The organism is Pseudomonas sp. OA65, assembly GCF_017498305.1.
Taxonomy (GTDB): domain Bacteria; phylum Pseudomonadota; class Gammaproteobacteria; order Pseudomonadales; family Pseudomonadaceae; genus Aquipseudomonas; species Aquipseudomonas zanjanensis.
The window spans coordinates 266,523-324,193 of sequence record NZ_JAGDEZ010000002.1 but is presented as its reverse complement, the minus strand read 5'-3'; the positions used below and the strand labels follow the sequence as shown (position 1 = coordinate 324,193).

The following is a 57,671-nucleotide window of genomic DNA, read 5'->3' as shown; positions in this document are numbered from 1 at the left end:
TTGCCCCAACCGGTGCAGGTGGTACAGCGCCAGGCACGCTTGCCGGTGCACAGCGTTTCCCTCGACAGCCACCAGGACCCGCTCAGCCAGCTCGAAGCCCTGAGCGACCCACGGCAACTGCGCCTGGATCTGCGCCAGGCGCCGCTGATGCGCGCCTGCATTGCCCAGGACCCGCATTCCGAACGCTGGCTGCTGGCACTGCTCAACCATCACATGGCCAGCGACCACGTGACCCTGGAAATCGTCCTGGAAGAAATCCACGCGATCCTCCATGACCAGGGCGAGGGCCTGGCGGCGCCACAACCCTATCGCGACTTCATTGCCCAGGCCCAGGCCATCCCGGCCGACGTCCACGAAGCCTATTTCAGCCGCCGCTTGGCGGAGGTGGATGCACCCACCGCGCCCTTCGATCTGTTGGAGGTACAAGGCGACGGCCGCCACATCGAAGAAGCCAGCATGACGTTGAGCGTCGAGCTCAACCTGCGCCTGCGGGCCCAGGCCCGAGAACGCGGCATCACCCCGGCGACGCTGTTCCATGTCGCCTGGGCGCAGGTGCTGGCCCGCTGCACCGGCCGCGACGACGTGGTGTTCGGGACCGTGGTCGCCGGTCGCCTGCAAGGCTCGGCCGGTGCCGAGCGGGCCTTGGGCGTGTTCATCAACACTCTGCCGGTGCGAGTGCCATTGACCGCCGGCGCCCACGAACAGGTGCTGGCCACTCACCGCGACCTGGTCGAGCTGCTGGCCCACGAACAAGCCTCCCTGGCCCTGGCGCAACGTTGCAGCGGCGTGCCCAGCGCCTTGCCGCTGTTCACCACGTTGCTCAACTACCGGCACCAGCGCGACGACAGCCAATTGCAATGGCCGGGCATGCGCATCCTCGACAGTGCCGAGCGGACCAATTACCCGCTGACCCTGTCGGTCAACGACTACGGCGATGCCCTCGGCCTGACCGTGCAAAGCGTGCGGGCGGTGGACCCGCAGCGTATCTGCGCGCTGATGCAACGGGCCCTGGAGCAACTGGCCCAGGCTTTGATGTACACGCCACGGATCCCGCTCGTGCAACTGGACGTGCTGCCGGCCCAGGAGCGCACCCTGCTGCTGGACACCTTTAACCAGACCGAAGTGGATTACCCGACTGGCCTGTGCATTCAGCAACTGTTCGAAGAACAGGTCCGTCGCACGCCGGATACCTGTGCGTTGCTCGATAGCCGCCAATCCCTCAGTTATGCCGAGCTCAACGCCCAGGCCAATGGCCTGGCCCAGCAGTTGATCGCCGCTGGCGTCCTGCCGGGGGATCTGGTGGCCATCTGCGTCGAACGCGGCGTGGCGATGATCACGGGCCTGCTGGGGATTCTCAAGGCCGGTGGCGCCTACGTGCCACTGGACCCGACCTACCCCGCCGAGCGCCTGGCCGCGATCATCGAGGACGCCAGGCCGCGCCTGTTGCTGGCCGACCCGGTCGGTCGCGCGGCCGTGGGCACCTTGCAGGAAGGCACTCGCTACCTGGCCATCGAGCGGGCACTGGCAACGTCGTCGAGCAACCGCGATCCGCAACCCGATAGCGTCGGTTTAACGCCAGAACACCTGGCCTATGTGATCTACACCTCCGGCTCCACCGGCAAGCCCAAAGGCGTGATGATCGAACACCGCAACCTGGTGAGCTCGACGCTGGCCCGGGGCACAGTGTATGGACCGGCGACCGGCAAGCGCTTCCTGCTGTTGTCGTCGATTGCCTTCGACAGCTCCGTGGCCGGGGTCTTCGGTACGCTGGCCAGTGGCGGCACCTTGTGCATCGCGGATGCCGACACTGCCCGCGATCCCGACGCCATCGCCCGTTTCATCGGCGAACAGGGCGTCACCTCGCTGCTGTGCGTACCGTCCCTGGGCCGCCTGGTGCTGGCAAGCCTTGGCAGCGGCAACGGCCATGGCAGCCTGCAAGAGATGATCGTCGCCGGCGAGGCCTGTCCCGCACAGTTGGTGCAGGCCTGTACCGCGCTGGAACCGGCGATCGCCTTGTACAACGAATACGGCCCCACCGAAGCCACCGTCTGGACCACAGTGCACCGCTGCACTGCCGAGGACCTGGGCACGGTGCCCATCGGGCGAGCGATTCCCAACAGTCGCTTGTATGTGCTCGACGAACAGCGCCAACCGGTGCCGCTCGGCGTGCCGGGTGAACTCTACGTGGGCGGCGCCGGGGTTGCCCGCGGTTATCTGGATCGGACGGCACTGAACGCCGAACACTTCCTCAGCGACCCGTTCGCCCCAGGGGACGAACCACGGATGTACCGCACCGGTGACTTGGTGCGCCTGCGCGCCGATGGGGTGGTCGAGTTCCTCGGACGCAACGACCAGCAGGTCAAGATTCGCGGTTTCCGTATCGAACCCGGCGAGATCGAGGCCTTGATGTTGACCCTGCCAGGGGTGCGCGAGGCGGCAGTCATCGCTCGCGAGGACACACCAGGGGCTACGCGTCTGGTGGCTTACCTGAGTGTCGAACCGCACCTGGCCGGCCGTAATGCCAGCAGCACGCTACGGCCCTACCTGACCTCGCAATTGCCGGACTACATGGTCCCGGCGGCGTTCGTAGTCGTCGAGCACCTGCCGCTGAGCCCCAACGGCAAGCTGGACCGCCGCGCCCTGCCCGCGCCCGGCAATGACGATTTTGCCCGCCGTCAGTACGAAGCGCCCAACGGTGAAACCGAGACACTCCTGGCACAGATCTGGACCGATCTGCTGGGCCTGGAACGGATCGGCCGGCACGACGATTTCTTCGAACTCGGCGGTCACTCGCTGCTGGCGGTGCAAGTCACGCTCCGGGCGCGAGAAACCTTCGGCGTCGAAGTTCCCCTCAGAGGGTTGTTTGAACATCCGTCGCTGCTGGACCTGGCCGACCTGATCAACACCTTGCAACTGGCCCAGTACGAGTCGGATGAATTGCTCGACCTGCAACAAGAAATGGCTTCGCTGTCTGAAAGCGAACTGCTCGCTATCGTCTCCAAGGATGCTTAATAAATTGAACGTACATAACGATAGTCTCGACCAGTTGAAACGTGCCGCACTGCTGCGACTGCTCAAGCAACGCGGCGCGACGCGGGTCATCGAAACCGTTGCCGACGACCTGCCCCATGTCGACCGCGACGCTCCGCTGGCGCTGTCGTTCGCCCAGCAGCGACTGTGGTTTCTCGACCAGTTGGACCCGACCGCCAGCGCCGCCTATCACATGCCCGCCTCGTTGTCGCTGCAGGGTGCCCTCGATCAGGCCGCCCTCAAGGCTGCCCTCGATCGCCTGGTGGCGAGACACGAAAGCCTGCGAACCACCTTCCGCCGCGAGGGCGAGCAGCCGGTGCAAGTCATCGCCCCGGTCGATTGCGGCTTCAGCCTTGTGACCCATGACCTGCGCCACCTATCCCGGGAGCAGGCCGAGACCGAGGCCGCGCACCTGAGCGAAAACGCCGCCGCAGCGCCGTTCGATCTGCTACGCGGGCCGCTGATACGCGGCACCCTGCTGCGCCTGGCCGACGACGAGCACCGGCTGCTGATTACCCAGCACCACATCATCTCGGACGGCTGGTCCATCGGCATCCTGGTCAAGGAATTCGCCAGTTTGTACCTGGCGTTCAGCGCCGGGCAGCCTGATCCGCTGCCGCCGCTGACCCGGCAATACGCCGACTACGCGGCCTGGCAACGCCAGCATCTGGACGGCGAACGCCTGGCCCAACAAGTGGAGTTCTGGCGTGCCCACCTGGCCGGCGCCCCGGCCCTGCTTTCGCTGCCGACCGACCGGGCCCGCCCGGCGGTGCAGAGCTATCGCGGTGAAACCTTGGGCTTCGACCTGCCGGCATCGCTGTCCGCCGCCATCGTCCAGTTCGCCCAGTCCCGCGCGGCGACCCCGTTCATGACCTTGATGGCCGCCTGGGCGGTCTTGCTGGCGCGCATCAGCGGCCAACAGGACCTGGTGATCGGCACCGTCGCCGCCAACCGCGACCGCCACGACGTACAGGCGCTGATCGGCTTCTTCGTAAACACCCTGGCCCTGCGCGTGCGCCTGGACGCCAACCCGACCCTTGACCAGGTATTGCAGCAGGTCAAGGAACTGATGCTGGACTCCTCGACCCGGCAGGACACCCCGTTCGAACTGGTGGTCGAGGCCCTCAAGCCGCCGCGCAGCGCCAGCTACAGCCCCGTGTTTCAGACCATGCTCTACACCAATGCCGGAGGCGCCGGCGGCCAGTTGCAATTGCCCGGGCTGAACCTGGAATTCCTGCCGTCGCGCAAGGACAACACCCAGCACGACCTGTCCTTGCACATCGACGAAGGCGGCCCGAACCTGTCCTGCAGCCTGTCGTATTCCACCGCGTTGTTCGACGCCGCCACCGTCGAACGCCTCGCCGCGCGCTTCGAGCGCCTGTTGCGCTGCTTCACCGACGCCCCGGACACCCGTCTCGGTGCACTGGAACTGGACCCGACCCAGGCCTTGCCCGAGGTCGAGGCCCTGGTGCCTGTGCCGGAACGGCTGCCGCTGTCCTTTCACCAGGAGCGGATGTGGTTCGTCGACACCTTCGAAACCGGTTACCTGTACGACGCCAACCCGGTCTACCACAACATTGCGTTGCTGCTGGAGCTGACCGGCGAAATCAATCAACCGGCCCTGCAAACCGCCCTCGACGGCTTGCTGGCCCGCCACAATATCCTGCGCTGCCGAGTGTTGAGCGACGGTAGCCGTGCCTGGCAGCAATTCGACGGCCCGGCCAGCCTGGCGCTCGAACGGATCCAGGGTAACCCTGACGATCTGGCAGCCCAGGCCCTGGCCGAAACGCGCCGCCCATTGACCATGGACGGCGGTAGCCTGGTGCGCGCGACCCTGGTACGGGGGGACGAACACAACGCCATCCTGGCCATTGCCGTGCACCACTTGCTGGCCGACCGCAATTCCATGCAGTTGCTCAAGCGCGACCTGCTGGCCCTCTATGAAGCCGCCTGCGCCGAACGCAGCGCCGAGTTGCCAGCATTGCCATTGAGCTATGGCGACTTTGCCGCCTGGCAACGCCAGCTGCCGGCCACCGTGCTGGAAAACCTGCGCGCCTACTGGGCCTATCAACTGCGCGGCAAGCTGCAAGCCCTGGAGCTACCCCTGAATCGCCCCCGGGCGGCGGTGCACGTGTTTGCCGAAGCCACCCACGGCTTCACCCTCGAACCCGCGCTGGTACGGCGCCTTGAAGCCTTGGCCCGAGAAGTCGGCGTGAGCAGTGACAGCCTGGCCTTGAGCGCATTCACCGCGCTGTTGCGCCGCTACGCCGGCCACGATGAACTGGTGATCGGCACCACGGCCGCCTGCCGCGAACCGGCCCTGCAGGATGTCGTCGGGCCGCTGGACAACCTGCTGGTCATGCGCGGCCAGTGCGACAGCAACACGACCTTGCAACAGCTTTGGGAACAGACCGCCAACAACCTGACCCAGGGCCTGCGGCACCGGCACATGCAGTTCGACCAACTGGTGCTGGCCCTCAATCCGGCCAAGGACATGAGCCGTACCGCGCTGTTCGACGTGCTCTTCAATTTCCAGCGCAGCGCCGACCGCAACACACCGGTGGCGGGCCTGGCGGTCACGACCTTGGAAACCAACCTGGGTTACGGCAAGAACGACCTGCACCTGCTGATCACGGCCGATGCATCACAGTGGGCCGGGCACCTGGTGTACAACGCGGAGTTCTTCGACGCGGCGTTCATCCAGCAACTGATGCGTCATTACGTGCGCCTGCTGGAAGCCTTCGTCGAGGACTCGCAGCAGCGTGTCGATGACGTCCCGCTGCTGGATGTCGCCGAACGCCAACGGCAGATCCTCGATTTCAACGACAGCGAAGCGGCCTGGCCCGACACCCTGACCTTGCATCAGATTTTCGAGGAACAGGCGCGCCAATACCCGGAGCGCATCGCCGTCAATCTGGGCGAGGAGCGGCTGAGCTATCGACAGCTCAACGAGCAGGCCAACCGCCTCGCCCGTCGCCTGCGAGCGGCTGGCGTGCAGCCCCAAGAGCTGGTGGCCATCGCCCTGGAGCGCTCGGTACAAATGATCGTCGCCACCCTCGCGGTGCTCAAGGCCGGGGGTGCCTACGTGCCCATCGATCCGAGTTCGCCTCAAGAGCGCATCGCCTACGTACTGGGCGACAGCGGCGCACGCAAGGCCATCGCTTGCCAGGGCACGGGCCCGGCGTTGCAGGCCCTGGGCATTGAAGTCTTCGATACCGCCACGGACAGCGGCATCAGCGCCGACAACCTGCCCAACCTCAACGCGGCAAACCATCTCTGCTACGTGATATACACCTCGGGTTCCACCGGCGAACCCAAGGGCGCGTTGCTCGAACACCGCAACGTCGTGCGCCTGCTGCACAACAATCGGCTGGACTTCCAGTTCAGTGCCGACGATGTCTGGTCGTTGTTCCACTCCAATGCCTTCGATTTCTCGGTCTGGGAAATCTTCGGCGCCCTGCTCTACGGCGCGCGCCTGAGCCTGGTGCCCGAGGCCCTGCGCCGCGATCCGGAGGAGCTGCTGGGTTTCCTTGAAAGCGAGCAAGTGACGGTGCTGAACCAGACACCGTCGGCGTTCCTGCAACTCAGCGCCGCCGCCGTCTCGACGCCACAGGTGCGCCTGGAACGCTTGCGCTATGTGATCTTCGGTGGCGAGAGCCTGGAACCGGGCAAGCTCGACGCCTTCCACCGTGCCTTCGGACATGTGGCACTGGTGAACATGTACGGCATCACCGAGACCTGCGTGCACGTGACCTACAAGGCCATTGGCGCGGCGGACATCGCCGCCGGCATCTCCAATGTCGGGCGGCCGATTCCGACCACCGTGGCCTACGTGCTCGATGCTCATCAGCGGCTGCTGCCGGTGGGCGTGTCCGGGGAAATCTGTGTCGGCGGGCTGGGTGTGGGTCGTGGTTACCTGAACCGTCCGGCCTTGAGCGCCGAGCGTTTCATTGCCGACCCGTTCCGGCCCGGCGAGCGCCTGTATCGTTCCGGGGACCTGGGCAAGCTCTTGGACAACGGTGAAATCGTGCACCTGGGCCGAATCGACGCCCAGGTGAAGATTCGCGGTTTCCGCATCGAACTGGGGGAGATCGAAGCCAAGCTGCTGGCCTGTGACGGTGTGCGCGAAGCGCGGGTATTGGCCCGCGAGGACGCGACCCAGGGCAAGCGCCTGATCGCCTACCTGATCCCTGAAACGGGTTCGGTGCTGCACGTAGCAGCATTGCGCAAGCAGTTAGGCGCCACACTGCCCGACTACATGATCCCCAGTGCGTTTGTCAGCCTGCCGGCCTACCCACTCACAGCCAACGGCAAGCTGGACCAGGACGCGCTGCCGGCACCGAGCCTGGACGCCATGTCCGAGCGCGGTTATGCCGCGCCGCAAGGGCCCACCGAAATAGCCCTGGCGCAGATTTTCCAGGAACTGCTGGGCCTGGAACGGGTGGGACGCAGCGACAGTTTCTTTGAATTGGGAGGCCACTCGCTGCTGGCCGCGCAACTGGTTTCCCGGGTCCGCCAGCAATTGGGCGGCGAGCTGATGCTGCGCGAACTGTTCAGCCATCCCTCCGTGGAGGAATTGGCAAGAGTCGTGGGCGGGCTGCGCAACCTCGGCACCGAGACCATCGGCCTGGCAGACCGCAACGCGCCCCTGGCATTGTCGTTTGCCCAGCAACGCTTGTGGTTCCTCGACCAGCTCGACGCTGGCGCGGGCAGCGCGTATCACATGCCCGCCGCCCTGCTGCTGCGCGGCGAACTCGATCAGGCCGCGCTCAAGGCGGCGCTGGATCGCCTGGTGGCGCGTCACGAGAGCCTGCGCACCACCTTCGAACTCCGTGGCGAGCATCCGGTGCAAATCATCGCCGCGCCAGACTGCGGCTTTGCCCTCGGCGAACAGGACCTGCGCGCGCTGCCCTATGAGCAGGCCAGCCTCAGCGCGGCCCGTATCGGCAACAGCGAAGCCCTGGCACCGTTCGACCTGGCCCGGGGCCCGCTGATCCGCGGCCGCCTGCTGCGCCTGGCCGACGATGAGCACATCCTGCTGATCACCCAACACCACATCATCTCCGACGGCTGGTCGGTCGGTGTCCTGGTCAGGGAGCTGGCCGCTCTCTACCAGGCCTTCAGCCAAGACCAGGCCGACCCGTTGCCTGCCCTGCCGATCCAATACGCCGACTATGCGGCCTGGCAACACCTGGCCCTGAACGGCGAACGCCTCAACCGCCAGGCGGACTTCTGGCGCGAGCACCTCGGCGGCGCCCCGGCCTTGCTGTCCTTGCCCACCGACCGCCCGCGTCCGGCGATGCAGAGCTATCGCGGCGGCGACGTCCCGGTGGCGATCGCCCCGGCCTTGCGCGAACGCCTGGAACGCTTCTGCCAACAGCACAACGTCACCTTGTTCATGGCGTTGCTCAGCGCCTGGTCGGTGCTCATGGCGCGCCTGGGTAACGAGCGCGACGTGGTCATCGGTGTGCCGACCGCCAACCGCGGGCGCACCGAAACCGAAAACCTCATCGGTTTCTTCGTCAACACCCTGGCCCTGCGGGTGAACCTGACGGATAACCCGAGCGTGCTAACGCTGCTCGAACAGATCAAACAAACGACGCTGGCGGCCTACGAAAACCAGGACATTCCGTTCGAACAAGTCATCGAAGCCGTGCAACCTCCGCGTTCGCTGAGCCACAACCCGCTGTGCCAGGTCGCCCTGTCGCTGGACAACACCCCGGGCGGCGGTGAACTGAGCCTGCCCGGGCTGACCCTGATGCCTGTGGCCCAGGCCCATGAAACCGCGCAATTCGACCTGATGCTGACCCTGGGCAACAACGGCGGCACTCTGGCAGGAGTGATCGAATACGCCAGCGACCTGTTTGACCGTGCCACCGTGGAGCGTTTTGCCCAGCATTTCCAAACGCTGCTGGAGGCGCTGGTCGAAGCGGATGAACAGCCGGTGCTCAGCCTGCCGTTGCTCAGCCCGGCACAGCGCCAGGCCTCGCCGGCGACGCTGCCGCCCAAGGCAATCTGCGCTGCCGGGTGGCTGATCCACCAGCGCTTCGAACAATTCGCCGCCGCTCACCCCCAGGCCATCGCCTTGGTGTTTGGCGAACAGCAACTGAGCTATCAAGACCTCAACCGCCGGGCCAACCGCATCGCCCAGGCGTTGCTCGCCCAGGGCGTACGCCCTGATGACCGAGTCGCGATCCTGGCCCGGCGCGGGGTGGAAATGGTCTGCGCGGTATTGGCCGTGCTCAAGGCCGGCGGTGCGTACGTGCCGCTGGACCCGGCCTACCCCAGCGAACGCCTCGGCTATCTGCTGGCGGACAGCGCGCCGGTGGCCTTGTTGGCGCAATCGGCCTGCCTCGACGCCTTGCCTGAACATCAAGTGCCGGTGGTGGACTTGGACGATTACGTTGCCGCCGATGATCGAGCCGATGCATCCCTGGACCACAACCCCGATGCCGATACCCTGGGCCTGACGTCGCGGCACCTGGCCTACGTCATCTACACCTCGGGTTCCACCGGGCTGCCCAAGGGCGTGCTGGTGGAACACGGCAATGTCGCGCGGCTGTTCGACACCACCGCCGGGCTGTTCGACTTCGGCCGCGACGATGTCTGGACCCTGTTCCATTCCTTTGCCTTCGATTTCTCGGTCTGGGAAATCTGGGGCGCGCTGAGCTACGGCGGCAAGTTGGTGATCGTCCCCAGCGAGGTGGCGCGTTCGCCCGATGATTTCTATGGGCTGGTCTGCCAGCAGCAGGTCACGGTCCTGAACCAGACGCCGAGCGCCTTCCGCCAGTTCATCGAAGCCCGCGGGCGCAGCGACCAGGAACATGCCCTGCGGGAGGTAATCTTCGGCGGCGAGGCCTTGGATTTCCGCAGCCTGCGGCCCTGGACCGCGCGCACCGCCCTGTCGCGCACCCGTCTGGTGAACATGTACGGAATCACCGAAATCACCGTGCACGCCACGTATTACCCGATCAGCCAAATGGAAATCGACAGTGGCGCACCCAGCCTGATCGGTCCGCCGCTGCCCGACCTGTGCCTGCGCATCCTCGACGAGTACCAGCAACCGGTGCCGGTGGGCGTCAATGGCGAGATCTACATCGGCGGCGCGGGGGTGGCCCGGCATTACCTGAACCGCGATGCTCTCAATGCCGAGCGGTTCATCAACGATCCCTATGCCGCAACGCCCGGCGCACGCTTGTATCGCACCGGTGACATCGCCCGCTACCGCGCCGACGGCGGTGTCGTCTACGTGGGCCGCAACGATTCGCAGATCAAGATCCGTGGTTTCCGCATCGAGCTGGGGGAAATCGAAGCCCAACTGCTGGCCCTGCCGCAGGTGCGCGAAGCCCTGGTGATCGTGCGTGAGGACTCGCCCGGCGACAAACGCCTGGTGGCGTACCTGATCGCCGATGACGGCGTCGTGCTCGAGTCTTCGGCCTTGCGTAGCCAACTGGCCGGCGTGCTGGCCGAACACATGCTGCCCAGCGCCTTCGTGACCCTGGACGCCTGGCCGTTGACCACCAACGGCAAGCTGGACCGCAATGCCTTGCCGGCGCCGGATTTGTCCGCCGCCGCGAGCCAGCACTACGAAGCGCCCCTGGGCGACATCGAACGCACCCTGGCCAACGCCTGGCAGGAACTGCTCGGGGTTGAACGGGTGGGTCGCCAGGATCACTTCTTCGAACTGGGGGGCCACTCGTTCCTGGTCATCAGCCTGATCGAGCGCCTGCGCCAGGCCGACCTGCAATTGGATGTTCGCACGGTGTTTGCCGCGCCGACCCTCAAGGCCATGGCCACGGTCCTGGCCGGTGGCAGCAACGCCCAGCGGGTCGTCCCGGCCAACCTGATCCCGGCCGACTGCACGGCCATTGAACCGCAGATGCTGCCGCTGGTGGCCCTCACCCAGGGGGAAATCGAGCAGATCGTCGCCGACGTGCCTGGCGGGGCCGCCAACGTGCAGGACATCTACCCGCTGTCGTCGCTGCAGGAAGGCATCCTGTTCCACCACTTGCTGCAGGCCGAAGGCGATGCCTACCTGATGCGCACCGTGGTGACGTTCAGCCGTCGCCAGGTGCTCGACGACTTCCTCGCCGCCGTGCAAGTGGTCATCGACCGACATGACATCCTACGCACGGCCCTGCGCTGGCACGGCTTGCCGCAGCCGGTGCAAGTGGTGCATCGCCAGGCACAACTGCCGGTGGTGACGTTGGACTGTTTCCCCGGCGAAGACGCCCTGCGGATCCTGCGCGAACATACCGACACCCATCACTTGCGACTCGACTTGCAGCGCGCGCCGCTGATCGCGGCGTACATCATCTACGACGAGCCCCAGGCCCAATGGCTGCTGGCGTTGCTCGACCATCACCTGGTCAGCGATAACGTCACCTTGCGCCTGATCATGCTGGAAATTCAGGCGATCCTGGCCGGTCAGGCCGACAGCCTGCCGCCCTCCCAGCCTTACCGTAACTTCATTGCCCAGGCCGCCAGCGTGTCCCAGGCCGATCACGAAGCTTATTTCCGCCGCTTGCTGGCCGATGTCGACGCCACCACCGCGCCTTACGGCGTGCTGGATGTACGAGGCAACGGCGCCGGGATCAAGCGCGCCGTGAAACACCTGGGCGACGCGCTCAGCGCCCAGGTGCATCGCATGGCACGCCAGCAAGGCGTGCCCACCTCCGTGCTGTTCCATGCGGCCTGGGGCCTGGTGGTGGCGGCAACCAGCGGACGCGACGACGGGATCTTCGGCACGGTGCTGTCGGGCCGATCCCAAGGCACCGCCGGTGCCGACCACGCATTGGGAATGTTCATCAACACCCTGCCGATGCGCATTCGCCTGCAGCAAAACACCGTCGGCGACATTGTCCGCGACGCCTACCAGCAACTGAGTGAACTGCTGACCCACGAACAGGCCTCCCTGGCCCTGGCCCAGCGTTGCAGTGCGGTGGATACCTCGTTGCCCTTGTTCACGGTGATCCTCAACTGCCGCCATGGCGACTTGGTCAACGCCTCCGGGGAAAACGTCGAGGACATGGGCGACCACGAAGGCATGCATTTCATCGCCTCCGAAACCCGCACCAACTACCCCATCGAAATTGCCGTGGCGAATGTGGGCGACGGGTTCTCCCTGACCGCCCAATCCATCACCGGCATCGACCCGCAACGTATCGCCGCGTACCTGGCACAGGCCGTCACCACATTGGTCGACGCCCTTGAAAAAACTCCGGAACGCCTCGCCAGCCAACTGGACGTACTGCCCGCCAGCGAACGGCAATTGCTGCTGACGGACTTCAACCGCACCGCCAGCGATTTCGGCGCCGCGCAACCGATCCATCAGCTGTTCGAAACCCAAGTCCAGGCCAACCCCGACGCCGTGGCCCTGATCTGCGAAGAACAGCAACTGACCTACCGCCAGCTCAATCGCCGCGCCAACCACCTGGCCCGGCAGTTGCTCGCCCTCGGCGTCGAGCCCGACCAGCGTGTCGCCGTCTGCGCCGAGCGCAGCCTGGACATGATCGTCGGCCTGCTCGGCGTGCTCAAGGCTGGCGCCGCCTACGTGCCCATCGACCCGGCCCATCCTGCCGAACGCATGGCTTTCATGCTCAACGACAGTCAGCCACGGGCGTTGGTGACCCAGTCGGCCTTGTCGTTGCCAGCCGGCGAACTCCCGCTGCTGTTGCTCGATACCCCTGAATCGCAGCAAGCGGCGGATGACGTTGATTGCGATGCGAATCCGCAGGTACCCGGCCTCACCGCCGAGCAGCTGGCCTATGTGATCTACACCTCCGGTTCCACCGGCCAGTCCAAGGGTGTGATGGTCGAGCACCGTTCGGTGTTCAACTTCTGGCAGGTGCTCCGCCGCACCACCCACCAGCACTGCCCGAGCCCGGCCACCGTGGCGCTGAATGCCGGGTTCTTCTTCGACATGTCGATCAAGGGCATCGCCCAGCTGTTCTCTGGCCACCGGCTGGTGATCATCCCGCAACTGATCCGTGCCAGCGGCCATGAACTACTGGACTTCCTCGAACAGCACCAGGTGCACGCCTTCGACTCCACGCCGTCGCAGCTCGACACCCTGCTCGCCGCCGGCCTGCTCGAACGCAGCAGCTACCAGCCGGTGAGCGTGCTGCTCGGCGGCGAAGCGATCAATGCCGCGACCTGGACGAAGTTGCGCAACTGCCCGAGCATCCGCTTCTACAACATGTACGGTCCGACCGAGTGCACAGTGGACGCCACCATCGACCTGATCCGTGATCTCGGCGAACGCCCGAGCATTGGTCGGCCGATTGCCAACGTCCAGGTGCATGTGCTCGATGCCCGCGGTGAACCGACGCCGTTGGGCGTGGCCGGTGAACTGCACATTGGCGGCGCCGGCGTGGCCCGGGGTTACCTGAACCGGCCCGAGCTGAGCGCCGAGCGCTTTATTGCCGACCCGTTCAGCACCGCGCCGAACGCGCGGCTGTACAAGACCGGCGACCTCGGGCGTTGGCTGGCCGACGGCACGCTGGAGTACCTGGGGCGCAATGACTTCCAGGTGAAGATCCGTGGCTTCCGTATCGAGTTGGGGGAGATTGAAAACGCCCTGGTGGCCTACCCGGGTATCCGCGAGGCCGTGGTCATAGCCCGGGAGGACAGCCAAGGCGATGGGGACAGCAAGCGGCTGGTCGCCTATGTCTGCGGTGAACCGGTCCCGGCCGAGCAATTGCGTAGCGCGTTGCTGAGCGGCCTGCCGGAGTACATGGTGCCCAGCGCCTTCGTCCACCTCGATGCCCTGCCCCTGACCGCCAACGGCAAGCTCGACCGCCGCGCCTTGCCGGCCCCTGGGCAGGACTCCCTGGCCAGCAGAACCTACGAGGCGCCCCAGGGCGACACCGAAATCGCCATTGCCGAGATCTGGAAAGGTTTGCTGCACCTGGACCAGGTCGGCCGTCACGACGGCTTCCTTGAACTCGGTGGCCATTCGCTGCTCGCCGTGCAACTGCTGTCGCGGCTGCGGCGCAAGCTGGGCGCACGGCTGACCTTGCGCGAACTGTTCGACGCGCCGACCGTGCGTGGCCTCGCCGCCCTGGTTCACGCGACCTCGCCCACCCAGGCCGTGTCGATCCCCTTGGCCAATCGCGCCGGACGCCTGCCGTTGTCCTTCTCGCAACAGCGGTTGTGGTTCCTCGATCATTTGGACCACGCGGCGGGCGCGGCCTATCACCTGCCGCTGGCCTTGAGCCTGAAGGGAACACTGGACAAAACCGCATTGCAAGCGACCCTCGACCGCCTGGTGGCGCGTCATGAAACCTTGCGCACGCGGTTCGAGTTGGTGGACGACGAGCCCTTGCAAAAAATCGCGCCGGCCGACTACGGCTTCCGACTGGAACAGCAGGACCTGCGCACGATCGCCCCCGCTGAGCGCCAAGCCACGCTCGAACATCTCGGCCAGATCAACGCCACGCAGTTGTTCGACTTGCACAGCGGCCCCCTGCTGCGCGGCCACCTGGTGCAATTGGCCGATGACGAACATGTGCTGTTCATCACCTTGCACCACATCGTTTCCGACGGTTGGTCCAACAGCGTGCTGGCCCGTGAGGTCAGCGTGCTCTACAACGCCTTCACCCAAGGCCAGAAAGACCCGTTGCCGCCCCTGGCGTTGCAGTACGTGGACTATGCCGCCTGGCAACGACAATCCCTTGAAGGCCCGGCGCTGCAAGCGCAAATCGACTTCTGGCGGCAACACCTGGAAGGCGCGCCCGTGCTGCTGAACCTGCCACTGGACCGTCCTCGCCCGGCGATCCAGCGCTATACCGGCGGCATCATCGAGTGCGGCTTTTCACCCGCCCTCAGCGCCGACCTGCGTACGTTCAGCCAGGCCCGGGGCACCACGTTGTTCATGGTCTTGCTAGCGGGTTGGTCGGTGCTGATGAGTCATCTGAGCGGCCAACACGATGTGGTGGTCGGCACGCCGGTGGCCAACCGTCAGCGGCCGGAGCTGGAAGCATTGATCGGTTTCTTCGCCAACACCCTGGCGTTGCGAGTCACCACCGAGCGCGACACCCGCGTCGACGAACTGCTGGGGCGAATCAAGGACCTGACCCTGGCTGCGTACAATCACCAGGACCTGCCTTTCGAGCAGGTGGTGAGCGCCTTGCAACCGACGCGCAGCATGAGCCACAGCCCGTTGTTCCAGGTGATGTTGAGCCTGGACAACACGCCACCGGCGCCGCTGCAACTGCCAGGGCTTGAGGTGCAAACCCTGGCCAGCCCCCACAACACCACGCAGTTCGACCTGTCACTGTCGCTGATCGACAATGGCGAGCGCATCGGTGGCAGCCTGCAATACGCCAACGATCTGTTCGACATCGCCACCGTGCAGAACATCGCCGGACTCTTTGCCAGCGTCTTGGAAAACCTGGTGAGCGATCCACAGCAGTCCATCGGCCAGTTGTTGCAAAACACGCCGCCGCTGGTGCGCTCGGCCAATGCCATCGTCCAACCCGCCACTGTCGAAGACGGCCCTGCGCCGTTGCCTTATGAAGCGCCTCAAGGCGACACCGAGATCGCCATTGCGGCCCTCTGGCAGGACCTGTTCAAACAGGAGCGAATCAGTCGCCACGACGATTTCTTCAGCCTCGGCGGCATTTCGCTGATGGCGGTGCAAATGGCCTCTCGCCTGCGCAAAGTCCTCGGTAAACCGATCGCCGTGCGCGACCTGTTCGTCGAGCCGACCATTGCCGGTTTCGCCAGGACCCTCGACGGCCAGTCTCGACCGGGCGCCCAGCGCAATCTGGTGCCGATCCGCCGTACCGGTTCCCAGCGGCCGTTGTATCTGGTCCATCCCTTGGGCGGCGAAGTGCAATATGCGCGGGATCTGGCCCCGGTGCTCGATCCCCAGGTACCGATCTATGGCTTGGCCGCCAGTGGCTTGGTGGCGGGCGAGGCACCGCTGTCCGATGTGCCCGCCATGGCGACGCGTTACCTGACCGCCATCCGTCAGGTCCAACCACAAGGTCCGTACCGGATCGCCGGCTGGTCGGCCGGTGGCCTGATCGCCTATGAAATGGCCCGTCAACTGCAAGCCGGTGGTGAGGCCGTGGAGTTCCTCGGCATCATCGATGCGTCGGCGCGCCCGGATCCGGTGCCTGAACAATCGATCAGTGAAGCGCAGTTCCTGATGGCCTGGCTGCCCGAGCAGATCGATCCCGGGTTGTTGCGGCAACTGAACGTGCTGGCGGAACACTCGGACATCGACGCCATGCTGACACTGTGCATCAGCCACCGTCTGCTACCGGAGGAGTTGCCTCACGACATCGACGCCGCCCTGCTGCGCACGCATCTGCAAGTGGCTTATCGGATGCGACTGGCCATCGGCGCCTACGTCAGCCCACCCAGCCCGCTCAAGGTGTCGCTGTTCACCGCGAGCGAACAGCAACGCAGCGACCCGACCCTGGGCTGGCGTGGGTTGCTGGCCGACCAGGTGAGCGTGACGCCACTGCCCGGCACCCACAACACGTTGGTCAAGGCACCCCATGTGGCCAAGCTGGGCGAGGCGATGTCCCTGGCTTTGAAAGCAGTCGCCACGTCATAACCGGTTTGGGCTGTCCTGCGAGCGATTCGCTGGGCAGCCCAGGATGTGGGAGACGGCCCACCGCTTTCGCGAGCAAGCCCGCTCCCACAGGGAATCTGGGTGTTGATGGAATTTGGTAATTCACCACAAGCCCCTTGTGGGAGCGGGCTTGCTCGCGAAGGCGGCGGCACATTCGGCATCGTTGCAAGCTGACCCACCGCTATCGCGAGCAGGCTCGCTCCCACAGGGAATCTGGGTGTTGATGGAATTTGGTAATTCACCACAAGCCCCTTGTGGGAGCGGGCTTGCTCGCGAAGGCGGCGGCACATTCGGCATCGTTGCAAGCTGACTCACCGCTTTCGCGAGCAAGCCCGCTCCCACAGGGGTCCTGGGGCGTTGATGAGTTTTGCATTCACTACAAGGTTTCACCCCCTGATCTGCGGGCTGGAATGTCCCCGTTTTCCGCTACAGACGTTTCCTACCTGCCACCGCTTAAATAACCCCTCAAGCTGAATCGTTTCTGTGGATGGAATCCACAGGCGATGTCCGACCGCCCGCCGGTCAGGACTGTCACCCACCGCACGATCACTAAAAGGGAGCCTTATGCATGTGATCATTACGGCCATCGGCTCAGCCGGTGACGTTCACCCATTTATCGGGATCGGCCGCACCCTCGCCGCGCGCGGGCATCGGATAACCTTTTGCGCCAGCGCGGTGTTCGCGCCCGTGATCGAGCGCTGCGGCTTCAAGTTCCTGCCCCTGGGCACCCGCGAGGAATATCGAGCCGTCATGGCTGACCCGGCGCTGTGGCATCCGCGCACGTCACTGCCCACCCTATGGAAAACCGTCGGCGGCACGTTGCGCGAACAGTATCGGCTACTGGAACAGGCGTGCGACGACGACACCGTCATGCTGGGTTCGTTGTGGGCGTTTTCCGCCCGCCTGCTCCAGGAACGGCACGGCATCCCGCTGGTCACGGGCCAGGTCACGCCGTTCGCCATCTGGTCGCCCCTCGCGCGCCCCGTCCATCCACCGGGAACGAACCTGCCGGCTTTCGTACCGTATCCCTTGAGGCGCCTGCTACTGGGGGTCATCGAACATGCCTTCCTCGATCGGCTCATGAAGCCTGAGCTCAACAGCTTCCGCCGCGAATTGGGCTTACCCCCGGTCAAGCGCATCATCAGTCGGTGGATTTCCTCGCCTGACCGGGTGTTGGGATTGTTTGCGGACTGGTTCGCCCCGATCCAACAAGACTGGCCTGCCCAGACGGTGCTCACCGGGTTCCCGTTATTCGATGAGTCCGGCTTCGAGGCGCCAGACGCTGAACTGGAGGACTTTTTGAGCGTGGCCCCACCGGTGGTGTTTACCCCGGGTTCGACGACGGTCAATGCCGAACAGTATTTCGCCGCTGCGGCCCAAGCGCTGAAGTCGATCGACCGTCGCGGCGTGTTCCTGACCAGCCAGGCGGTAGACCCAAGTTTGTCCAGCGACGGCAGGATCCTGGTCAGGCCTTATGTCCCCATGAGCCGCATCCTGCCCCACACAGCGACCCTGGTGCATCACGGCGGCGTCGGGACCACGGCCCTGGCAATCGCCGCCGGGGTGCCACAAATCGTCACGCCATTTGCCCATGACCATTTCGACAATGCAGCGCGAATGCAGCGCCTGGGGTGCGGCTTGCAGGTCTTCGCACCGGCCTCCGCCGAGTCATTGGCGACGGCCCTGGACACGGTGCTCAACAGTCATGAGGTACGCGCCAGTTGCGACCGCTACAGCCAGCTGATGACCCCTGGCGACAGCGCTCGCGAAGCGGCAGCGCTGCAAGTGGAGGCCATCGCCCGCAGAGCCGCCACGTATCGCGTCGCGTAATCACATTCGATCAGTGGAGGCCGTCGACAGACCTGTGGCGAGAGAGACGTTGTGGCGAGGGAGCTTGCTCCCGCTGGGCTGCGCAGCAGCCCCAAGGAAGCTGGCCACAATCAACCTGAAACACCGCGATGGCCGTTTTGGGGGCCGCTTCGCAGCCCAGCGGGAGCAAGCTCCCTCGCCACAGGATGAACACTTTTCTCGAGTGAACAGCATCACGGCCTGACGGCATCTTTTTTTCATTCGTTTCATCGGGCCACCGGATCGGCCCACGGAGAGCACCATGCCCCAGACCCTGCCCGCGTCGAACGCAGAGCGCGTACTGTATCCCCTCACCACTCCGCAACTGGACATCTGGCTGGACCAGGTGCTACACGCCGACAGCCCGCTGTACAACATCGGCGGCTATGCCCGTATCAACGGCGAGGTCGACGCCGCGCTACTGCAGACAGCCTTCAACCAGGTCGTCAACGGCCACGATGCCCTGCGGATCCAACTGGTGCCTGGCTCGGCCGAGCACCCTCTGCCGCGCCAACGCTTCCTGGGGCCGGTAAACGTCCCGCTGGGGCTGCACGACGTGTCGGGCGATGCCAACCCGGAGGCCAGCGCATTGGCCTTGCTGCAGGCCAAGCTGCAGACCCCATTTTCCTTTGACGACGGGTTGCTGGTGCGCGCGGACCTGGTCAAGGTCCGGGAAGACCTCCACTATTGCTTCGTCAATTGCCATCACCTGATCATCGATGGCTGGTCCTTCGCCATGATTGGCCGAACACTCAGCCAGGCCTATACCGCCCTGCACAACCAGGCGCAAAACGCGACAACGGCACCGACCTATCAAGCCTATGTCGAGCAGCAAGTCGCCAGCAAAGACTCGGTTTCGTTCCAGCGCCAGCGTCAATACTGGCTGGAGAAATACCGCACGCTGCCCGAGCCCCTGCTCGCGCCCCGTCAGCCGGGTCAGTTCGGCCAGCGCCTGGCGCCCAGCCAGAACCATGCCTGGCGCTTGCCCCGGGCGCTTTATAACCGCCTCGGCGAAAACGCCAAGGCCACGGGCCAGGCGACGGTCTTCCACGTCATGCTGGGGGTGTTGTACAGCTACTTTGCCCGCACCGAGCAACGGGATGAAATCGTCATCGGCCTGCCCATCCTCAACCGCGCCAATGCCGCCAACAAGGCCACGATGGGCTTGTTCGTCGGCATGAGCCCGGTCCGCCTGAGCCTGGGCACCGACCTGAGCTTCAGCGACCTGGTCGGCAAGATTGCCCTGACGCTCAAGCAGGATTACCGCTACCAGCGCTTTCCGCTGAGCGAGCTCAACCGCGAACTCGGCTTGCAGAACCAGGGCCGGCGCCAGTTGTTCGACGTGGTGGTGTCCTTCGAACAGGACCAGGACACCTGGTACGGGCCGGCGCCGGCACAACCGGTCAAGCTCAGCAATGGCTACGAACAGATCCCGCTGGCGATGCACGTGCGTGAGTCCGCGCCGGAAGACGATGTGTGGATGCACTTCATCTACAACGAGGCGTATTTCGACGCGCCGCAGATCGAAGCCTTGCAACGACGCTTCATGAACATCCTGGAAGGCGTGGCCGCTGATTTCGATGTGTCGGTCATGGCCCTGGAGCCGATGCCGCCCGCTGAGCGTCAACTGCTCAAGGAATGGAATCGCACCGACATCGCCTACCCCAAGGATGTGCTGCTCCACCAATTGATCGAAGCCCAGGTCGCCGCCCGCCCCGACGCGATCGCGGTGCGCTTCGCGGACCAGGCGCTGACCTATGACGCGTTGAATCGCCAGGCCAACCGCCTGGCCCATGCCCTGCTGGAAACCGGTGTTGGCCGCGACGATCGCGTGGCCATCTGCATGGAGCGCAGCCTGGAGATGGTGGTCGGCCTGTTGGGTATTCTCAAGGCGGGTGCCGCCTACGTGCCGCTAGACCCGGGCTATCCTGCCGACCGCTTGAGCCATATGCTCAGCGACAGCGCGCCCTGTGCGCTGATCACCAGCCAAGGCTTATTGGCCAGCCTGCCCGCCGTGACGGTGCCGGTGTGGTGCCTGGATGCCGAGCCTGAAGCACTGTCCCGACAACCGACGCACAACCCCGACGCCGCCGAGCTCGGGCTGACGCCTCGGCACCTGGCCTATGTCATCTACACCTCCGGTTCCACCGGTTTGCCCAAGGGCGTGATGAACCAGCATGACGGGGTGGTCAATCGCTTGCTCTGGGCCCGCGATGCCTATGGGGTCGATGAACACAGTCGGATCCTGCAAAAGACCCCGTTCAGTTTCGATGTGTCGGTCTGGGAATTTTTCCTGCCGTTGCTCAGCGGTGCGCAACTGATCGTCGCCGCCCCCGACGGACACAAGGACCCGCGCTACTTGATGGACATCATGGCGAGCGCGGGCATCACGCTGCTGCATTTCGTCCCGTCGATGTTGCAGGCCTTTCTCGACCAGGTGGAGCCGCAGCGCCTATCCGCGCTCCGGAAAGTCCTGTGCAGCGGCGAGGCCTTGCCCCATGCCTTGCAGACGCGCTTTTTCGAACGTTTGCCGACGGTGCAACTGCACAACCTCTACGGCCCCACCGAAGCGGCCATTGACGTGACGGCATGGCATTGCCGACCCGATGCGCACGACGGCATCGTACCCATCGGCCGGCCCATCGCGAACATCCAGATGCATGTCCTCGACGCGCACCTGCAACCGTTGCCGCCGGGGGTGGCGGGCGAGCTGCACATCGGTGGCATCGGCGTCGCCCGGGGCTACCTGAACCGCCCCGAACTGACGGCCGAACGGTTCATCCACAACCCCTTCCGCGCCGAGCCCCAGGCCCGGCTGTACAAGACCGGTGACCTTGGGCGTTGGTTGCCCGATGGCAGCCTCGAGTACTTGGGACGCAACGATTTCCAGGTAAAAATCCGCGGCCTGCGCATCGAACTGGGCGAGATCGAAGCCCAGTTGCTCGCGTGCGAAGGGGTCAAGGATGTGGTCGTGATCGCCCGCCAGGAGGCCGGTGATGCGTACCTCAATGCCTATTGGGTGAGCGCGCCTGGGTGCTCGCCATCCCCGCAAGCGCTGCAGGAAACCCTGCGCCAGCGCGTCCCCGACTACATGGTGCCCAGGCATCTGATGGAGCTCGAGCAGTTCCCGCTGAGTGTCAACGGCAAGCTGGACCGCAAGGCCCTGCCCGAGCCTTCCGCCACCCAGGGCGGCGATACGACAGCGCCACGCACGGCCATGGAACAGATGCTCGCCGAGCTGTGGCGGGACAACCTCAAGCGCTCGACGCTGGGCATCCATGACAACTACTTCATGCTCGGTGGCGACTCCCTGAAAGTCATTCACTTGCAGATCAACGCCCGTGAACAAGGCATTGCGTTGACCCTGGCGCAGGTTTACCAGTCGCCGACCATCGCCCAGTTGGCCGAGGCCCTGCAGGCGGGGCAAACATCAGCCAGCGGGCTCGAACCCCTGACCCACGTGAAGCCTTTTGCCCTGGTCCCGGCAGCGATCCGCCTGGCCAGTGAAGGCGTGTTCGATGACGTGTTTGCCGCTTCGCAACTGCAAGTCGGGATGATTTATCACTCGATGATGCACCCGGATTCGGCGATCTATCACGACATCTTCCGCTACCGCTTGCGCCTGCCTTGGGATGCGCCGGCGTTTGAACGGGCCTGCGACGCCTTGATCCGCCGTCATCCGGCCTTGCGCATGTCGTTCGATATCGGTCACGCCGAGGTGCCCATGGCCCGGGTGCACTCGACGGTCGAGCCTCCCGTGCACGTCATCGATGCGCGCCCGCTGAGTCCCGATGCCCGGGCCCAGGCCGTTGCCGCCTATGTGGAGGAGCGCAAGCGCTATCGCGAAGACTGGCATCGGGCACCGCTGTATCAGTTCTGCGTGTTCGTCGCGCAGGACGAGATCGACCTGATCTTCAGCTTTCACCATGCCATCCTCGACGGCTGGAGTGTCGCCACCTTGATGCGCGACCTGATCACGCTCTACACCGCGGCGCCCGGCGCCGACGCACTGCCTGCGCTGACCACCACGCCGGCCGACTTCGTGGTCCTGGAGCAAGAGGCCACGGCAACACAGACCCACCGCCGGTTCTGGCGCGACTACTTGCAAGAGGCCCCCGCCGCTGCCATGACCAGCTGGATTCACGCCGTGGCGCCAGACTCGACGCCGCACCGCTCGGCCTACCGTGAGTTGCCCGCCACAGACCTGGCCCGCCTCGAAGCGTTCTGCCAGGCCCAGGACCTGCCCTTGCGCGCGGTCCTGCTGACCGCCCACGGTTTCGCCCAGGCGATCATGTCCAATCAAAAGGAAGTGCTGTGTGGCGTGATCAGCCATGGCCGGCCGGAATTCGAAGATGCCGCCTCGGTCCTGGGCCTGTTCCTCAATACCCTGCCGGTACGTTTCAGCAGCCAGGGCCCGAGCTGGCTGGCGTTGATCCGAGCAACGATAGCCCAGGAACAACAGCTATTCCCCCACCGGCGCTATCCGTTTGCGTTGATTCATCGCGAGACCGACGTCGCCTTGAACGTGGTGTTCAACTACGTCGATTTCTACGTGCTCAAGGACCTGCTGGCCCAAGGCGAAGAGATACTCACCGAATGGGAAACGACGGAAGCGAGCAACTACGACCTGCTGACCACCCTCGGGCGCCACCCGGCCAACGGTTCGTTGATGTTGAAGATGGATTACCGCACCGCCCGCGTCGCCACGGGCCAGGTCGAAGCCTATGCCGATTACCTGCTGCGCACGCTGGAACTGATGATCGCCGTCCCTGAGGCCAAACCATCCATCCCAGCCTGGCTGCCGCCCATCGAACGCACCACGCCCAGGGCCACGACAGCCTTGCCCCACGACAACCTGTCGAGCCTCTTGCTGGACAGCTTCGCGCGCCATGGCGAGCAGACCGCCGTGAGCTTTGGCCAGACCCGTCTGTCCTACCGACAACTGCACGACGCTTGCGCCCAACTGGTGAGCTGGCTGCACCGGCACGGTATCGGCCAGGGTGATCGGGTCGCGATCATGATGCCGCGCTCACCCGACCTGATCGTCGCCTTGCTCGGTGTCGTGCAGGCCGGCGCCGCGTACGTGCCGATCGACCTGAGCTATCCGGACGAACGTATCCAACTGATTCTCGAAGACTCGCAGCCGCGACTGGTGCTGTTCGCCGATGCCTCCGCGAGCCTGGCGATGACCCTGGCAGGCCAGGCCGATACGCGCCATTGGGACAGCGTGGTCGCCGGCTTCGACGACAACCTGGCGGGCAATCATCAACGGGTGGCCGCCATTGCCGCAGGCGTCATGGCTGAAGACAACGCCTACGTGCTCTACACCTCGGGCTCGACCGGCCGTCCCAAAGGCGTGGCCATGCCGCACCGGGCCTTGACCAACATGATCCTCTGGCAAAACCGCCAGCAGGCGCAGGATGTCGATACGCTGAAGACGCTCCAGTACGCGCCCATTTCGTTCGACGTTTCGTTCCAGGAAATTTTCTCGACCCTGTCCAGCGGGCACGGGTTGGTGATGATTGACGAAGGGTTGCGCTATGACTTCATCCGCTTGCTGAGGTTTATTGACGCGCAAGAGATCAATCGCCTGTTCCTGCCGTACGTCGCCTTCCAGGGCCTGGCGGAAATCGCCATGCAACTCGGTATTCACCCGGCATCGCTGCGCCAGATCAATGTGGCTGGCGAGCAGCTGAAAATCACCGCAGAAATCCGTGATCTGATCGATCGCCTCGGCGATTGCCGGGTCGAGAACCACTATGGCCCGACCGAGGCCCATGTGGTCACGAGCTTGCGACTTGAAGGCGCGCCCGCGACCTGGCCAAGCATGCCGCCGATCGGCACACCCATCGACGGCGTGCACATGCATGTCCTCGACGGGGCCGGCAACCCGTGCCCGGTCGGCGTGACGGGCGACCTGTTCATCGAAGGGGCCTGCCTTGCCAATGGTTACTGGAATCGCCCCGACCTGACCGACGAACGCTTTATCTATCGCCAGCTTGAAGGCCAGACCCGACGCTTGTATGAAACCGGCGACATCGGTTTCTACCTGCCCGACGGCGATCTGGTCTACCAGGGCCGCAGCGACGCCCAGGTCAAGATTCGTGGCTACCGCGTCGAGCTCGGCGAGATCGAAGTGGCCATGCTCGGCTCCACCCGGTTCAGGGCCGACATCGAGCAGGTGGCGGTCATCGACAAGCTGGCAACCGATGGCAGCCGTTTCCTGGTGGGGTTCGTCCAGGCCCTGCCGGACTGCGAGCCGGACCTGGATCAGCTCAAAGCAGAAATGCGCCTGGCACTGCCCGATTACATGGTGCCGAACACACTGGTCAGGATCGCGAAGCTGCCCCTCGGGCCCACGGGCAAGATCGACCGGCAGCGCTTGCAGAAGCTAGACGTCCAGACCACCTTGCAGCGTCCGTTCATCGGCCCGCGCAACGCCATGGAGGATCTGCTGCAAGCCTACTGGCAGGACACCCTGGACCTGGACAGCATCAGCATCCACGACAACTTCTTCGAGCTGGGCGGCAATTCGCTCAAAGCGGTGCAACTGGTGGCGATGCTTGCCAAGCATCAAGGCCTGGAGCCTTCACTGTCCGACTTCATCCAGGCGCCGACCATCGCCGAATTCGCCCAAGTGTTGCAACAGACCGCAACCGGACACCCTGGCGGCGGCGCGCTGGTGGACTTCAAGAATGCCACGCGCCGTCCGACGTTGTTCCTCGTCCACCCCATCGGCGGCCATGTGCTGTGCTATGCCGCACTGGCGCGGGTGCTCAAGGACCAGGTCCACCTGTATGCCCTGCAAGCGCCGGGCACCTGGGATGCCCGTGACCCCTTGCAATCGGTGCAGGCCCAGGCGGTGTACTACGCGGACGCCATCGAGCAGGTCGCCCCAGAAGGCCCCTTGAATATAGGCGGCTGGTCCTATGGCGGCGTCGTCGCGTATGAACTGGCGAGCGAGTTGCAGCGGCGCGGACGGCGCCTGCATAACGTATTCCTGCTGGACACCATCGTGCGCGTCAGCCAGGGCGAGGTGCAGATAGAACGCAGCGAGTTCATGAACTGGTTCATGTGGGAACTGCTCAGCGGCGACGGCCAGAAGGAATACGCCTACCACGCCCTGGACTTCGCTGCCCTGGACGACCCCCAGGCATTCGCGGCGATCCGGCAGCACGGCATCGACCAGGGCATTTTCGACGAGACCATCACCCTGGCGACACTCGATCAGTTGTTCCGGGTGTTCCATGCCAACTGGCAAGGGCTGCTGGACTATCGCTTCCCGCCCCTGGACCTGCCTATCACGCTGTTCGCCGCGGATGTCGAACTGCCCGATGTGCTGCAAGCCCCCCACGAATTGGTGGGCACCGCCTTCCGCGACCCGTACCGCGGCTGGCGCACGATTACGCCGCACGTGCAGCGCGTCGCCGTCGAGGGCGACCATCTGACCATGATGCGCGAGCCGCACATCGAGCGAGTGGGTCAATGCATCCGGTCGCGGATGGACCTGGCCCGGGCCAGGCACACCGAATCCACGCGCGCACTCGCTTGACCATGACCGACGATCACGGGGCCGGATTGCCGGCCCCGCATGACTCCATCGCCCGGTCGTCCCGGGCTCGATACAGGTGAAACAACATGACAGCACCCAGAAAAGCCATTGTCGCCGGCGCCGGGATCGGCGGGCTGACCGCCGCCATCGCGCTGCAACGAGCGGGCTGGCAGGTCAAGGTCTTCGAAGCGGCGCAAACGTTGCGCACAGGGGGCACCGGCTTGTCCGTCATGGCCAATGCCATGGCGGCGTTGCACTCGATTGACGCCCATGTCCCGGTGGAACAGGCCGGCCAGGTGATCCGCGACTTCTATTTCAAGAAGCACCAGGGCGATACCATCACCCGCATGCCGATCCACGAGATCGGCGAACAGTTGGGACATCCCAGCGTGAATATCCAGCGCCCGCTGTTGCTGCGTGCATTGGCGCAGCAGCTCGCGCCCGACACCTTGACGACCGGGTTGCGCTGCACCGGGTATGAGCCTCGCCCCGATGGCGTCACGGTGCGGTTCGAAGACGGCAGCCTTCAGGAAGCGGATCTGTTGATTGGCGCCGACGGCCTGAACTCGGTGATTCGCCAGCAGATGCTCGGCGAAACCCCAACCCGCCCATCGGGTTACGTCGCCTGGCTGGCGGTGGCGCCCTTCAGCCATCCGGTCATGACCGAGGGCTACGTGGCGCATTACTGGGGCCGCGGCAAGCGCTTCGGGCTCTGCGATGTCGGCAACGGCCAGGCGTATTGGTGGGGCACCTGCAATCACGAAAACGCGGCGGATGCGGCCCTGAACATCAGCAAGCAGGAAGTACTCGCGGCCTACGCCGGCTGGGCGCCGGAAGTCGTGGCCGCCATCGCGGCCACCCCTGAGAGCGCGCTATTGAAAATGCACGCCAGGGATCGCCATCCCGTCGAGCAATTCTGCGATGGCCATGTGGTGCTCTTGGGCGATGCGGCTCATCCCATGCTGCCCAGCCTGGGCCAAGGTGCCGCACAGGCGATCGAGGATGCCGTGGTACTGGCCGATCGACTGGCGCGAACGCCGGACCTGCGCACCGCACTGCTGCACTACCAGGCCCATCGGCACCCTCGGGCCAACGGAATCGTCAGTGCCGCGCGCTTCATGAGTGGTATCGAACAAGCCGAGTCGAGCCTCGCCTGCTGGCTTCGCGAATGGTATATGCGCCTAGCGCCACAGCGCAGCCTGCGTAAAAAGAACATCGACCTCCTCTCGTTCAAGCCCTGCGCATGACCTTGCACAACGGTCGCTGAGGAACCTGGGCGGGACATCATAAACCTCGCCCGGTTGCCGATGACGCTAAAGCGTCAATGACAGAAAGCGACTCCTACATAGACAAAAAACGACACGCTCCGGGATAAAAATCGATAAATGAGAAGTCTTCACCATACTGGAAAACCAGCATCTGGACGCTACTGTCAGATATATCCCACCCAGAGGAGCCTGAAAAAAACGGCCATCCAGGAACCGAGCCGCAATTACAACCCTTTCATTTAACTGTATTTTTTTCCTGACATCGTGCTGAAGGCTGCCCCGACGGCGATTGTCGCCAAGGAAAAAACCTTTGACCCAACGTGTCTTTTGCCCGGAGGTACCCAAGAACCGACACCCAGTGACTGACCCGGAATGTCCCTGTTTTCCCTTACAGACTTTTCCCACATGGAAACGCCTAATAGCCCTACCGGCTAAACCGTTTAAGTCAAAAGGTTCACAAGACCGAATTGACCCCAAGTATCAACTCCAGAAGAAGCTTCAGCATTTCCGAAGCGGTCGGATTTTTTCCGTCAACAATCAGCGATGCGGAGCTTTTTCGAGTAAGCAGGAAATAAGGATTATGAATCGACATGCGTATATCGAGGGTGCAGAAAAATCGCACCTCTACGTAGAGCTAGGAAAGCTGATTTCAAGTGTCGGACACGAGAGCTTCTTGACCAACATGCACCAGATGATCGAAACAACGGTGCCTGTCAGTCGGCTCGAATTGAGTGAATGGACAGCCGACGACACCCAGTCGAATGTCCTCGATGTACAACTGTTGGGGTATGCGGGTGCGGAAAAAAACCTGCACATGCAATCCCCCTGCCCCACCACGGCGATCCAGCGCAACGATCACCCCTTGGTGAAAAGGGTACTGGAGGTGGATGACGCCCTGCTGATCCATTTGAATGCTCGCATGAAGGACGAACGCGGCAACGACTGCCTCGGCACCTCCCACCAGTGCATTCTGATTTCACGCAAGGCCAACCGTCGCTGTGTGATCTCGTTGCAACGCCCTCAGGTACAGCGCGACTTTTCCCTCCAGGAACTGTCCTTTCTGAAGTACCTTTCCGAAACGCTGCTGCCGCTGGCCGAGCGTCATGCCCACCTCAATCGCCAATGCTTCAAGACCCCTGGCGGCGCCACGAGCCATCCGCTCGATAGCGCTGAACAGACCCAGCTGCAACGTGATTTCAATGATCGATTGAGTCCCTGCGACGTCACCCTTTCCGTGCGGGAAAAAGAGGTCTGCCTGGGCCTGCTGGCCGGAGGCACCGTACCGGAGATCGCCGAAAAGTTGCAGGTCAAGAACAGCTCCATCGAAACCTACCTCAAGCGTGCCGCCGCCAAGCTGGGCGTGAGTGGCCGGCATGGGCTGGCGAAATGGATGATCGGCTCATGACGGCTTGCCGCGCACGGCCCGCCAGAACCCGCCTGCCGGCGCCTGCGATGCCTGGCCAGGCACCACGATGAGATAACAGGTCGATGCATAAACTCTTGAGTCCACTGGCAGCCGCAGCATTCATGATGGGCGGTTGTTCGCTTATCCCGGACTACCAACGCCCCGACGCACCGGTCGCCGGGCTGTATCCACAGACCTCGGCCTACGCCCCGGCCTTGTCGGGGCCCCTGGCCGCCGAACAGGGTTGGCGCGACCTGTTCCAGGACCCGGTGCTGCAACAACTCATCGAAAGCGCGCTAGTCAACAACCGCGACTTGCGGGTCGCGGCGCTGAACGTCGAGGCGTATCAGGCGCAGTATCGGATCCAGCGGGCGGACCTCTTCCCGGCAGTCAGCGCCAACGGCACCGGTTCAAGCCAGCGCTTGCCGGCCAGCCTCACCGGAACCGGTGACGCCGCCATCAGTCGTTCCTATTCGGCGACACTGGGGATCAGCGCTTATGAGCTGGACCTGTTCGGGCGCATACGCAGCCTCAGTGACCAGGCATCGCTGATCTACCTGTCCAGTGAAGAAGCCCGGCGCAGCAGCCAATTGAGCCTGGTAGCCAGCGTCGCCAGCGCCTACCTGACCTGGCGTGCCGATCAGGAACTGCTGGCGTTGACCCAGGACACGCTGCAGTCCTACGAGCAAAGCCTGCGCCTGACCGAACGCAGTAACCAGGTCGGCACCGCCTCGGCCTTGAACCTGAGTCAATCGCGAACATCGGTGGAAAGCGCCAGGGCCAGCCTGGCCAAGTTCCAGCGCCAGGTCGCCCAGGACCTCAACAACCTCACGCTGCTGGTGGGCACTTCGGTCGCCGATGACCTGCCCGGCCGCCCACTGGCCTCGGACCTGCTCAGCGAAGTACCGGCGGGCCTGCCATCGGACTTGCTGCAACGCCGGCCGGACATCCTTGAGGCCGAGTACCTGCTGCAATCGGCCAATGCCAACATCGGCGCGGCCCGTGCCGCGTTCTTCCCGAGCATCAGCCTGACCGCCAACGCGGGCAGCTCCAGCAACGAACTGTCCGGGCTGTTCAAGGGTGGGTCGGGCAGTTGGACGTTTCAACCGCAGATCAACCTGCCGATTTTCAATGCCGGCAGCCTTCGGGCGAGCCTGAACTACGCGAAAATCCAGAAAGACATCCGCGTGGCGCAATACGAGAAAGCCATCCAGACCGCCTTCCAGGAAGTGTCCGACGGCCTGGCGGCACGCAAGACCTATAAAGACCAATTGATCGCCCAGCGCGACCTGGTGCAAGCCAACCAGGACTACTACCGCCTGGCGGAGCGGCGCTATCGCATCGGCGTGGATAGCAGCCTGACGTTCCTCGATGCCCAACGCTCGCTGTTCAGCGCCCAGCAAACCCTGATTGTCGACCGGCTGTCGCAGCTGCTCGCCGAAGTCAACCTGTACAAGGCCCTCGGCGGGGGTTGGGTAGAACGTACAAGCAACGTGACGATGAGGTGACTGCAGATGGGCACATTCGAACCTGGGACACTGGTGCGCTTACGCTCGGGCGGCAAGACAATGGTGGTCAAGCATTCGTCGTCCATTTTTCAGATGCCGGATACCTTGCTGCTCTTGTGTGAGTACCGGGCCAAGAATCGCCTGGTGCAGGGCTTCTACGCGACACGCGACCTGATCCCGGCGTCCAGCAATCCGGATACAGAGCGGTCGTAGGCCCGTAGCGAGGCTCCTTTTTGTGGCAAGGCTCCTTTTTGTGGCAAGGGAGCTTTGGTGGCGAGGGAGCTTGCTCCCGCTGGGCTGCGCAGCAGCCCCCAAAACAGCCATCGCGGTGTTTCAGGTTGATTGTGGCCAGCTTCCTTGGGGCTGCTGCGCAGCCCAGCGGGAGCAAGCTCCCTCGCCACAAAAGCCCTATCAGACCGTGCGCGAATACTGGACCGTCTGGTCCGCCCCCAGGTACGCGTCGAATGCCATGGCGACGTTGCGCATCATCAATTGGCCCTGGGGCAACAACACCAGATCGTCGTCACGGATGTCCAGCAACCCATCGCGCACCAGCTCCTGGAGCCGGTCCAGGGCATCGGCGAAGTATTCGTTGAATCGGATGCCGTGCTCGCTGTCGATCCGACCGAAGTCGATGCGCCCATGGCACATCAGTTCGCTGATGACCTCGCGCCGCAGTCGGTCATCGTCGCTCAGCCGATAGCCGCGCTGCACGGGCAGCAGGCCTTGATCCAACCGGGCGTAATACTGGGAAAGCTCCTTGACGTTCTGGTTGTAGCTGTCCCCCACCTTGCCGATCGACGACACCCCCAGGCCAATCAGGTCGCAATCGGCGTGGGTGGAATAGCCCTGGAAATTGCGTTGCAAGGTGCCCTGGGCGCGGGCGCGCACCAATTCGTCATCCGGCAAGGCGAAATGGTCCATGCCGATGTAGACGTAGCCGGCTTCGGTCAGGCGATTGATGGTCAGCTCCAGCAACTCCAGCTTACGCTCGGGCGGTGGCATGTCTTGCGGGCGGATCATCCGTTGCGCCCGCACCCGTTGCGGCAGGTGGGCGTAACTGTAGGCCGCAATCCGGTCAGGACGCAGGGCAATGATCTTGCTCAAGGTGACGTCAAAACTGGCGATGGTCTGCAACGGCAGGCCATAGATCAGATCGACGCTGACGGACTTGAAGCACGCCCGGCGCGCGGCCTCCACCAGCTCGACGACCTGGGCTTCGCTTTGCACCCGATTGACGGCGATCTGCACCTGGGCGTCGAAGTCCTGGACGCCGAAGCTCAAGCGATTGAAGCCCAACTGGCGCAGGCCTTGGATCTGCTCTGCATCGATGGTCCGTGGGTCGACCTCGATGGAAAACTCGTGGGCGTCGCTGTCGTCCATGTCGAACGACTGGTGCAGGCAGTCCATCAGGTCAGCCAGTTGTTCATGGGTCAAGTACGTTGGCGTGCCGCCCCCTAAATGCAGTTGGGTCAGTTTGCGCGAGCGGTCGAACAACGCCGCTTGCAGGGCTATTTCACGCTTGAGGTACGTCAGGTATTCGGCGGCGCGATGGGTCTTGCGGGTGATGATTTTGTTGCATGCACAGTAATAACAAAGGCTCTGGCAGAACGGGATGTGGATATACACCGACAACGGCTTTGGCTGCGGCGCCTGGTGGCTGCGCTGCGCGGCCTGGCGGTATTCGTCCATGGCAAAAGCCTGGTGGAACTGCGGGGCGGTCGGATAAGAGGTGTAGCGCGGTCCCGGGCGGTCGTATTTCTCCACCAGGGCACGATTGAAACCGGAGGCAGTTTTCATGAGGGGGTCAACTTTTCAAAAGCGTGTGGGCTTGCGTCATCCGGTGCCGGGTCGAACAGGTTGCAGATCGCGTCCACATTCAATCGCCCGGCGGGCAGGATGCCGATGAATCGGCTCGACAGTTCGATCAATCCCTGGTCATGCAACGCTTCCAGCAACGGCCAGGCGGACGCGAAGTGCTCGCGAAACACCAGGCCGAAGCGCGCCTCGATGGCTTGTATATCCAACTCCAGGTCACAGGACAGCTGTTCGGTCACGCTTGCCCTGACCTGGTCCTGCGCCTCACAACGCCAGCCACGACACACCGGCAATTGCCCGGCGTCCAGCTGCTGGCAATAGAGAAGCAGGTCGTCGGTGTTCTGTACGTACAGGTGCTCGATCTGAGTGATGGCCGACAAACCGAAGCCCACGTGATCACAGCAACCGTGACGGGTAAAACCCTGGCAATTGCGATGCAGGCGTCCATGTTCCTGAGCCACCGCCAGGTCATCGTCGGCCCTGACGAAATGGCCCAGGCCGATGTAGTGATAACCGGCACCGCTCAACTGCTCGCAACAGATGCGCCGCATGGCGTCCTTGTCAGCGGGGCTGCAAAAGGTTCCAGCCAACCCGGCGTTCTTCGAGCGATAACGATAAGGCGCGCGGGCATAGTCGAAAACATGCAACCGGTCCGGCTCCAGTTCGATCAACGTCGCCAGTTTCAGGGCGAAACTGGTCGGGGTCTGCCAGGCGTGGCCGTAGCCCAAGTCGATATTGATGGAGCGAAAACCGAACGTGCGTGCCGCATCGATCAATGAATGGATCGGTGCCGGGTTCTGGTAGCAATCGACCGATAGATCGCTGTCAACGCCGATGTCGGGCACACCGATACTGACATGGGTGAAACCCTGGTCACGGATCAGGCCCATGGTCGACCAGTCGGTGTGATGCAGGTCCACCTCGATACTGTGGTCAGCACCGTCGTACTCGCAGAAGTCGAAGCGCTTGCGCAGGTCGCTCATCAGCTTCTGCAGATGCGCGATCACCGGTGTGCCGCCCGTCAGGCAAAACTGCTCGACGCGCCGCCCGGTCCCCAGGTGGCAACCGACCAAGCCCATTTCATAGGCCAGGCGTTGCAGATAGCCCTCGATCTCGCCGCATCGGCAGTCGCTGGCGAGGGGCGAACACGACGCCAGCCGCAAGCGCGAAGGCAGGTGCACCGCCAAGGATAGGGGCCGGCGTTTCTGACGGCTGGTGCGTAAGCCTCGAAGCAGGTCGAGGGAGCCGATACCGGCATGGAACCTGCGCGTGCCGACCGGACAATCGAAATCAGCCACCACAGGGGCACGACCCGAGGGTCGCTCACCGAGGGTATGGAACGGGTCGAACATGACTATCTCCGAGTGGCGGTGCGGGGCCAGTTTGCCCGCCTGGCCGCCGGGCCACCTTGACCTGTATCAAGCGCCCTGGCAGCCCGCCGCCCACGCTTACCAGGTGACGTAGAACATGGCCTTGGCCAGCAGCACGATCGCGATCATGTGCAGGAACACGCTGACATGGATGATGTGCACGTAGCGGGCCTTCATGCGCCCGCTCCGGAACAGCCACATCGCCCAGAGGAAATGCCCCAGCACGCTGCCCGCCAACAGGATCTTCAGGCCCAGCAGCACACCGAAGGACGATTGCAACGGCGACGACAACGCGGGCCAGTATCGCAACCAGACCATGCCGCCGCCCGCGCCGAACAACACCAGCAGTACCCACGGCATCAACTGCCGGGCGCGGCGGCTGATGCCTTGCTCCAGCAGCACCATGACCTTGGCGGGCAGTTGCTTGCGCAGGCTTTCCAGGAACAGGACTTCGAAGAACACCGTGCCGATGAACACCAGCGCGGCAAACAGATGCAAGGTCAGGAACAGCGGATAACTCATGGACATCCTCGGCCGCCCTCTTCAGCGGGGCGATGGTTTATTCGAGGTTATCCCGTGGTCCCGGCGGTGGGGTTGATGCTAATCAAGAAAACCGCACTGCCTACCCCCTGTGGGAGCGAGCCTGCTCGCGATAGCGGTGTGTCAGTCAACATCAAAGCAACTGATCTGACGCTATCGCGAGCAGGCTCGCTCCCACAGGGATCACCACTAGGCGTAAAAAGCGTCAACGGAACGTTGTTTTTGCTCATCCTGGCAATACCGCTGATCAGTTACTCCAGCTTTTTGACACTTTCCCCGATATGCGGTCACAACTTTTGCGTTCCGTTGGGTCATAACACCGAGGTCGTCGATGGAATGTTGGCGTCTACCGAGGTTTAAGCCTGATACGGAGATAAGCTCATGATTTTCAACGTACAAAATTTTGGCGCCAAAGGAGATGGCATCACCGACGACACGGCAGCCATCCAAAGTGCGATTGATGCGGCGGCCGCGGCCGGCGGAGGCCAGGTGTACATGCCGACCGGCACCTACATCGTTTCGGGGGGCGAGGAACCTTCCGATGGCTGCCTGATGCTCAAGAGCAACGTCTACCTGTACGGCGACGGCATGGGCGACACCACGGTCAAGCTGGCCGACGGCTCCGACACCAAGATCACCGGCATCATCCGCTCGGCCTATGGCGAGGAAACCCACGATTTCGGTGTCAGCAACCTCACCATCGACGGCAACCGCGACAGCACCACCGGCAAGGTCGACGGCTGGTTCAACGGCTATATTCCCGGCGAAGAAGGCTACGATTCCAACGTCACCCTCGACAGCGTCGAGATCAAGGATTGCTCCGGGTATGGTTTCGACCCCCACGAGCAAACCGTCAACATGGTCATCAAGAACAGCGTGTCCCACGGCAACGGCCTGGACGGCTTCGTCGCCGACTTCCTCAGCGACAGCACCTTCGAAAACAACATCGCCTACAACAACGACCGCCACGGGTTCAATGTCGTCACGAGCACCCACGATTTCACCATGACCAACAACGTCGCCTACGACAACGGCGGCAATGGCATCGTGGTCCAGCGCGGCAGCGAGGACATCCCCTCGCCCAGCAACATCACCATCACCGGCGGCGAGGTGTATGGCAACGGCGCCGAGGGCGTGCTGGTCAAGCTCTCCAGCGAGGTCACCGTCACCGGTGTCGACATCCATGACAACACTGGCGCAGGGGTCCGCATCTACGGCAGCAACCACGTCGAGATCATCGACAACACCCTCAACAACAATGCCCTGGGCGCCGCCGTACCGGAAATCATCATCCAGTCCTACGACGACACCCTGGGCGTGTCCGGCAAGTACTTCAACGGCAGCGACAACCTCATCCAGGGCAACATCATCAGCGGCAGCGACCTGTCGACCTACGGTGTTGCCGAGCGCAATGAAGACGGCACCGACCGCAACGCCATCATCGCCAACACCATCAGCCACACGAGCAAGGGTGCCACGCTGGTCTACGGCGACGGCAGCTACGTCAGCGCCACGGTACCCATGACCACCGTGCAAGGCACGGCGGGCAACGACGTCCTGACGGGCACCAGCGCCAGCGAGATTTTCTATGGTGCGGCGGGCAACGACACCCTCAACGCCGGGGCCGGAAGCGACATCCTGGTAGGCGGCGCGGGCATCGACAAACTCACCGGCGGCACCGGCGCCGATACGTTCCGGTTCGTCGCGCAGTCGGACAGTTACCGCAACGCGACCACCAGCTTCGATGACACCATCACCGACTTCGACGTCACCCAAGATAAGATTGACCTCGCCGGTCTCGGTTTCACCGGCCTGGGCAACGGTCGCGGCGGCACCCTGCAAGTCAGCTACAACGCCACTAGCAACCGCACCTACATCAAGGATTTCGACGCCGACGCCAACGGCAACCGTTTCGAGCTGATCCTCTCGGGCAACCTCGCCAGTACGCTGACTGCCAGCAACTTCATCTTCAATCGCGTGATCACCGGCACCAGCGGCAGCGACTCGCTGCTGGGCAGCGATGCGGCCGACACCCTGCTCGGCCTCGCGGGCAACGACAGCCTCAGTGGCGGCGCCGGCGACGACAAGCTCGACGGTGGTGCCGGCATGGACACGCTCACCGGCGGCACGGGCGCGGACACGTTTGTCTTCGCCAATCGCCTGGACAGCTACCGCAACTACAACACCGGCGGCGCCAACCTCGGCGACCTGATCACCGACTTCAACATCAGTGCCGACAAGATCGACCTCTCGGCCATGGGCTTCACCGGCCTGGGGGATGGCAGGAACAACACGGTGTACCTGGTGCTCAACAGTGCCGGCACCAAGACCTACATCAAATCGCTGGAGGCCGACGCCAATGGCAACCGCTTCGAAGTGGCCCTGGACGGCAATTACCTCAATACACTGACCAGCGCCAACTTCGTCTTCGCCACGTCCTCGCCAACCAACCAGGCGCCGGTGCTGGCTACGCCGTTGCTGGACCAGAACGCCACCGAAAACACCCCGTTCAACTACGTGGTGCCGGCGACCAGTTTCACCGATCCGGATAACGACAGCCTCAGCTACACCGCCAGGCTCGCCGATGGCAGCGCCCTGCCCAGTTGGCTGACCTTCGATGCCGCCACCCGTACCTTCAACGGCACGCCACCCGATACCGCATCGGGCACCTACTCGATCCAGGTCACGGCGACCGACGGCAGCAACGCCACCGTCAGCGACAGCTTCACCCTTGCCGTGCAGGACGTCCCCGCCGCCATTGTGATCAATGGAACACCGAACAACGACACGCTGACCGGCACCGCTGCCAATGAGCAACTGTTCGGTGGCGCGGGCAACGACACCCTCAATGGCGGCGCCGGCAACGACATCCTGGTCGGCGGCACCGGGGTCGACAAGCTCACCGGTGGCACGGGCGCCGATGTGTTCCGCTACACCTCCAAGCTCGACAGCTATCGCACCAGTTCCACCAGCGCCAGCGACCAGATCCTTGACTTCGACGTGGCCGCCGACAAGATCGACGTTTCCGCGCTCGGCTATACGGGCCTGGGCAACGGGCTCAACGGTACCCTGCAGGTCACCTACAGTTCGTCGACCAACCGCACTTACCTCAAGGACCTGACGGTGGATGCCAACGGCAACCGGTTCGAGGTGTCGCTGGCAGGCAACCTGGTCAGCAGCCTGACGGCCAGTCACTTCGTCTTCGCCGACCAAGGCACCCCCACCAATGTGGCGCCCGTGGTGGTCACCCCATTGCTGGACCAGAACGCCAGTGAGAGCACGCCGTTCAAATACACCGTGGCCAGCAACAGCTTCAGCGACGCCAACCAGGATGTGCTGACCTACACCGCAACCCTCGCCAACGGCAACGCCCTGCCCGCCTGGCTGAGTTTCAATGCCACCAACCTGACCTTCAGCGGCACGCCCACCAGCACCGCGGCGGGCAACTACGACGTCTTGGTCAAGGCCACCGATCCGTCAGGCGCCTCGGTCAGCGACAACTTCACCCTGGTGGTCGCCGATGCGCCCGCCAACACCATCACCGGCACCGCCAATGCCGAGACACTCAATGGCACGACGGGCGCCGACCTGATCCTCGGCCTCGGCGGCAACGACACGATCAAGGCCGGCACCGGTGCGGACATCGTCGATGGCGGCGCCGGACGCGACGCGTTGTACGGCGGCGACGGCGCCGACACGTTCCGCTACAACAACCTGTCCGACAGTTACCGCGACTACGATACGGGGGGCGTCACCGCCACCGACACGATTTACGACTTCACAGCCGGCGTCGACAAAATCGACGTCTCCGGGTTGGGTTTTCTCGGCCTCGGCGATGGCAGCAACAACACCCTGTACATGACCCTCAACGCGGCCGGCGACAAGACCTACGTCAAGTCCGCCGAAGCCGACGCCGATGGCAATCGCTTCGAGATCGCCCTCAACGGCAACTACCTCAACACCCTCACCGCCAACGACTTCGTCTTCGCCGAACGGGCCCAGCAGGACATCCTGTATCTGCCGACCCTCGGCCAATCCAATGCGCGCCTGCTGCGCATGAGCGAGGACGACGATCAATCCGGCACTTCGATGCTGGTCAATGACCTCAACCGTTACACCACTTACGACGTGCGCAGCCAGTTCAACGATGCCGATGGCAACGGCATCGACATTGCGGTGGGCGGTAGCACGGTCAACGGCCTGTCCACGCTCGGCGCCGAGGAGCTCAAGCTGTGCTGGTGGCTGACCGACACCAACCAACCCGGGCCGGCGTTGTTGCGAGCGGTGACATTGCTGCGCGACCAGCGCACCGAACTGCAGTCGATCGATAACGTCACCATGGGCATCATCTGGGGTCAAGGCGAGGAAGCCGCCCAGGAAATCGCCCGCTCCACGGACAAGGCCGCGGCTGCGGCGGCGTACAAGGCCGCGACCTTGAAGGTATTCGACTACCTGCATGCCCAGTTCGGCAATTTCAGCGTGTACCTGATGGAAACCGGTCATTACTCAGAGGACGCGGCCCGGGCCCGGGGTTATTCGGAAGAGAAGATCGCCGCCATCGTCGAGGGCGTCGGTTATGTCCGCGCCGCCCAGGAAGCCATGGCCGCCGAACGCGCCGACGTCAAGCTGGCGGTGGACTACACCGACCTGCCGTTGCGCTACGAAGTCGATCCATTGGTGTATCCCGATGACGTCTGGCACCTGCACGAGGAGTCGGCGGAAATCGTCGGCCAACGCCTGGCGGACTACATAGCCAATGACCTGGGCTTCCAGGGCAATCCCGACGACAACAACAGCGTGCAGGACGTCTTCAACAAAGGCCAGAACCAGGGCGGGATGATCGCCGGCACCGACCAGGACGATACCCTTGTGGGCAGCGCGGGCAACGACACCCTGGATGGCGACTTGGGCGCGGACACCTTGACCGGGGGCGATGGCAACGACATCTACGTGGTCGACAATGCCTTCGACAGCGTGGTGGAAACCAACACCTCCACCGCGCAGATCGACACCGTGCAAGCCTCGGTCAGTTGGACGCTGGGGGCTAATCTGGAAAACCTGGTGCTCACTGGCGTGTCGGACATCGATGGCACCGGTAATGAGCGGCGCAACTTCATGACCGGCAATACCGCCAACAACGTACTCAACGGTGCCGCCGGGGCCGACAGCATGAGCGGTGCCGACGGGGACGACACTTATTTTGTCGACAATGCCGACGACAGCGTGATCGAGACCAGCACCAACGCGATGACCGGCGGAATCGACAGCGTGCACAGCAGCCTGGCGGCCTACACCTTGGGCAATAACGTCGAGAACCTGTATGTCGATAGCACCGAAGCCGCCAATGGCACCGGCAACGCCCTGGACAATACGCTGTTCGCCGGTGCCGGTAACAATGTCTTGGATGGACGCGATGGCATGGATACGGCGAGCTATGAACGGGCACTGTCCGGCGTGACCGTCAACCTCTCGACGTCGGCGCAGCAGAACACCGTGGGTTCCGGGCTCGACACCTTGAAATTCATCGAGAACCTGAAAGGAAGCGCCTCCGCCGATACGCTGTCGGGGAACAGTGCGACAAACGTCCTCGACGGTGGGGCCGGCAACGATACGTTGGTGGGTGGTTCGGGCGATGACCGCTTGATCGGCGGCGCAGGCACCGACAACCTCAACGGCGGCACCGGCGCGGACACCTACGCGTTTGCTGCGTTGTCGGACATGGGCGTCGGGGCTTTGCGCGATGTGATCAGTGGCTTCAAGAGTGCGGAGTTCGACAAGTTGGACCTCACCGGCCTGGACGCCAACCCACTGACCGCCACGGTCGATGCCTTCACGTTCATCGGCAGTAACGCCTTCGACGCCAGCAACGCCACCGGCCAGTTGCGCTTCGTCGATGGCATCCTCTCCGGCAGTACCAACGCCGACGCCACCCCCGAGTTCGAATTCGAACTGGTCGGCGTCAAGGAACTGCACGCCAGCGACTTCACCGCCTGACCCAGGCCCCCTCCGGGGGGCTTGAGCTGAAAAACCCAAGACAACCGCAGATCAAAACTGTGGGAGCGAGCTTGCTCGCGAAGGCGCCGGCACATCCAACAGGGGTGTTGACTGACACACCGCTTTCGCGAGCAGGCTCGCTCCCACAGGGGGCCTGCTGCGCCAGGAAAACTCAGGTCAACCGCAGCTCCCACAGGGGTCCTGCTGTGCCAGAAAAATCCAGGTCAATCACAGATCAAAACTGTGGGAGCCCTGCTGTGCCAGAAAAACCCAGGGCAACCGCAGATCAAAACTGTGGGAGCGAGCCTGCTCGCGAAGGCGCCGGCACATCCAACAGGGATGTTGACTGACACACCGCTTTCGCGAGCAAGCCCGCTCCCACAGAAGTCGTGTTGTGTCAGAAAACCCAGGTCAACCACAGGGGCCCTGCTGTGCCAGGAAAACTCAGGTCAACCGCAGATCAAAACTGTGGGAGCGGGCTTGCTCGCGAAGGCGCCGGCACATCCAACAGGGATGTTGACTGACACACCGCTTTCGCGAGCAGGCTCGCTCCCACAGGGGGCCTGCTGTGCCAGGAAAATCCAGGTCAACCGTAGATCAAAACTGTGGGAGCGGGCTTGCTCGCGAAGGCGCCGGCACATCCAACAGGGATGTTGACTGACACACCGCTTTCGCGAGCAAGCCCGCTCCCACAGGGGCCCTGCTGTGCCAGAAAAATCCAGGTCAATCACAGATCAAAACTGTGGGAGCCCTGCTGTGCCAGGAAAACTCAGGTCAACCGCAGATCAAAACTGTGGGGGCGGGCTTGCTCGCGAAGGCGGCAGTACATCCAACAGCGATGCTGACTGACACACCGCTTTCGCGAGCAAGCCCGCTCCCACAGAAGTCGTGTTGTGCCAGAAAACCCAGGTCAACCACAGGGGCCCTGCTGTGCCAGGAAAATCCAGGCAACCACAGGGATGCGCAAACTTGAACCCAGGCTTGTCTAGAACAAGCTTTGCACCTGCTCCAGCACCGCGCGGTTCATCTGGCCGGTGTGGGTGTGCAGGCTCACATAGCTTTGCAGCATGTCGAGCTTGGTGTTGAGCAGGTCACGACGGGCCTGGAACAGTCGCTGCTGAGCGTCAAGGATATCCACCGTGGAACGCACACCGCCCTGGAAGCCCTTTTCCGTCGAGGTCAATGCTCGCTGGTTCGACTCCACCGCCCGCTGCATCGCCTTGCTCTTGGTAAAACCGGCGACCACGCCCAGGTAATCGGCCTCGATGTCCTCGGCCAGTTGTTGACGCTGCACGTCGTAGTCGGACTGCGCGCCCGCCAGTTGCGCTTCGGCCTTGGCCACCGAGGCCCGTACCGCCCCGCCCCGATACAGCGGAATGTCCAACTGCACGCCCACATAATAGGTGTCCTGGCGTGGATCGAGTTCCTGGTATTGGCGGGTTTCCCGGCGGGTCAGCTGAGTGGTCAATGACAACGTCGGATAATGCCCGGCACGCTGGCTGTCGGCCTGGGCCTCGGCGACTTTCACCGCCGCCAGCCGGGCGGCCAGCTCGGGGCTGGCCTGGCGGGCAATCGCTGTCCAGTACGCCAGGTCTTGCTCCGGCGGGATCGGGCTACCGGCGGCCAGTTCCTCACGCATCGGCAAGATATCATCGATGGGGACACTGGCCCGCCCGGACAAGGCCCGCAATGCCGCCACGCGACGGGCCTGGGCTTCGGCTTCCTGGGCCTGCACCAGGTCGAGCCGCGCCTGGGCTTCGTCGATATCGGTGATCGCCCCCTGGCCGCCCTCATAAAGCTTTTTGCTCTGGATGACCAAGCCTTGGATCGCCGCCTTCTGCTGCTGGATCAGCTTGATCTCGTTCTCGGCCCGTGCGACCTCGAAATACCCCTTCGCCACTCGGTCATACAAGGTCTGGCCGGCCACGTCGAACACTTGGGTGCCCAGCTTCCCTCGCGCCTTGCCCTCTTGGTACGCCGCCCAGCGAGCCTTGTCGTAGAGCGGCTGTTGCGCCGCCAGGGTGACGTTGTTCGCCTGGTAATCATTGCTGTTGACGTAACTGCTGTCGTTGCCGCCGTCGGTCCGTCCACCGTAGCCATAACGCGAGGACAGCGACACTTGTGGATAGAGGCCGCCGCGACCGATGTCCTCCTCGTGCCGCGAGGCTTCAAAGGCGTGGGCCGCCGCTTGCACGGTCGGATCGTTGAGGCGCGAGGCATCGTAGGCGGCGGTCAGGCTCAAGCCACTCTCCGCGCCCCATACAGGATTGAGCATCACCCAACCGGTCCACAGGCTTAGCAGTACTCGCACGCGAGAGCGGCAACGGTCAACCATGCTCATTCCTCCTTGAAGGCTGCCAGCAAGCGTTCACGCAACGGTTTCATCAGGTAATTCATCAAGGTGCGTTCGCCCGTCACCACCGTGACATCGGCGAGCATGCCGGGGCGCACCAGCAGGCCGGCACTCTGCAACGCGGCCACGGTGTCGGCGGGAATCTCGACCTTGGCGGAGAAGTACGGTAGGTGCGTCTGCTCGTCGATCAATTGGTCGGCCGACACCGTCGTCACGGTGCCGGTGACCGTCGGCGTATCCACCCGTTGCAGCGCGGTGAAATGCACATGCACCGGCAGACCCGGGCGCAGTTTGTTGGCCATCAGCGGCTCGAAGCGAGCGGTGATCGCCATCGGCGCATCCAACGGCACCACTTGCATCAGGGTCTGGCCAGCCTGCGCCACGCCGCCGACCGTATGAATGCTCACGTCCATCACTTGCCCGGCCACCGGTGCGCGGATCGCACCGTTGTCGACTTCAAACTGCAAGGCCCGAATCTGATCGGCATAACCGGCCGCCTCGGCCGAGACCTCGCTGAGCTGCGTCTCGGCATCGCGGCGAAATTCCTGCTGCACCTGCAAGGCCTTGAGCCGACTTTCGTTGATCGCCTGGCGGGTCCTGCCGACATCCCCCACGCCGGAGGCGATCTGCCCCGCCAACTGGGCCGCGTTGCGCTCGGCCTCGAACAGTTTGTTGCGCGGAACGTAGCCTTCCCGGGCCAGCTCACGCAGGCCTTCAAGCTCCTGCTGCTGAAAGCGCATCTGCGCGTCGTAGTTGCGCTTGACGCCTTCGTAGCCCAGCAACTGTTGCTGCAACGCCGCAACTTCGTGCTCAATGATCTGCAAGCGGCTGCCCAGCTCCGCGCGACGGGTGATGAACAACTGACTCTGCAAGGCCATGGCCGCCTTCACGCGCGGCTCGTCGGCGCGCGCCAACAGCTCGGCAGGCCATTGGATCTCGGCGCTGCCCAGGCGCTCGGCAATCAGGCGCGCCTCAATGCTGCGATCGTTGAGCAGCTTGCCCAGCGTCACGTCCAGTTGCGACTGCGCTTGCACCGTGTTCAGTTGCACGAGCAATTGCCCCTGGGTAACCCGGTCGCCATCGCTCACCAGCAGCTTTTCCACCACTCCGCCGACCAACGACTGCACCGCCTTGCGCTCCCCCGCCACCACCACGGTGCCGCTGCCCACCACTCCCTGGTCGAGTGGCGCCAGGCAGGCCCAGAGCAGGAAACCGCCCAGCGTCAAAATCAGGAATCCCATGCCATAACGGGCCGCGCTCCCGGCGTCGGTTCGAGCAGTGGGTAGTGTCGTGGTGCCGCGCACGCTCAGCCCCTGCTCGCTGTAGGTCTGTGCCTCAGGGATCAGATCACGCATCGCCGCCCGCCTCCCGGACCGCGGCCGGTCGCGGCCCCGGCATCAATGCCTTGAGCACCCGGTCCCGAGGGCCGAACGCTTGTTGAGTCCCGTCCTTCAACACGAGGATGTGATCGACCACCGCCAGCACACTGGGCCGGTGAGTGATCAACACCACGGTGCTGCCGGCCGCCTTGAGCACATTGATGGCCTGGACCAGCGCCAGCTCACCGGCGTCATCGAGATTGGAGTTGGGTTCATCGAGCACGATCAGCGACGGCCGCCCATAGAGCGCGCGAGCCAGGCCCAAGCGTTGTTTCTGCCCACCGGACAAGCCAAGCCCGCCAGCGCCCAGCGGCGTGTCGTAGCCCTTGGGAAACCGCAGGATCATTTCGTGGATACCGGCATGCCGTCCGGCAGCGATGATCTGGTCGGCGTCCTGTTCACCGAAACGGGCGATGTTGTCGGCGACCGTGCCGTCGAACAACTCGATGTCCTGGGGCAGGTAGCCGAGGTGCGGGCCCAGGGCGTCGTGGGACCACTGGCTGATCTCGGCATCGTCCAGGCGCACCGATCCGCCCATGGCCGGCCAGACCCCGACCAGGGCGCGGGCCAGGGTCGATTTGCCACTGGCACTGGGCCCGACCACGGCCAGCACGTCGCCCTTGGCGAGGCTGAAATTGATCCCGCGCAGGATCGGTTGCGAAGCCCCCGGCGGGCCGACATACAACTGCTCCAGGCGCACCGCCCCGGTGGGCGGCGGCAATGGCATGCGCAAGCGATCACGAGGGTGCTGCGCCAACAGTTGGTTCAGGCGCTGGTAGCTCTGGCGCCCGGCATTGAATTGCTTCCAGGAGCCAATGGCGATTTCCACTGGCGCCAGCGCTCTTCCCAGCAACAGCGACATCGCAATCATCATGCCGGCCGACAGTTGGCCTTCCAGCACCAGCAACGCCCCCAACCCCAGGGACAGGGATTGCCCGGAGATGCGCACGAACCGCGTCGCCGAAGTAATGCGCGCGCCGCGGTCGCTGGCATGGGCCTGGGCGGCAATGATGCGCTGCTGCAACAAGCTCCAGCGCTGGCGCAACGGCCCAAGCATGCCCAGGGCCTGGATGACTTCGGCATTCTGCAGCGTGCTGTTGACATAGATCGACGACTGCACCCCCAGGCGATTGGCTTCGCCCAGGCGCGTGCGCGTCGCCAATTCACCCCACAGCGCCAGCCCCACCAGCACCAGAGCGAGCACCAGCGTGAGCACGCCAAACCAGGGATGAAAGATGAATGCCACCAGCAGGAAAATCGGCAGCCAGGGCGCATCGAGCAACGCGATCAGGCCTTGCCCGGTGATCAACTGCCGCAACGTCGCCAGATCGGTGAGCACCTGCGCCGGGTTGGCGTTGTGCTCGCGCAGGCTGCGGGCGAAGGCGGCGTCGAAAACCCGCTCGCCCAAGGCATCGTCCAGCCCCGCGCTCATCCGAATCATCACCTCGCCGCGCACCCACTCGATCAAGGCACTGAACATGAACAGTCCCAGGGCCATCAAGGTGAGCATGAACAAGGTGGTTTCGTTACGGCTGGTGAGGACCCGGTCGTAGACTTGCATCATGTACAGCGACGGCACCAGCACCAGCAGATTGATCACCCCACTGAACAGCGCCAGGGCCCAGAACACCCGGCGGTAGCTCAGCAAGGCAGCATCGATGTCATGACGCGGATCGAGTAGAAACCCCATGGGAAATCGCCTGCGAGAGAAATGGTCGGTCCAGGACGCAATCCTTCGCGAGGCTCTTTTTCCCCGAGCATGCTCAAAGAAAAAACTATCTAGCTGATGTGCTGACAACAGGGACGATCCTCATCCCTACAGATGCCAATTACTGACAACGCGACCGCGGGTTAGTGCCGGTTCGCAAGGCTGGGTTTGCAAGTGGGTGACAGGCGGAAGGGCCGCGCTTCAAGACTGAGGTTTTTGCGTCTTGAATGGGCTGAAAAGAGGGTTTGTTGACGCCAGTAACGTGGCGTCAACAGGGTAAAAAAATCAGGGATTAGCCGAGGGAAGCGACACTCTCCGGCTGGGGTGGATGCCGCGACGTCGCCAGGCCGATAAAGGAAATGATCAGCGCCAGGCCCAGGGTCGTGCTCACCTCGCTGCGGTGCTCGGGCGAGATCATCATGACCGCCAGCGCCGCCGAGATGAACACGATGACCAACCAGGTCAACCAGGGAAACAACCACATGCGAAAAGGCAGCTCGATGTTCTGTCGTTGCAGCATCCGGCGCATGCGCAGTTGCGAGATGGCGATCACCAGGTACACCAGCAAGGCGATGGCGCCGGAGCTGGCGAGCAGGAACTGGAACAGGCCGGCAGGCATGAAGTAGCTGAACAAGGTGACGCCCGCGCCCAGCACGGTACTGGCAATCACCGCGGACCGTGGCACACCGGCCGAGGACGTCACCTTCACGGCCTTTGGCGCATCGCCGCGACGGCCCAGGGAGTACAGCATCCGCGAGGCGATGTAGATCGAGGAATTCATGCAACTGGCCACGGCAATCAGCACCACCACATCCACCAGGAATTTGGCGTGGGGAATGTTCATCAGTTCCAGCGCCCGCTGGTAGGAACCCACTGAAGCCAGGAGCGGATCGTTCCACGGCACCACGGAAATGACCACGAAGATCGACAGCAGGTAGAACACACCGATACGCCAGATCACCGAACGGGTGGCCTTGGCAATGTTCTGCGCGGGGTTATCGGATTCAGCCGCCGCGATGGTCACCGCCTCCGTACCGATGAAGCTGAACATGATGGTGATGAACGCGCCCACCACCGCCGACAGGCCATTGGGGGCGAACCCGCCATGCTCCTCCATCAACCGGCCCAGGCCGCTGGCTTCGCGCTCGGGAATCCAGCCCATCAGCACCGCGAAGCCCAGGGAGATAAAGCCAATGATCGCCACGACCTTGGCCATGGCGAACCAGAATTCGAATTCGCCGTACTTCGACACGCTGAACAGGTTCGTCACGGCCAGCAAAACGATCGACACCGAGGCGAACAGCCAGGCATCGACGGCGGGAAACCATTGGTTGAGCACATGACCGGCGGCCAAGGCTTCGATGGGAATCACCAGCACCCAGAACCACCAGTAGAGCCACCCGATGGTGAAGCCGGCCCAGCGTCCGATGGCTTGGTCGGCATAGGTCGAGAAGGAGCCGGTGTCCGGATTGGCGACCGCCATCTCACCCAGCATGCGCATGACCAGGACCACCAACGTCCCGGAAAACAGATAGGCCAGCATGACAGCCGGGCCGGCGGCGGCAATGGCATGACCCGATCCCACGAACAGACCCGCACCGATGATTCCGGCAATGGACAACATGGTGACGTGACGAGGCTTGAAGCCCTGTGCCAGATGGCCGTTCGAATCCTTGAAGCTGGGGCTGGTCATTTTCTTATTCTCTTGTGATCGAACATTGAGACGCGCGCAGGGACAGTTGGTGTTTCGGTTTTTCCGCCCCTCCTGGAAGCGGCACCATCAAGTTTGTATTGATCCACCCTGGGCGAACGTGCGCACTTGCGGTGAAAAGTCGCGCCACGTTACCTGCCTTCCCTCCCGAGTTAGTTACCCGAACGCGCCACTTATCTGCCTGATTTCGCCAAGTGAGGCATGGCGCTTTGCCCTTGTGGCGAGGGGATTTATCCCCGCTGGGCTGCGCAGCAGCCCTAAACAACTATCGGCTCGGTGTATCAGGTCAACGGCATTTTGGGGCTGCTACGCAGCCCAGCGGGGATAAATCCCCTCGCCACAAAAGCTCCCAATCAGATCCCCGAAATAAACCCTTTAAAAACTTTACTGGGTTAAGTATTTTGCATGGAGCATCAGGCGCTATCGCCATGCCTGTCAGTTTTGTGGGAGTGAGCCTGCTCGCGATTGCGAAGTGTCAGTCAGATCTATGTTGGCTGAGTCATCGCAATCGCGAGCGGGCTCGCTCCCACAGGTTGATCTCCAGCTGGCTGGCATTGCGCCGTTCGCCCCTTATTACCTCAACGACAAGGACCTCCCGTGAGCGGACTGCGTGAACGTCAAAAAGCCGAACGCCGCCAAGCCATCAGCAAGGCGGCGGTCGAATTGTTCGAGCGCCAGGGCTTCCAGAACACCACCATCGAACAGATCGCCAGCCAGGCCGGCGTATCGGCGCCTACGGTGTTCAAGTATTTCGGCAACAAGCAGGAAATCATCCTGGAGATCCTGCACGACGCCGACCAGCGCGCCCTCACCGACACCCGCAGCCAGATGCCTGAAATCGAGGACCCGGTCGAGGCGCTGTGTTACCTGGAGCGGCTGTTGACCGGCTACGCACTGGAAGTCATGCACCCGAGCCTGTGGCGCGAGTTGCTGCCGCTGATCCTGTTTGGTGGCGACAACGGGCTGCCCGAGGGGTATCGCGCCATGAACGATGCGCTCAGGGCCGAAATCAGTGGGCTGATCAGGGAGTTGCAACAGGCCGGTAAACTACGGGCCGATCTGGACGTCGATCTTGCCGCGTTCCTGTTGAACGACTATTCGCACTTGCAGCTGTTCAGGTTGGTCAACCAGGAACAACCGGACATCGAGGCACACTCCAGCCAGGTCCGGCGCATCACCGAATTGCTCTTCCTGGGCATGCGCGCCTGATCCGCTAAGACGGACCCGGCGCCGCAACGCCGGGTCACGCCGATCAGCGATGGGTCTTGATCCCCGTCCAGGTGCGGGTACGGATCCGCTCCACGGCGGCCGGTACCGGCTCCAAGGCGAACAGGGTCTTGCGCGCCTCGTCCGGCACATACATGGCGGGGTTGTTGCGGATTTCAGGATTGACCAGTGCCGTGGCTTCCTTGTTCGGGTTGGGGTAGCCAATCTTGTTGCTGATCCGTGCAATGACGTCCGGACGCAAGATGTAGTTGATGAAGGCGTAGGCCTCCTTGGCATGGGGCGCATTGGTGGGCACCATCATGACGTCCGACCACATCGGCGCCCCTTCCTTGGGCAGTGCCATCTCCACCTTGACCCCCTTCCCGGCGTCTTCGGCCAGTCGCTTGGCCAGGGCCACCCCACCGGACCAACCCACTCCTACGCAGATCTCGCCGTTGGCCAAGTCCATGCCATAACGCGACGAATTGAAGTAGGTGATGTACGGCCGAACCTTGAGCATGGCTGCCTGTGCCTTGGCGTAGTCCTCACGTTTCTGGCTGTTGGGGTCCAACCCTTCGTAGTGCAAGGCAATGGGCACGATCTCATTGGCGGCGTCCAGCAGGCCCACGCCACAACTGGCCAGCTTGACCATGTTCTCTTCCTTGAACAGGATGTCCCAGGTGTTCATCTGCACATCGGCACCCAACACCTGGCGCACCTTGTCGACGTTGTAGCCGATCAGGGTCGTGCCCCACAGGTACGGCGCGGCATAACGGTTGCCCGGATCGCCCACCGCTTCCAGGGACTTCATGAATTCGGGGTCCAGATGCAGCCAGTTCGGCAACTGGCTGCGGTCCAGGGGCTGGACGGCGCCGGCGGCGATCAGGTGACTGACGTTGGAACTGCTCGGGTAGACCACGTCATACCCGGAGTTGCCGGTCAGCAGCTTGGACTCCAATGTCTCGACACTGTCGAAGACGTCATAGATGGGGCGAATGCCGGTTTCCTTCTCGAAACTCTTGAGGATTTCCGGCGGCAGGTACTCGATCCAGTTGTAGATTCGCACCGTCCGTTCTTCGGCCAGGCTCGCGCCACTGACCAGCATCGAAACGACAGCGCCCAGCAGGGTGTTGCGCAAAAACATGTTCATGATCTAACACTCCAGCGCGGCCGCGAAGGCTCGCGGCACTTAATAGCGGTAGGTGAAGAAGAGTTCCAACGCGCTGAATTTGCGGTCGTCGCCGAAGACCTGCTTGGCCGCCGCCATGGGCTTGACCCAGTTGTAGGACAGCGAGGTGGACAGCGACTTCGAAGGCGCCCAATCCAGGAAGACTACACTCTCGTCGGCAAACCGTTTGTCGCTGACGGCGGTGCCCATGTAGTTTTTTTCGTCCAGCCAGAATTGGTAGTGGATCGCACCGAGGGTGAGGGTTTCGTTGAGGTGGGTCTTGAGTGAGAACTGCTGGAGGTTTTCGTTGCTGTTGAACATCAGGTAGTTGCCGACGACATCACCGATCAACCAGGTGCTCCAGTCGACAAAGCCCTTGGTCAAGGGATCCCAGGCTTTCTGGCGGTTGTCCGTCAGGTTGTCGTCGCCGGAAAAACTCGCGTAGCGGTAGCCAAGCACCGGGGTCAGCGGCAGTGTACTGAAGGTGTAATCGGCCTGGCCGTACCAGGCCTTGGCATCGTAGTCCACGCCTTCGCCGCTGCCTCGCTCCACGGCATATTCGGCATTGAGGGCCAAGTCCGGGATACCCGGGAGCCGGGCGTTCAAGGCCCTGACGTTGTACACCAACATGCCATCGCGACGACGCGGCAACGTGCTGCCCTTGGGCCCCATGGCCTTGACCTTCAGCGCAGTGGCACCCAGCGTCACCTGGTCGTCGAGGTTGTAGTCCAGGTTCACGCCGCTCAGGCGAAAGTCACCCAAGTCGCTGTCGGTTCCCAGGCTGAAACCCTGGACCTTCAACGCGCCATGGTCCCAGGCGACCACTGCCGAATCCTTGAAGGCGGTGCGTGGAGCGAGCCAATAGGCACCGTCGTTGAACTGGTCGAGGTTGCCATCCATGACGATGAAACCGTTGCCGATCATGTAGTTCTGGCGACCGCCCGTGACCGTCCACTCCCCGGCCCGGAAACCGCCATAGAACTCTTCGGTGGACACCTTGCCATCGGAGCTGCGGGTAAAACCACCGGCATCGCCATCACCGAAGGTGGTCGCGCCCACCAGCGAGCCGCCGGCCAGCAAGCTGAAATCCGGCTGTACGGCATATTCCAACTTGACGCCCGGCTTGACGTAGAACTCCTGCCAGTCGATTTTCGTGCCGCCATTCTTGCCGCTGCGCATGTCCACCACGCCGCCGCCAAAGTTGACGTTGCGGGTGGACACGGCTGCGCCACCGGCCGTCAGGTTGACCTCGCCCTTGAGATTACCCTCCTCGAAGGTGTAGCCCGCCCAGGCAACCTGGGCGGTCAAGGGTAACCCGAGCACGAGGCACGTTCGGGACAAACGCATCATGGAAACCATATGGAGCTCCTGTTGATTATTGTTGTTACAGGGCAGTGAATGGCGGCGCAAACCCGCGCCAACACCTGGCGCCGGGCCAGATGAGCGGAACGAAATTGTTGTGTTTATCGGATGACGTCAGGGCGTCAGTTGCGCCGCGATGGCCCGCAGCATGCGCACGCTGTCGCCGTCGAACGGGCTGACGGCTTCGTCCAGGGATGACTGCTTGACGATCACCACGCCGGACGGTTTGTCGATGAACAGGTACTGGCCATGGATGCCACCGGCCATGAGCGCCTGGCTGTGGTCGTTGAAGACATACCATTGGCTGCGGTAGGACGCGCCTGGGGTCCAGCTCGAGAAGTCGGCGCATGCGGCGTAGATCGCCGGGTCGGCCCCGGCGGCGATGCCGGCGAGGGCCTCGGCCGAGAGCAGTTGGCGGCCATCCTGGCGGCCATCGTTGGCCAGCAGGCGACCGAAGCGCGCCATGTCACGCAAGGTCGCACTGAACCCGGCACCGGCGACGCTGCGGCCCCAGGGATCGGCCAGGAAGTAGCCGTCGCGCTCACAGCCCAACTGGCTCCAGACCTCCTCCAGCAACTGGTGACAGGCCTTGCCGGACGCCCGCTCCATGACCCAGGCCAACGCCTCGGTGGTGGCCGTCACGTAATGGAAAAAGCCACCGTGAATGCCGCGTTTGCGCAGTGACGGCAAGTACTGGTACAGGGATTCGAACGTCGTGTACTGCGCCGGTGCCGGCTGGAAACCGCAGGCGTAACCGTATTGGGAACTCTCCGAATCCGGATCCTCATAGACCTCGCTGTAATCGATGGCCACGGCCATGTCGAACAGCTGGCGCACAGTCGCATCGCCGAACGCACTGCCGCTCAGTTCCGGTACGTAATGGGCGGCTGGCAGTGTCGGGTCCAGTTGGCCTTCGCAAACCAGCTGCTCGCCGAGGGCACCGATCAGCGACTTGGTCACCGAAAACATGATGTGCCGATCCTCAGGGCGCTGGCCGTTGAAGTAGCGCTCGAACAGCACAGTATCGCCCTGCAGGACCAGGAACGCATCGGTCTGGCTGGCGACCAGGTGATCGATCACGCTGATGCTCAAGCCACATTCGCTGTCGAAGTGCAGCTCATCCAACGGCTGGAGCGCCTGCTTGAAGGCGCTGATCGGCCCGGTGCCGGCCTGCACATCGATGGAAGGACGCAAGCGCGCCAGGTTGCGGAAGCTCCATTGGTTGAACGGTGGGCTCATCCAGTTGTGCCAGGTGACACGGCGGTCGGGTTCGGCGGGAAAGCCTTGCATGAGCGAAGGCGCCAGGCGTGCGTCAAATGGCGATTCGTGAGTCTCGACGTAAAGACTGGCCAGTGAAGGCACGGTGTTCTGATTCATTGGGTTGCCCCTGCGAAATGACTCTGCGTGAAAGCAGATGCAGGAGAATAATTACCCGATGTAATTTTTTAGTCAATAAAACTTTTTATCGACATCGCTTGCCAATTGGCCCAGTGAAACCAGCCAATGCGGTTTGCCTGTAGGCCATTGCAGGAGGCCTGCTTCGCAGGCCAGCGGGAGCGAGCTCCCTCGCCACAGGGGATTGGGTTGGCTTGAAGGTCCAGCGTTGGGGCTGAGCGGGCTGTGGCGAATGAGTGATCGCCATCGCGAGCAAGCTCGCTCCCACAAGGGGCCTGCGCCGCATGAAAAAACTCATGAACACACCCAAGAACCCTGGGGCCGGTGGTGAATGCAAAGCTCATGAACACCCCAATTCCCTGTGGGAGCAAGCCTGCTCGCGATGGCGGTGGTTCAGCTACGTGGATGCCCGGTCCTTACGCCACAAGCTCGACGTAGCTGGATTCCCCACCTCCAGTCGCGCCCGACAACCAACCCCATACGAAGCTCAACGTCGTACGCCCTGCGTGATCGGCCCCCACCGTCCCACGAGACCAGCCGCAAAGAATCTCACCGTCCGTAGTCAAGCATTGAAAGAGAAGCTCAATGGTATCGGGGCCCGTCACGCGTCCGACTTGATTGCCCAGGCGAATCCGGCCGCCTTGGTAGGTGCTGGAAATGGCACCGTCCTCGACGTGGTAATGAAATACCGTGCCAGTCCCGGAGAGCCCTTGGGCATTGTCCGCCACGGAAAACCGGCGATTGTGCAAACGCTCGCTGATAGAAGAAAAGGGAGTTTCCATAAATGTCGCGTCCTTTAGTTGAGATATTCCATTGCAGCCGTCGATGACCCTAAACCATTTTTGTCGCCACTGGTAAAGCCCTCCCGGCAAGTACCCGGTTGCTGGCCCAATTGCCGACCTCTCCACAAAGCAAACAGGAACTCATCCCAGCCCATCAAAACACTGGCATCATGCGGTTTTCCTTGCACTCATGGAGTGACTGTGACGAATCTAAGTGCCGCTCCTGAGCTTGCACCCGCCTTCACTTTATCGCCCTACCGCTTCTTTCCCCGGCTCGGGATGTTGGCGCTGGCCACCGTGATCGCCTTCCTGGCGGCGATGCCCGAGGTCCTTTTCGTCCCCGCAGACATGCAAGCCTACCTGACATTCACGACCACCTCAGGTATCACCGCGCTCCTTCTCCTCGCGCTTTTCGCCCTGCAATATCGCGCCGATTTACGAACACAGTGGTGCGGTCGCGCCATCAGCAAACCCCTGCAATGGGGAGCGATGGGCATTATCGGGACCTACCTGCTTTTCGGGGTCGCCGTGTTCGTGCTCGGGTTGCCGCGTGAAGTGTTCATGGCCGAGCTTCTGGACGGGCTCAACAATTGGCAGGCCACGATCAAGATCGTCTCGCTGATCGTGCTGCCGCCCATCGCCGAAGAATTATTTTTTCGCCACTACATGCTCCGGCTGTTTCCCTACGAGAACAGCCGTGCCTGGACATGGATCGCGATCATCGTCACGTCGGCCATCTTCGCCGGCATGCACATCCAATACGGAAATTGGTTGACGGTCGTGCTGATTTTCGCCTGTGGCGGCGTATTCGCCGTCGCCAGGGTGGTCAGCGGTGGCCTGCTGGTGCCGGTGCTCCTGCATTCGCTGGCCGAGATCGTCGCACTGACCACGGACAAGTCTTTCTCGTGGATGGGGCTTTATGGTTGAGTCAAACAAAGGCGCAATGCCAGGCTATGATTTTCGAACGCCAGCACTTCAAACAAGGGCAACGATGAATACTCACGCCACATGCCTCGGACTGCTTGCCTTGACACTTCCGTTCCTGTGCCAGCCCGTCCAGGCCTCGACGTGGCAGATCTGCGAGATGGAGCTGCGTGTCGTCGAGGTGCTGAAACAACCCTATCCGCAGCTTCAGGCGCAGGTGGTAAAAGTCAGGCCGAAATCCGCCTCGGTGGAGTGTCCGCAGCCAGGCTCATCGCTCACCTTCACCCCGGAAACCCCGGACTACCAAGCCACGCTCCCCCGCCGACAATGGCCCGGGAAAGGGCAGTCGGTACGGGTGGACTATCGCTACCTGGATGGCATCTGCAAAGGCGACGGTAATTCGTATGCGTGTCGTATCAAGCACTACCCGGTGGTGGGTCGATAAGGGGGCGGCCGGCGACCGGGGCGTTGCTCAATTCGGTGAAATGACTGATGGCCTCATCGCGAGCAGGCTCGCTCCCACAGGGAAGTGTGGATGTTCACAGCATCCCGATTCACCACAAACCCCTTGTGGGAGCGAGCCTGCTCGCGATGACGTCGGCACATCCAACCTCAATGCCACTCAAGCCAGCAGCGCGCTGATCCAGCGGACCTGCCGGGCAATCTCTTGCAGCTTCTCTTCGGGCACGGCTTGCCGCGCCTTGGCCAAGCTGATGAGGGTCTTCTGCTTCTGGCGCAACAGGCGCTGCCACTTGGCCAGGAAGATCGGAGTGCGGGCTTGCAGCTGCAGCGGGCCAAAGTACAACTCCTCGGCCGTGTAGGCCACCGGCCCGGCGCGCTCGGCGACGATGATCTCGTAGTAGAAACGGTTTTCCCGCAGCACTTCCTCACAGAGGATGCGGTAGCCGTTTTCCATCAACCATTGGCGCAGCGGTTGTTCGCCGCCGTTGGGTTGCAGGATCAGACGCTCCCGCCCGCTCAACCGCGCTTTGCCACTGTCCAGGATGTCGCGGATCGTTTCGCCGCCCATGCCGCAGAGGCTGATCGCCGTGATTCCGTCTCCTGGCTCGATGGCGGCCAGGCCGTTGGCCAGGCGCACGCTGATCCGCTGCTCCAGGCCATTCTCGACCACCGTACGCTCGGCGGCACGCAATGGCGTCAGTGCCACCTCGCCGGCCACCGCCGTCGCGATGACGCCCCGGCGCAGCAAAGCCACCGGCAGGTAAGCGTGATCCGAGCCGATATCGGCCAGGTGCGCGCCCGCCGGCATGTGCGCCGCCACGCGCTCCAGGCGCATGGACAATGTGTGTTCGTTCAACTGCAATTCCCTGGGTTAATCGTAGAACGGCTCGACCGCCGTCCGACTGCCGACAAAGAAGCTGTCCGCGACCAACCGCAGTGGCTGCAAGTCCATGTCGCTGGTTTTGTCGTTGATCAGTTGTTGAAAATGCCGGTACACCGCCGCGTACTCGCCCTCCTCGGATACCGCCTGGCGCACGCCGTCGATGCTCAACAGTGCCCCACCGTTGTCCAGACGCAACACGCCTTCGGCGCAGCGAATCTCGATGCTCCAGAGTTCGTCATGGCCATGGTCGAAGTCGAACTCCGCACGGATATCGAGGTGGCGCGCGTCGGCCATCTTGATGCTGGCGGCAATCGGCGACTGGCAGTTGTCCGGCACGCGCAACTCGGCGGATTCCACGAACAACGGCAGTGCCAGCAGATGGGTCGCGATCGACAAGGCATTGATGCCCGGATCGAAAACCCCCAGGCCGCCGGGTTGCCAGATCCACGCCTGGCCCGGGTGCCACTTGCGCACGTCTTCCTTCCAATCGATCTGCACGCTCTGCAAGGTACGGCTGGCCAGCCAGTCACGGGCGGCTTCGATGCCGGGTGCATAACGGGAATGCCAGGCGAACAGGCCGCTGACGCCTTGCTCGCGAACCTGCTCCACCAAGGCCATGGCTTCGCCCAACGTGGCGCACGGCGGCTTTTCCACCAACACGTGCTTGCCGGCCGCCAGCGCCTGTTGCACCAGGGCGAATCGACCTTGCGGCGGCGTGCAGAATGCAATCGCATCGACCTGCGGACCGTTTTCCAACAGCTCGCCCAGGGAGCGGAAGTTCTCCACCCCGGCGCAGGGCTGTCCTTGCGTGGCGACCGCCACCAGTTGGAACGCGGGGTTGGCGTGGATGGCTGGGACATGTTGATCCTGGGCGATCTTGCCGTAGCCCACCAGACCGAGACGAATCGGTTGCATCGATGACTCCTGTTTTTTGTACTTGTGATCGGCCAGCAAACTAGACGCAAATCGCCTGGCGGACAATGGGGTTGTGCAGTATCTAGCCGATTGCCGAGCTCATAGCGGCAAGGGCATTAAGTCCGCCGCTGTTCAGGGGCCGCTGTCACGACGTTGGTCACCCGGCCGAAGAACGGTTGGAGTCGCTCCTGCGGCGCGTCGTGTTCCACCACCAGGGCGGCGACTTCTTCGCAGGCGGCCACCTGGTAGTGGGCCACGCTGGACAGTTTTTCATTGGTGACCGCCGCGATCACCTGCCCGCTGGCCGCGACCACCGCACGCTTGAACTCCGCGTCATCCAGGCCGAACGCCGTCACGCCATTGTCCGGATCGATGGCGCAGGCGCCGAGGAAACACAGGTCAAAGCTGAACTGGCGCAATTGCTGGACAGCTGTCAGCCCGATCACACCACCGGCGACTGGATTCAAGCGGCCGCCCAGCAGGATAACTTCGGCGCGGGGCAGTTTCATCAACTGGACCGCAATCAACGGCGAGTTGGTGGTGAGGGTCAATGGCAGGTGCGGATCGATGGCACAGGCAATCGCCAGGTTGGTCGACCCGGCGTCGATGAATACGTGCTGGCCCGCACGCAACAGTGCAGCGGCTGCCTGACCGAGGCTGCCCTTGCGCGCCGGATCTTTGCGTACACGCATCTCCAACGACCCTTCGGCTGCGGGCACGAGGATCGCGCCGCCATAAACGCGTTTGCACACCCCCGCCGCAGCCAACGCGCCCAGGTCACGCCGGATCGAGTGTTCGGAGACCTTGAATTCGCTGGCCAAGTCAGCCGCGATCACCCGGCCATACCGGGCGAGACGTTGGCTGATCAATTGCTGGCGTTCACCGGGGAACGCTTCGTGAGGAGTAGTCATGACATTACAACCTGCGTAAACGAGCACCAATGATCACAAACGAGCAAATAGTGCCGGTTATGCGGCGAAGCGTCAAACCCGAAGGCTCCCACGGTAAACGTCAAGCGCCCCCAGGGACATTGGTGCCCATGCCCAATGGCAGGAAAGGTTGGATCTCGTCGATTTCCTCGGCGCTGAGGCGCAGCTGTGAACCGGCAATCAACCCATCGACCTGGGCGGGACGACGGGCACCGACGATGGCGCCGGTCACCACCGGTTTGCGCAGCACCCAGGCGATGGCGACTGCCGCCGCGCTTACCCCGTGCCGTTCGCCGATGCCGGTCAAGACCTCCACCAGCGCCAGGTTCGCGCTCAAGCGAGGCTCCTGGAAGTCCGCGCTTCGCGCCTTGCGCCAATCGTCGTCGGGCAATTGGGCGATGCGCTCGCGGGTCATGCTGCCGGAAAGCAGTCCTGATTGAAGGGTGGAATAGGCCAGGACACCCATTCCGGCCCGTTCGCAAAATGGCAGGACGTCTGCCTCGATGTCTCGCATCAAGGCCGAATACGGCGGCTGGAGCGAGACGATCTCGGTCACCGCCTGGGCCCGCTTGA

27 protein-coding genes (2 of these 27 cut by a window edge) are annotated in these 57,671 nt (G+C 63.2%); 12 read left to right on the top strand and 15 right to left on the bottom strand.

Features of this window, described 5'->3' with window-relative positions; translation table 11 throughout:
• From J3361_RS02950 to J3361_RS02915, 8 genes are all read left to right on the top strand, one after another.
• Positions 1 to 3,012 carry part of the coding region annotated (locus tag J3361_RS02950; RefSeq protein WP_207962375.1) for a non-ribosomal peptide synthetase on the top strand (this coding region is incomplete at its 5' end). Its footprint begins 2,300 nt before the window's first position, so 3,012 of the 5,312 annotated nt are shown.
• Positions 3,013 to 3,016: 4 nt separating this feature from the next.
• Entirely contained in the window at positions 3,017 to 16,600 is a 13,584-nt protein-coding gene (locus tag J3361_RS02945; protein ID WP_207962370.1) for a non-ribosomal peptide synthetase, read from the top strand.
• Between the two features lie 582 nt (positions 16,601 to 17,182).
• Positions 17,183 to 18,448, top strand: coding sequence for a nucleotide disphospho-sugar-binding domain-containing protein (locus J3361_RS02940; protein WP_207962362.1), 1,266 nt, complete (start codon positions 17,183 to 17,185; stop codon positions 18,446 to 18,448).
• A gap of 280 nt (positions 18,449 to 18,728) precedes the next feature.
• Positions 18,729 to 26,018, top strand: a complete 7,290-nt coding sequence (locus J3361_RS02935; protein ID WP_207962354.1) for a non-ribosomal peptide synthetase — start codon at positions 18,729 to 18,731, stop codon at positions 26,016 to 26,018.
• A gap of 86 nt (positions 26,019 to 26,104) precedes the next feature.
• A complete protein-coding gene (locus J3361_RS02930) occupies positions 26,105 to 27,265 on the top strand; it encodes an FAD-dependent monooxygenase (RefSeq protein ID WP_207962344.1) in 1,161 nt (386 codons plus the stop codon).
• A 601-nt stretch (positions 27,266 to 27,866) separates the two neighbouring features.
• Entirely contained in the window at positions 27,867 to 28,691 is an 825-nt protein-coding gene (locus J3361_RS02925) for a helix-turn-helix transcriptional regulator (protein WP_207962339.1), read from the top strand.
• Positions 28,692 to 28,774: 83 nt separating this feature from the next.
• Positions 28,775 to 30,199 (top strand): AdeC/AdeK/OprM family multidrug efflux complex outer membrane factor, encoded by a 1,425-nt coding sequence (adeC, locus tag J3361_RS02920; RefSeq protein ID WP_207962337.1) that lies wholly within the window; start codon positions 28,775 to 28,777, stop codon positions 30,197 to 30,199.
• Between the two features lie 6 nt (positions 30,200 to 30,205).
• Complete coding sequence (locus tag J3361_RS02915) at positions 30,206 to 30,412, top strand: hypothetical protein (RefSeq protein ID WP_207962328.1); 207 nt, start codon at positions 30,206 to 30,208, stop codon at positions 30,410 to 30,412.
• Positions 30,413 to 30,610: 198 nt separating this feature from the next.
• Here J3361_RS02915 and hemN read toward each other — a convergent pair whose 3' ends face one another.
• The 3 genes from hemN to J3361_RS02900 form a co-directional block, all read right to left on the bottom strand.
• Positions 30,611 to 31,999 (bottom strand): oxygen-independent coproporphyrinogen III oxidase, encoded by a 1,389-nt coding sequence (gene hemN, locus J3361_RS02910; protein ID WP_207962326.1) that lies wholly within the window; start codon positions 31,997 to 31,999, stop codon positions 30,611 to 30,613.
• Complete coding sequence (locus tag J3361_RS02905; RefSeq protein WP_207962324.1) at positions 31,996 to 33,369, bottom strand: coproporphyrinogen III oxidase; 1,374 nt, start codon at positions 33,367 to 33,369, stop codon at positions 31,996 to 31,998. Before J3361_RS02905 ends, hemN begins: the two co-directional genes overlap by 4 nt.
• 96 nt (positions 33,370 to 33,465) lie before the next feature.
• The gene (locus tag J3361_RS02900; RefSeq protein ID WP_207962322.1) at positions 33,466 to 33,909 is read right to left on the bottom strand and encodes a hypothetical protein; all 444 of its coding nucleotides are present in this window, start codon (positions 33,907 to 33,909) and stop codon (positions 33,466 to 33,468) included.
• Between the two features lie 399 nt (positions 33,910 to 34,308).
• On the opposite strand from J3361_RS02900, the gene J3361_RS02895 reads away from it, so the two are divergent.
• On the top strand, positions 34,309 to 39,921 hold the full coding sequence (locus J3361_RS02895; protein ID WP_207962320.1) for a putative Ig domain-containing protein: 5,613 nt from the start codon (positions 34,309 to 34,311) through the stop codon (positions 39,919 to 39,921).
• A 985-nt stretch (positions 39,922 to 40,906) separates the two neighbouring features.
• Here J3361_RS02895 and J3361_RS02890 read toward each other — a convergent pair.
• The 4 genes from J3361_RS02890 to J3361_RS02875 all read right to left on the bottom strand — a co-directional run bounded on the left by J3361_RS02890 (position 40,907) and on the right by J3361_RS02875 (position 47,054).
• Positions 40,907 to 42,256, bottom strand: a complete 1,350-nt coding sequence (locus tag J3361_RS02890) for a TolC family outer membrane protein (protein ID WP_207962315.1) — start codon at positions 42,254 to 42,256, stop codon at positions 40,907 to 40,909.
• 2 nt (positions 42,257 to 42,258) lie between these two features.
• Positions 42,259 to 43,629, bottom strand: a complete 1,371-nt coding sequence (locus tag J3361_RS02885) for an HlyD family type I secretion periplasmic adaptor subunit (RefSeq protein ID WP_207962313.1) — start codon at positions 43,627 to 43,629, stop codon at positions 42,259 to 42,261.
• Positions 43,622 to 45,343, bottom strand: coding sequence for a type I secretion system permease/ATPase (locus J3361_RS02880; RefSeq protein ID WP_207962311.1), 1,722 nt, complete (start codon positions 45,341 to 45,343; stop codon positions 43,622 to 43,624). The genes J3361_RS02885 and J3361_RS02880 overlap by 8 nt, the downstream gene beginning before the upstream one ends.
• Positions 45,344 to 45,653: 310 nt before the next feature.
• The gene (locus tag J3361_RS02875) at positions 45,654 to 47,054 is read right to left on the bottom strand and encodes an amino acid permease (protein ID WP_186710285.1); all 1,401 of its coding nucleotides are present in this window, start codon (positions 47,052 to 47,054) and stop codon (positions 45,654 to 45,656) included.
• A gap of 615 nt (positions 47,055 to 47,669) precedes the next feature.
• On the opposite strand from J3361_RS02875, the gene J3361_RS02870 reads away from it, so the two are divergent.
• A complete protein-coding gene (locus J3361_RS02870) occupies positions 47,670 to 48,281 on the top strand; it encodes a TetR/AcrR family transcriptional regulator (protein ID WP_207962309.1) in 612 nt (203 codons plus the stop codon).
• Between the two features lie 43 nt (positions 48,282 to 48,324).
• Here J3361_RS02870 and J3361_RS02865 read toward each other — a convergent pair whose 3' ends face one another.
• The 4 genes from J3361_RS02865 to J3361_RS02850 form a co-directional block, all read right to left on the bottom strand.
• Entirely contained in the window at positions 48,325 to 49,428 is a 1,104-nt protein-coding gene (locus J3361_RS02865; protein ID WP_207962307.1) for a polyamine ABC transporter substrate-binding protein, read from the bottom strand.
• Positions 49,429 to 49,467: 39 nt separating this feature from the next.
• The gene (locus J3361_RS02860; protein WP_207962305.1) at positions 49,468 to 50,805 is read right to left on the bottom strand and encodes an alginate export family protein; all 1,338 of its coding nucleotides are present in this window, start codon (positions 50,803 to 50,805) and stop codon (positions 49,468 to 49,470) included.
• Positions 50,806 to 50,922: 117 nt separating this feature from the next.
• Positions 50,923 to 52,185, bottom strand: coding sequence for a serine hydrolase (locus J3361_RS02855; protein ID WP_207962303.1), 1,263 nt, complete (start codon positions 52,183 to 52,185; stop codon positions 50,923 to 50,925).
• Between the two features lie 434 nt (positions 52,186 to 52,619).
• Entirely contained in the window at positions 52,620 to 52,985 is a 366-nt protein-coding gene (locus J3361_RS02850) for a hypothetical protein (RefSeq protein WP_207962298.1), read from the bottom strand.
• Positions 52,986 to 53,186: 201 nt separating this feature from the next.
• Here J3361_RS02850 and J3361_RS02845 point away from each other — a divergent pair, with 201 nt between their 5' ends.
• Together J3361_RS02845 and J3361_RS02840 are read left to right on the top strand one after the other, a co-directional pair.
• Positions 53,187 to 53,912 carry a type II CAAX endopeptidase family protein gene (locus J3361_RS02845; RefSeq protein ID WP_347709607.1) on the top strand — a complete coding sequence of 242 codons (726 nt, stop codon included), beginning with the start codon at positions 53,187 to 53,189 and terminating at the stop codon, positions 53,910 to 53,912.
• A 64-nt stretch (positions 53,913 to 53,976) separates the two neighbouring features.
• Positions 53,977 to 54,354: a hypothetical protein gene (locus J3361_RS02840; protein ID WP_207962296.1), complete on the top strand. Its 378-nt coding sequence runs from the start codon at positions 53,977 to 53,979 to the stop codon at positions 54,352 to 54,354.
• 177 nt (positions 54,355 to 54,531) lie between these two features.
• Here J3361_RS02840 and J3361_RS02835 read toward each other — a convergent pair whose 3' ends face one another.
• From J3361_RS02835 to J3361_RS02820, 4 genes are all read right to left on the bottom strand, one after another.
• Positions 54,532 to 55,227, bottom strand: a complete 696-nt coding sequence (locus tag J3361_RS02835) for a tRNA (adenine(22)-N(1))-methyltransferase TrmK (RefSeq protein ID WP_207962294.1) — start codon at positions 55,225 to 55,227, stop codon at positions 54,532 to 54,534.
• A gap of 15 nt (positions 55,228 to 55,242) precedes the next feature.
• Positions 55,243 to 56,169 (bottom strand): Gfo/Idh/MocA family oxidoreductase, encoded by a 927-nt coding sequence (locus J3361_RS02830; protein ID WP_207962292.1) that lies wholly within the window; start codon positions 56,167 to 56,169, stop codon positions 55,243 to 55,245.
• Between the two features lie 116 nt (positions 56,170 to 56,285).
• Positions 56,286 to 57,080 carry a DeoR/GlpR family DNA-binding transcription regulator gene (locus J3361_RS02825; protein WP_207962290.1) on the bottom strand — a complete coding sequence of 265 codons (795 nt, stop codon included), beginning with the start codon at positions 57,078 to 57,080 and terminating at the stop codon, positions 56,286 to 56,288.
• A gap of 100 nt (positions 57,081 to 57,180) precedes the next feature.
• Positions 57,181 to 57,671: the end of an aldo/keto reductase gene (locus J3361_RS02820; protein WP_207962288.1), read on the bottom strand. It continues 517 nt past the right edge of the window; only the last 491 of its 1,008 coding nucleotides appear in the window; the start codon falls outside the window, past its right edge; its stop codon occupies positions 57,181 to 57,183.

Bases quoted from the DNA above. Each gene is read 5' to 3' on its own strand.
- J3361_RS02850 (WP_207962298.1), bottom strand. From the start codon at position 52,985: ATGGAAACTCCCTTTTCTTCTATCAGCGAGCGTTTGCACAATCGCCGG.
- J3361_RS02860 (WP_207962305.1), bottom strand. From the start codon at position 50,805: ATGGTTTCCATGATGCGTTTGTCCCGAACGTGCCTCGTGCTCGGGTTA.
- J3361_RS02895 (WP_207962320.1), top strand. From the start codon at position 34,309: ATGATTTTCAACGTACAAAATTTTGGCGCCAAAGGAGATGGCATCACC.
- J3361_RS02885 (WP_207962313.1), bottom strand. From the start codon at position 43,629: ATGCGTGATCTGATCCCTGAGGCACAGACCTACAGCGAGCAGGGGCTG.
- J3361_RS02875 (WP_186710285.1), bottom strand. From the start codon at position 47,054: ATGACCAGCCCCAGCTTCAAGGATTCGAACGGCCATCTGGCACAGGGC.
- J3361_RS02830 (WP_207962292.1), bottom strand. From the start codon at position 56,169: ATGCAACCGATTCGTCTCGGTCTGGTGGGCTACGGCAAGATCGCCCAG.
- hemN (WP_207962326.1), bottom strand. From the start codon at position 31,999: ATGAAAACTGCCTCCGGTTTCAATCGTGCCCTGGTGGAGAAATACGAC.
- J3361_RS02865 (WP_207962307.1), bottom strand. From the start codon at position 49,428: ATGAACATGTTTTTGCGCAACACCCTGCTGGGCGCTGTCGTTTCGATG.
- J3361_RS02825 (WP_207962290.1), bottom strand. From the start codon at position 57,080: ATGACTACTCCTCACGAAGCGTTCCCCGGTGAACGCCAGCAATTGATC.
- adeC (WP_207962337.1), top strand. From the start codon at position 28,775: ATGCATAAACTCTTGAGTCCACTGGCAGCCGCAGCATTCATGATGGGC.
- J3361_RS02930 (WP_207962344.1), top strand. From the start codon at position 26,105: ATGACAGCACCCAGAAAAGCCATTGTCGCCGGCGCCGGGATCGGCGGG.
- J3361_RS02900 (WP_207962322.1), bottom strand. From the start codon at position 33,909: ATGAGTTATCCGCTGTTCCTGACCTTGCATCTGTTTGCCGCGCTGGTG.
- J3361_RS02880 (WP_207962311.1), bottom strand. From the start codon at position 45,343: ATGGGGTTTCTACTCGATCCGCGTCATGACATCGATGCTGCCTTGCTG.
- J3361_RS02890 (WP_207962315.1), bottom strand. From the start codon at position 42,256: ATGGTTGACCGTTGCCGCTCTCGCGTGCGAGTACTGCTAAGCCTGTGG.
- J3361_RS02840 (WP_207962296.1), top strand. From the start codon at position 53,977: ATGAATACTCACGCCACATGCCTCGGACTGCTTGCCTTGACACTTCCG.
- J3361_RS02940 (WP_207962362.1), top strand. From the start codon at position 17,183: ATGCATGTGATCATTACGGCCATCGGCTCAGCCGGTGACGTTCACCCA.
- J3361_RS02855 (WP_207962303.1), bottom strand. From the start codon at position 52,185: ATGAATCAGAACACCGTGCCTTCACTGGCCAGTCTTTACGTCGAGACT.
- J3361_RS02935 (WP_207962354.1), top strand. From the start codon at position 18,729: ATGCCCCAGACCCTGCCCGCGTCGAACGCAGAGCGCGTACTGTATCCC.
- J3361_RS02925 (WP_207962339.1), top strand. From the start codon at position 27,867: ATGAATCGACATGCGTATATCGAGGGTGCAGAAAAATCGCACCTCTAC.
- J3361_RS02905 (WP_207962324.1), bottom strand. From the start codon at position 33,369: ATGTTCGACCCGTTCCATACCCTCGGTGAGCGACCCTCGGGTCGTGCC.
- J3361_RS02915 (WP_207962328.1), top strand. From the start codon at position 30,206: ATGGGCACATTCGAACCTGGGACACTGGTGCGCTTACGCTCGGGCGGC.